Annotated in this window: 55 protein-coding genes and 1 pseudogene; 39 read left to right on the forward strand and 17 right to left on the reverse strand. The window is 73.7% G+C overall.

Annotated elements, in window-relative coordinates; all coding sequences use genetic code 11:
• Positions 1-563 precede the first annotated feature (563 nt).
• The 3 genes from ABT006_RS31865 to ABT006_RS31875 all read left to right on the forward strand — a co-directional run bounded on the left by ABT006_RS31865 (position 564) and on the right by ABT006_RS31875 (position 2974).
• A complete protein-coding gene (locus ABT006_RS31865) occupies positions 564-1160 on the forward strand; it encodes a hypothetical protein (RefSeq protein WP_350712186.1) in 597 nt (198 codons plus the stop codon).
• Between the two features lie 140 nt (positions 1161-1300).
• Positions 1301-2272 carry a pirin family protein gene (locus tag ABT006_RS31870; protein ID WP_350712187.1) on the forward strand — a complete coding sequence of 324 codons (972 nt, stop codon included), beginning with the start codon at positions 1301-1303 and terminating at the stop codon, positions 2270-2272.
• Positions 2273-2314: 42 nt separating this feature from the next.
• Positions 2315-2974, forward strand: a complete 660-nt coding sequence (locus tag ABT006_RS31875) for a hypothetical protein (RefSeq protein WP_350712188.1) — start codon at positions 2315-2317, stop codon at positions 2972-2974.
• 219 nt (positions 2975-3193) lie between these two features.
• Here the strand turns inward: ABT006_RS31875 and ABT006_RS31880 are convergent, their stop codons facing one another.
• Positions 3194-3850, reverse strand: coding sequence for a DUF1345 domain-containing protein (locus tag ABT006_RS31880; protein ID WP_350712189.1), 657 nt, complete (start codon positions 3848-3850; stop codon positions 3194-3196).
• 52 nt (positions 3851-3902) lie between these two features.
• A complete protein-coding gene (locus tag ABT006_RS31885) occupies positions 3903-4172 on the reverse strand; it encodes a DUF2795 domain-containing protein (protein WP_350712190.1) in 270 nt (89 codons plus the stop codon).
• Positions 4173-4326: 154 nt separating this feature from the next.
• On the opposite strand from ABT006_RS31885, the gene ABT006_RS31890 reads away from it, so the two are divergent.
• Positions 4327-4737 carry a DUF2267 domain-containing protein gene (locus ABT006_RS31890; RefSeq protein ID WP_350712191.1) on the forward strand — a complete coding sequence of 137 codons (411 nt, stop codon included), beginning with the start codon at positions 4327-4329 and terminating at the stop codon, positions 4735-4737.
• 103 nt (positions 4738-4840) lie between these two features.
• On the opposite strand, the gene ABT006_RS31895 is transcribed toward ABT006_RS31890, so the two are convergent.
• Positions 4841-6007 carry a CaiB/BaiF CoA transferase family protein gene (locus ABT006_RS31895; protein WP_350712192.1) on the reverse strand — a complete coding sequence of 389 codons (1167 nt, stop codon included), beginning with the start codon at positions 6005-6007 and terminating at the stop codon, positions 4841-4843.
• A 73-nt stretch (positions 6008-6080) separates the two neighbouring features.
• On the opposite strand from ABT006_RS31895, the gene ABT006_RS31900 reads away from it, so the two are divergent.
• The 9 genes from ABT006_RS31900 (at position 6081) to ABT006_RS31940 (ending at position 13624) form a co-directional block, all read left to right on the forward strand.
• Complete coding sequence (locus tag ABT006_RS31900; RefSeq protein WP_350712193.1) at positions 6081-7259, forward strand: glycosyltransferase; 1179 nt, start codon at positions 6081-6083, stop codon at positions 7257-7259.
• Positions 7252-8241 (forward strand): glycosyltransferase family 9 protein, encoded by a 990-nt coding sequence (locus tag ABT006_RS31905; protein ID WP_350712194.1) that lies wholly within the window; start codon positions 7252-7254, stop codon positions 8239-8241. Before ABT006_RS31900 ends, ABT006_RS31905 begins: the two co-directional genes overlap by 8 nt.
• Before the next feature lie 174 nt (positions 8242-8415).
• Positions 8416-9621 (forward strand): DUF418 domain-containing protein, encoded by a 1206-nt coding sequence (locus tag ABT006_RS31910; protein ID WP_350712195.1) that lies wholly within the window; start codon positions 8416-8418, stop codon positions 9619-9621.
• Between the two features lie 238 nt (positions 9622-9859).
• Entirely contained in the window at positions 9860-10879 is a 1020-nt protein-coding gene (locus ABT006_RS31915; RefSeq protein WP_350712196.1) for a TerC/Alx family metal homeostasis membrane protein, read from the forward strand.
• An 80-nt stretch (positions 10880-10959) separates the two neighbouring features.
• Positions 10960-11550, forward strand: coding sequence for a sulfite oxidase-like oxidoreductase (locus ABT006_RS31920; RefSeq protein WP_350712238.1), 591 nt, complete (start codon positions 10960-10962; stop codon positions 11548-11550).
• Entirely contained in the window at positions 11547-12281 is a 735-nt protein-coding gene (locus tag ABT006_RS31925) for a ferredoxin reductase (RefSeq protein WP_350712197.1), read from the forward strand. The genes ABT006_RS31920 and ABT006_RS31925 overlap by 4 nt, the downstream gene beginning before the upstream one ends.
• A gap of 20 nt (positions 12282-12301) precedes the next feature.
• On the forward strand, positions 12302-12595 hold the full coding sequence (locus ABT006_RS31930) for a DUF6510 family protein (protein ID WP_350712198.1): 294 nt from the start codon (positions 12302-12304) through the stop codon (positions 12593-12595).
• A gap of 59 nt (positions 12596-12654) precedes the next feature.
• Positions 12655-13026, forward strand: coding sequence for a hypothetical protein (locus ABT006_RS31935; protein ID WP_350712199.1), 372 nt, complete (start codon positions 12655-12657; stop codon positions 13024-13026).
• A 64-nt stretch (positions 13027-13090) separates the two neighbouring features.
• Positions 13091-13624 (forward strand): GNAT family N-acetyltransferase, encoded by a 534-nt coding sequence (locus ABT006_RS31940; protein WP_350712200.1) that lies wholly within the window; start codon positions 13091-13093, stop codon positions 13622-13624.
• 4 nt (positions 13625-13628) lie between these two features.
• On the opposite strand, the gene ABT006_RS31945 is transcribed toward ABT006_RS31940, so the two are convergent.
• Positions 13629-13790 (reverse strand): hypothetical protein, encoded by a 162-nt coding sequence (locus tag ABT006_RS31945; RefSeq protein WP_350712201.1) that lies wholly within the window; start codon positions 13788-13790, stop codon positions 13629-13631.
• A 234-nt stretch (positions 13791-14024) separates the two neighbouring features.
• Between ABT006_RS31945 and ABT006_RS31950 the strand changes: the two genes are divergently transcribed.
• Positions 14025-15326 carry an NAD(P)/FAD-dependent oxidoreductase gene (locus ABT006_RS31950; protein WP_350712202.1) on the forward strand — a complete coding sequence of 434 codons (1302 nt, stop codon included), beginning with the start codon at positions 14025-14027 and terminating at the stop codon, positions 15324-15326.
• A 91-nt stretch (positions 15327-15417) separates the two neighbouring features.
• On the opposite strand, the gene ABT006_RS31955 is transcribed toward ABT006_RS31950, so the two are convergent.
• Both ABT006_RS31955 and ABT006_RS31960 read right to left on the reverse strand, forming a co-directional pair.
• On the reverse strand, positions 15418-16233 hold the full coding sequence (locus ABT006_RS31955; RefSeq protein WP_350712203.1) for a spermidine synthase: 816 nt from the start codon (positions 16231-16233) through the stop codon (positions 15418-15420).
• A 65-nt stretch (positions 16234-16298) separates the two neighbouring features.
• Positions 16299-17288 carry a DUF2267 domain-containing protein gene (locus ABT006_RS31960; protein WP_350712204.1) on the reverse strand — a complete coding sequence of 330 codons (990 nt, stop codon included), beginning with the start codon at positions 17286-17288 and terminating at the stop codon, positions 16299-16301.
• Between the two features lie 210 nt (positions 17289-17498).
• On the opposite strand from ABT006_RS31960, the gene ABT006_RS31965 reads away from it, so the two are divergent.
• The 6 genes from ABT006_RS31965 to ABT006_RS31990 all read left to right on the forward strand — a co-directional run bounded on the left by ABT006_RS31965 (position 17499) and on the right by ABT006_RS31990 (position 21904).
• On the forward strand, positions 17499-17813 hold the full coding sequence (locus ABT006_RS31965; protein WP_350712205.1) for a hypothetical protein: 315 nt from the start codon (positions 17499-17501) through the stop codon (positions 17811-17813).
• Between the two features lie 331 nt (positions 17814-18144).
• Positions 18145-19173, forward strand: a complete 1029-nt coding sequence (locus ABT006_RS31970) for a PP2C family protein-serine/threonine phosphatase (protein WP_350712206.1) — start codon at positions 18145-18147, stop codon at positions 19171-19173.
• Positions 19170-20219, forward strand: a complete 1050-nt coding sequence (locus ABT006_RS31975; RefSeq protein ID WP_350712207.1) for a cobalamin B12-binding domain-containing protein — start codon at positions 19170-19172, stop codon at positions 20217-20219. Before ABT006_RS31970 ends, ABT006_RS31975 begins: the two co-directional genes overlap by 4 nt.
• A gap of 83 nt (positions 20220-20302) precedes the next feature.
• Positions 20303-20650: an STAS domain-containing protein gene (locus ABT006_RS31980; protein WP_350712208.1), complete on the forward strand. Its 348-nt coding sequence runs from the start codon at positions 20303-20305 to the stop codon at positions 20648-20650.
• Between the two features lie 70 nt (positions 20651-20720).
• On the forward strand, positions 20721-21167 hold the full coding sequence (locus ABT006_RS31985; protein ID WP_350712209.1) for a response regulator: 447 nt from the start codon (positions 20721-20723) through the stop codon (positions 21165-21167).
• A 188-nt stretch (positions 21168-21355) separates the two neighbouring features.
• On the forward strand, positions 21356-21904 hold the full coding sequence (locus ABT006_RS31990; RefSeq protein WP_350712210.1) for an ATPase: 549 nt from the start codon (positions 21356-21358) through the stop codon (positions 21902-21904).
• Positions 21905-21918: 14 nt separating this feature from the next.
• On the opposite strand, the gene ABT006_RS31995 is transcribed toward ABT006_RS31990, so the two are convergent.
• From ABT006_RS31995 to ABT006_RS32005, 3 genes are all read right to left on the reverse strand, one after another.
• A complete protein-coding gene (locus ABT006_RS31995) occupies positions 21919-22761 on the reverse strand; it encodes a hypothetical protein (protein WP_350712211.1) in 843 nt (280 codons plus the stop codon).
• Positions 22762-23153: 392 nt separating this feature from the next.
• Complete coding sequence (locus tag ABT006_RS32000) at positions 23154-23582, reverse strand: OsmC family protein (RefSeq protein ID WP_091106530.1); 429 nt, start codon at positions 23580-23582, stop codon at positions 23154-23156.
• A gap of 225 nt (positions 23583-23807) precedes the next feature.
• Positions 23808-24755, reverse strand: a complete 948-nt coding sequence (locus tag ABT006_RS32005) for a serine/threonine-protein kinase (protein WP_350712212.1) — start codon at positions 24753-24755, stop codon at positions 23808-23810.
• A 174-nt stretch (positions 24756-24929) separates the two neighbouring features.
• Here ABT006_RS32005 and ABT006_RS32010 point away from each other — a divergent pair, with 174 nt between their 5' ends.
• The 3 genes and pseudogenes from ABT006_RS32010 to ABT006_RS32020 form a co-directional block, all read left to right on the forward strand.
• Positions 24930-25163, forward strand: coding sequence for a DUF8847 domain-containing protein (locus ABT006_RS32010; protein WP_350712213.1), 234 nt, complete (start codon positions 24930-24932; stop codon positions 25161-25163).
• Between the two features lie 95 nt (positions 25164-25258).
• The gene (locus tag ABT006_RS32015) at positions 25259-26014 is read left to right on the forward strand and encodes a response regulator transcription factor (RefSeq protein ID WP_502891045.1); all 756 of its coding nucleotides are present in this window, start codon (positions 25259-25261) and stop codon (positions 26012-26014) included.
• 61 nt (positions 26015-26075) lie between these two features.
• A pseudogene (locus ABT006_RS32020) lies at positions 26076-26723 on the forward strand (sensor histidine kinase); the annotation flags it as partial.
• 13 nt (positions 26724-26736) lie between these two features.
• Here ABT006_RS32020 and ABT006_RS32025 read toward each other — a convergent pair.
• Positions 26737-27591 (reverse strand): arginase family protein, encoded by an 855-nt coding sequence (locus tag ABT006_RS32025; RefSeq protein WP_350712215.1) that lies wholly within the window; start codon positions 27589-27591, stop codon positions 26737-26739.
• Positions 27592-27629: 38 nt separating this feature from the next.
• Here ABT006_RS32025 and ABT006_RS32030 point away from each other — a divergent pair, with 38 nt between their 5' ends.
• Positions 27630-28316: a helix-turn-helix domain-containing protein gene (locus tag ABT006_RS32030; RefSeq protein ID WP_350712216.1), complete on the forward strand. Its 687-nt coding sequence runs from the start codon at positions 27630-27632 to the stop codon at positions 28314-28316.
• Between the two features lie 72 nt (positions 28317-28388).
• Here the strand turns inward: ABT006_RS32030 and ABT006_RS32035 are convergent, their stop codons facing one another.
• Entirely contained in the window at positions 28389-28784 is a 396-nt protein-coding gene (locus ABT006_RS32035; RefSeq protein WP_350712217.1) for a VOC family protein, read from the reverse strand.
• A 191-nt stretch (positions 28785-28975) separates the two neighbouring features.
• On the opposite strand from ABT006_RS32035, the gene ABT006_RS32040 reads away from it, so the two are divergent.
• The 4 genes from ABT006_RS32040 (at position 28976) to ABT006_RS32055 (ending at position 34146) form a co-directional block, all read left to right on the forward strand.
• On the forward strand, positions 28976-29125 hold the full coding sequence (locus tag ABT006_RS32040) for a hypothetical protein (protein ID WP_350685822.1): 150 nt from the start codon (positions 28976-28978) through the stop codon (positions 29123-29125).
• A gap of 7 nt (positions 29126-29132) precedes the next feature.
• Positions 29133-30557: a class I SAM-dependent methyltransferase gene (locus ABT006_RS32045; protein WP_350712218.1), complete on the forward strand. Its 1425-nt coding sequence runs from the start codon at positions 29133-29135 to the stop codon at positions 30555-30557.
• The gene (locus tag ABT006_RS32050; protein ID WP_350712219.1) at positions 30550-32607 is read left to right on the forward strand and encodes a sulfatase-like hydrolase/transferase; all 2058 of its coding nucleotides are present in this window, start codon (positions 30550-30552) and stop codon (positions 32605-32607) included. The genes ABT006_RS32045 and ABT006_RS32050 overlap by 8 nt, the downstream gene beginning before the upstream one ends.
• 255 nt (positions 32608-32862) lie before the next feature.
• The gene (locus tag ABT006_RS32055; protein ID WP_350712220.1) at positions 32863-34146 is read left to right on the forward strand and encodes a citrate synthase; all 1284 of its coding nucleotides are present in this window, start codon (positions 32863-32865) and stop codon (positions 34144-34146) included.
• Positions 34147-34297: 151 nt separating this feature from the next.
• Here ABT006_RS32055 and ABT006_RS32060 read toward each other — a convergent pair whose 3' ends face one another.
• The 4 genes from ABT006_RS32060 to ABT006_RS32075 all read right to left on the reverse strand — a co-directional run bounded on the left by ABT006_RS32060 (position 34298) and on the right by ABT006_RS32075 (position 39778).
• On the reverse strand, positions 34298-35701 hold the full coding sequence (locus ABT006_RS32060; protein WP_350712221.1) for a glycosyltransferase family 4 protein: 1404 nt from the start codon (positions 35699-35701) through the stop codon (positions 34298-34300).
• A 364-nt stretch (positions 35702-36065) separates the two neighbouring features.
• Entirely contained in the window at positions 36066-36767 is a 702-nt protein-coding gene (locus tag ABT006_RS32065; RefSeq protein ID WP_350712222.1) for a fasciclin domain-containing protein, read from the reverse strand.
• A gap of 76 nt (positions 36768-36843) precedes the next feature.
• Positions 36844-38937: a M14 family metallopeptidase gene (locus tag ABT006_RS32070; RefSeq protein WP_350712223.1), complete on the reverse strand. Its 2094-nt coding sequence runs from the start codon at positions 38935-38937 to the stop codon at positions 36844-36846.
• Between the two features lie 184 nt (positions 38938-39121).
• Entirely contained in the window at positions 39122-39778 is a 657-nt protein-coding gene (locus tag ABT006_RS32075; protein WP_350712224.1) for a response regulator transcription factor, read from the reverse strand.
• A gap of 273 nt (positions 39779-40051) precedes the next feature.
• On the opposite strand from ABT006_RS32075, the gene glgX reads away from it, so the two are divergent.
• The 5 genes from glgX (at position 40052) to ABT006_RS32100 (ending at position 46865) form a co-directional block, all read left to right on the forward strand.
• Entirely contained in the window at positions 40052-42169 is a 2118-nt protein-coding gene (glgX, locus tag ABT006_RS32080) for a glycogen debranching protein GlgX (RefSeq protein WP_350712225.1), read from the forward strand.
• A 1-nt stretch (position 42170) separates the two neighbouring features.
• Positions 42171-42539, forward strand: a complete 369-nt coding sequence (locus tag ABT006_RS32085; RefSeq protein WP_350712226.1) for a hypothetical protein — start codon at positions 42171-42173, stop codon at positions 42537-42539.
• The gene (treZ, locus tag ABT006_RS32090; RefSeq protein WP_350712227.1) at positions 42536-44269 is read left to right on the forward strand and encodes a malto-oligosyltrehalose trehalohydrolase; all 1734 of its coding nucleotides are present in this window, start codon (positions 42536-42538) and stop codon (positions 44267-44269) included. The genes ABT006_RS32085 and treZ overlap by 4 nt, the downstream gene beginning before the upstream one ends.
• Positions 44270-44800: 531 nt before the next feature.
• Entirely contained in the window at positions 44801-45019 is a 219-nt protein-coding gene (locus ABT006_RS32095) for a phosphotransferase (RefSeq protein WP_350712228.1), read from the forward strand.
• A gap of 145 nt (positions 45020-45164) precedes the next feature.
• Positions 45165-46865 carry a vWA domain-containing protein gene (locus ABT006_RS32100; RefSeq protein ID WP_350712229.1) on the forward strand — a complete coding sequence of 567 codons (1701 nt, stop codon included), beginning with the start codon at positions 45165-45167 and terminating at the stop codon, positions 46863-46865.
• A gap of 340 nt (positions 46866-47205) precedes the next feature.
• Here ABT006_RS32100 and ABT006_RS32105 read toward each other — a convergent pair whose 3' ends face one another.
• The gene (locus ABT006_RS32105; protein WP_350712230.1) at positions 47206-47697 is read right to left on the reverse strand and encodes an NUDIX domain-containing protein; all 492 of its coding nucleotides are present in this window, start codon (positions 47695-47697) and stop codon (positions 47206-47208) included.
• Positions 47698-47738: 41 nt separating this feature from the next.
• On the reverse strand, positions 47739-49097 hold the full coding sequence (locus tag ABT006_RS32110) for an NsdA family TPR-like regulatory protein (RefSeq protein WP_350712231.1): 1359 nt from the start codon (positions 49095-49097) through the stop codon (positions 47739-47741).
• Positions 49098-49335: 238 nt separating this feature from the next.
• Between ABT006_RS32110 and ABT006_RS32115 the strand changes: the two genes are divergently transcribed.
• The 6 genes from ABT006_RS32115 to ABT006_RS32140 all read left to right on the forward strand — a co-directional run bounded on the left by ABT006_RS32115 (position 49336) and on the right by ABT006_RS32140 (position 54922).
• Positions 49336-49500 carry a hypothetical protein gene (locus tag ABT006_RS32115; RefSeq protein ID WP_350712232.1) on the forward strand — a complete coding sequence of 55 codons (165 nt, stop codon included), beginning with the start codon at positions 49336-49338 and terminating at the stop codon, positions 49498-49500.
• The gene (locus ABT006_RS32120; protein WP_350712233.1) at positions 49487-50641 is read left to right on the forward strand and encodes a helix-turn-helix domain-containing protein; all 1155 of its coding nucleotides are present in this window, start codon (positions 49487-49489) and stop codon (positions 50639-50641) included. Before ABT006_RS32115 ends, ABT006_RS32120 begins: the two co-directional genes overlap by 14 nt.
• Positions 50642-50961: 320 nt before the next feature.
• Positions 50962-51972, forward strand: coding sequence for a trypsin-like serine peptidase (locus tag ABT006_RS32125; RefSeq protein ID WP_350712234.1), 1011 nt, complete (start codon positions 50962-50964; stop codon positions 51970-51972).
• A 148-nt stretch (positions 51973-52120) separates the two neighbouring features.
• Positions 52121-52672, forward strand: coding sequence for a YciI family protein (locus ABT006_RS32130; protein ID WP_466024220.1), 552 nt, complete (start codon positions 52121-52123; stop codon positions 52670-52672).
• Between the two features lie 162 nt (positions 52673-52834).
• On the forward strand, positions 52835-53176 hold the full coding sequence (locus ABT006_RS32135; protein ID WP_350712236.1) for a VOC family protein: 342 nt from the start codon (positions 52835-52837) through the stop codon (positions 53174-53176).
• Positions 53177-53371: 195 nt separating this feature from the next.
• Positions 53372-54922: a pentapeptide repeat-containing protein gene (locus ABT006_RS32140; protein WP_350712237.1), complete on the forward strand. Its 1551-nt coding sequence runs from the start codon at positions 53372-53374 to the stop codon at positions 54920-54922.
• Positions 54923-55080 lie beyond the last annotated feature (158 nt).

The raw sequence follows: 55080 nt of genomic DNA on the forward strand, positions 1-55080 counted from the left end.
CCTGTCGAGCTGCCCCGTCTGTGGGACCACCCGTCACACCAGGCTCGATCGCCTGCCGGGGCGCGTGTGCCCCATCTGTGCGGGCAGCTCGACAGCGGCCGGTGGGGCGGCATCCCGTGGGGTCCGGTTGTGTCCCGTCTGTGCGGGCAGCTCGACAGGATCCGGGGTGGCGGGTGCCCCGTGGGTCCGGTTTCGGGGTGTGACCGGGGGCATCGTGGGGGCGGAATCATGGCCGGGCCGGGGTCGTTACACCCTGCGTACGACCGAGCAGGACCAACGCCGCCGCCCCGACGGGCTGGCGCGCAGGCCCCCGGCCCCCGGCCCCCGGCCCCCGGCCCCCGGCCCCGGAATGATGGTGGGCCGCCGGTCGTTACACATGGTCCCGGCCGATGAAGGGCGACCCCCACGCCCCCGCGCCACTCCCGTGGTCTTCAGACGGCCGGTTCTGATTCTTCCCGGCGCGTGACGTCGGATCCCCTTTGAGTTTGTTGAGCGCCGGACGGTGCTTGCGCCCCGCTGAACCCCCTTCGGCGTGTGGTGCCAACCCCCGAATGGAGCATCTGATGAACACGATCATGCGTAAGAGCGTTCTCGGTATCGCTGGTCTGGCCTTTGCCGGTGGTGTGTTCGCCGGTCCGGCTGCCGCTCACGCCGCCCCGACCGTCGAGTCGGGTAAGCCCGTGGCGGTGGCCGTGGCGGCGGACAAGCCGGCCGTGGACACCACGAAGTTGATCCCGCACGGTGTGCAGGGTGCGCAGTCGCGCATCGACCTGTCGGATGAGCAGGTCGGCAACGTGAAGGCGATCATCGCGGCGACGAAGAAGGCCGGGATGGACGAGCGGGCCGCGGTCGTGTCGATCGCGACGGCGTTGCAGGAGTCGAAGCTGGAGAACCTGGGTCATCTGGGTGACCGCAACGATCACGACTCGCAGGGCCTGTTCCAGCAGCGCCCCTCCAGCGGTTGGGGCACGGTGGAGCAGATCACCGACCCCGAATACTCGACCACGGCGTTCCTGAAGGGTCTGAAGCAGGTCGACGGGTGGCAGGACATGCCCCTGACCGAGGCCGCGCAGACCGTGCAGGTGTCGGCGTACCCCGACCACTACGCCCAGTGGGAACAGCAGGCCGCCGACCTCGTCGCCAAGCACTGGAACAACTGACACAGGTGCATGATGCCGCTGGCCGGTACCCCGCACGGGGTACCGGCCAGCGGCGTCCTCGCATCGGGGCGGACGGCCGCGTCGGGGCCAGGGTCGTGGTCGTCCGGAGCCGGCACGGTGCCGGGCGTACAGTCGGGCTGGTGGAGCGTACCGAGAGAATGCCTGCGCAGACCCGCCCGCCCGGCGTGGCCACGGCCGATCCCGGCAGCGTCCTGCTGCCGGGCCACGACGTGCCGCTGGGCCGCTACACGACGGTGCGGCGGCTGTTGCCGCAGCGCCAGCGGCGGATGGTCGGGGCCTGGTGCTTCGTGGACCACTTCGGCCCGGACGACGTGGCCGAGCGGCCCGGCATGGAGGTGCCGCCACACCCGCACACCGGCCTCCAGACGGTGACATGGCTGCTGGACGGGGAGATCCTGCACCGGGACAGCCTCGGCAACGTGCAGCCCATCCGCCCCGGTCAGCTCAACGTGATGACCTCCGGGCACGGCATCGCGCACTCCGAACGGTCGCCCGATCGGCATCCGCCGCTGATGCACGGCGTGCAGCTCTGGGTGGCGCTGCCGGACCCGGCCCGCGCCGGTGCGGCCGACTTCGCCCACCACGCCGACCTGCCCCGCTGGCGCGACGGCGAGCTGGACGTCACGCTGCTGGTCGGCGAGCTGGAGGGCGAGCGGTCCCCGGCCGTGACGCACACCCCGCTGCTCGGCGCGCAGCTCGAGGTGCGTGGGGCCGCGCCGGCCACGCTGCCGCTGCGGCGCGACTTCGAGTACGCGCTGCTGGCCATGTCCGGCGCCGCCGAGGTCGACGGTGTGTCGCTCGCCCCCGGGGCGCTGCTCTACCTCGGCACCGGCCGGGACGGGCTCACCCTGACCGGCGAGGTGGGCAGCCGCCTCCTGCTGCTCGGCGGGGCACCCTTCGAGGAGCCACTGGTGATGTGGTGGAACTTCGTCGGCCGCTCGCACGAGGAGGTCGCCGCCGCCCGGGAGGACTGGATGGCCGGGCGGCGCTTCGGCGTCGTCGCCGACGACCCGGCCCCGCCGCTGCCCGCCCCGGCGCTGCCCACCACCCGGCTCAAGGCGCGCGACCGCAGCGGCGGCGTCCTCGGCTGACCCCGGCAGGCGTGGCCGGGCCCGACATGGGTAGTCGCCGGCATGCCGACCATCTCCCGCATTGAGGACAAGAAGCGACTGGTGCGCCGGCTCGCCGGCAGCGGGCGGGGCTTCGCGGAGCAGTACGGCTTCCGGGTCACGAACAACCCGTCGAGCCTGTTCCAGGTGCTCTGCCTCGCCGTGCTGCTGGCCCGGCGCGGCGACTTCCGGCGCGCCCTGGACACCGCGCACGCGCTGCCCGAGGCGGGCTGGGACAGCGCCGCCCGGCTGGCCCGCTCGCTGCATGCCGACCGGGTGCGCGTGCTGCGCGACAACGGCCAGCGCGGCGACGTCGACGCGCTCGCCGACACCCTGGGCGACCTGGCCCGGGCCGTCGTCGAGTGCTACCGGGGCGACCTGCGCCGGCTGCGCGCGGTGGCGCATCACGACCCGGCCCGGGAGCGCGGGCTGCTCACCGAGCTGCCCGGCGTGGACGCCGCCGTGGCCGACCTGTTCCTACGCGAGGCGCAGGCGCTGTGGCGGGAGGTGGCGCCGGTGGCCGACCGCAGGGCGCTGGTCGCGGCCCGCCGGCTGGGGCTGGGACGCTCCGCCGACGACCTCGCGGGGCTGGCCGGCAGCGGCGAGTCCGAGCGGCTCGCCTGGCTGGTCGGGGCGCTGGCCCGGGTCGACCTGGAGCAGCGGTACGCGGAGCTGACCCCCTGACGCGCGGTGCGCTGGCCCACAGTTCGCCGATAATCCTCCAAACGGGGGATGGCGCATCGTATGATGATCTCGGCAGTGATGACCGCCCGGTTCGGGCGTACATCAACCGCCTGGTGGTCGCGGCCCGGTTCGGGCCTCGTCGGCCGTCGGTCAGGTTCTGCGTGGCGCCCTGGTTCGCGGTTCGCGGCCGGGGCGCCCGCCTGTCCGGCTGCTACCCGCTCACCTGGCCAGGCCGGCCAGCAGGTTCACCGTCACCGCGATGACGAACGCCCCGAACAGGTACGACAGCATCGAGTGCCGCAGCACCGTCCGGCGCATCTCGTTGCAGGTGAGCGCTGTGTCGGAGACCTGGAAGGTCGCCCCCACGGTGAACGCCAGGTAGGCGAAGTCGGAGTATTGCGGCGGCTCCGGCTGGTTGAAGTCCACCCCACCGTCCGGCCCGGTGTAGTAGATCCGCGCGTACCGGGCGGCGAACACGGTGTGCACCACCAGCCAGGACAGCAGCACGCTGAGCACGCCCAGCCCGCTGTAGACGTTCCAGAGGGTCGTGGCGGGCCCCTGGTGGGCGCGGGTCACCACGACGCCGACCGCCAGCAGGCTGGTCAGGCAGGCGACGAGCAGCAGGGTGTCGCGGGCCGCCCGGTTCGGGTCCTCGTACACCGCCAGCTGGGCCGTCCGGCCCGCGTCCATCGGCCACACCTTGTGCCACACCAGCACCAGCCAGCTCAGCGCGGCAGCGTCCCAGCCGACCAGGGGGGCGAGCTCCAGCGAGGCCGTCAGGGCGGTGAGGCCGCCGGCCAGCAGCCCGACCACGCCCATCACGGTGAGCTGGAGGGCGGCCGGGGTGTGCCCGTACGGCCGCGCACCGTCACCCACCGGTCCCGCCCTCGCAGGCGCCGCCGCCGGTCAGCCGAGGCGTGGGCAAGGCTCAGATGCCGCGCAGGTGCTGCGAGACCCGCTGGTGCCGCTCCCGGGCCTGCGCCGCCCGCTGGGACGGGCCGACCTCTGGCGCGGCGTCGATGTGTGCGGAGCGGGCCACCTCGTTGCCGTTGGCGTAGTCGACCGGTGGCAGGGCCCGCAGGGCCTGCAACACTTCCGGCGGGGCGCCCTCGCGTTCGGCCTCGCGTACCACGTCGTCCTTCCCGGCCGGGTAGTCCAGGCTCGACAGGTACTGCAGCACGTCGGCGTAACTCGCCATGGTGTCGGCTCCTCCGGGCATCGATCCGGTCACGACCGGCGGCGGTTACCCGCCCGGCGGCCCGTCACGCGCCGTCCGGCGGGGAAATCCGCCGCCGTTTCCCGGCCGGGGCACCGGGTACGCGCAGCCGACGCAGGCGCGGAAGGAGCCACGGATGAACTACGACACCTTCGTCGACCAGGTCGCCCGGCGCACCCACATGTCCTCCGAGCAGGCGGTGGCGCTGACCCGGGCCACGCTGGAGACTCTCGCCGATCGGCTGACCGGTGGGGAGGTGCTGGACCTGGCGGCGCAGTTGCCCAAGCCGTTGCAGGTGGTGATGAAGCCGAGGCCGCGCACGGAGTCGGCGGACCGGTTCGGTGCGGCCGAGTTCGTCGCGCGGGTCGCCGTGCGGGCCGGCATCGACGAGTCGGCGGCCAGGGACGCCGCCCGCGCGGTCTTCATCACGCTCCGCGAGGCGATCACCGGCGGCGAGTTCGACGACGTGGCCACCCAGTTGCCGCGCGACTACCGGATTCTGGTGGAACCCGCGATGGCTCCCGGCGCCACCCTGCGCCGCTCCTGACCGGGCCGGCCACCTGCCCGCCGACCGTCCGTCCCGCGACCCGGCACGGCGGTCGGACGTCGGGGTGCGACCCACCCGACCGCCCCGGCACGACCGGCGGCGGTCAGGCGACTGCTCCGGCGGCGCGCAGGGCGGCGACGCGGCCCGGTTCGAAGCCCGCCTCGGCCAGCAGCTCGTCGGTGTGCTCGCCGGGCTGCGGCGGCGGCCGGCGCAGCGCCGTCGGCGTGCCGGAGAAGCGGGGCGCCGGGGCCGGCTGGGTGACCCCGTCCCGCTCCACGAAGGTGCGCCGGGAGGCCAGGTGCGGGTGCTCGGGCGCCTCCCGCCAGTCCAGCACCGGCGCCACGCAGGCGTCCGACTGGCCCAGCAGCGCCGTCCACTCGTCCCGGGACCGGGTGCGGAACAGACGCGCCCACGCCCGGCGCAGCGCCGGCCAGTTCGCCGGGTCGGTGCGGTCCAGTGCCTCGTCCGGGTGCAGCGGGAAGCCGCTGCGCCGGACCAACTCGTCGTAGAACTGCGGCTCCAGCGCGCCGACGGCCAGATGGCGGCCGTCCGCGCACTCGTACGTGTCGTAGAACGGGGCGCCGCCGTCGAGCAGGTTCACCCCACGCTGGTCCTGCCACATGCCGAGCCGGCGCAGCGCGTGGATCTGGGTGCTGAGCACCGCCACGCCGTCCACGATGGCCGCGTCGACCACCTGGCCGCGCGCGCCGCCGCGCACCGCGTACAGGGCCGAGACCAGGCCGAGGGCGAGCATCATCCCGCCGCCGCCGAAGTCGCCGAGCAGGTTCATCGGCGGCACCGGGCGCTCCCCGGGCCGCCCGATCCCGTGCAGCGCCCCGGTCAGTGCCACGTAGCCGATGTCGTGTCCGGCGTACGGGGCGGCCGGGCCGTCCTGCCCCCAGCCGGTCATCCGCCCGTAGACCAGTCGCGGGTTCACCGCCAGGCAGTCCGCCGGGCCGACACCGAGCCGCTCGGTCACCCCCGGCCGGAAACCCTCGATCAGCGCGTCGGCGCCGCCGACCAGGGCCAGCACCACCTCCCGGCCACCGGGGGACTTCAGGTCCACCCCGATCGAGCGGCGCCCCCGGTTGAGCAGGTCCGGGTGCGGGCTGCCGAACGCACCAGGGTCCACGTCGGTGGCCCGGTCCACCCGGACCACGTCCGCGCCGAGGTCGGCCAGCATCATCGCGGCGAACGGGCCGGGCCCGATGCCGGCCAGCTCGACCACCCGTACGCCGGTCAGCGGGCCGGCCGGCACGTCGTCGGTCATCGGCACACGATAGGCGCTGCGCGTTTGCGCCGTAAGGGGCCGGGAACCCGCCGGGCGACAGGCGGGAGGTGGCGTGGTCGACGACCGGATCAGGGTGGCCATGCTGCACGGTCCCGGCCGGCCCGACGCCGACGGCGTCAGCGACTACGTGGCGCACCTGGTCGAGGCGCTGGACGACGTGGACGTCGAGGTGACCCCGGTGCCGGTGCGTCCCGACGGGGACGGGGGCCGCTGGCGGGCCGCCACCGTCCGGGCCGCGCGCCGGGTCCGCGAGTTGGCCCCCGATGTGGTGCACGTGCAGTTCGCGCCGTCGGCGTACCGGTTCTCCGGTCAGCCCGGCCTGCTGCCGTGGCGGTTGCCCCGGCGGGTGCCGCTGGTCACCACCCTGCACGAGTACGGGTGGTGGGCCTGCCCCGGCTGGCTGCCGGGCCGGCTCTGGTCGGCGGCGGAGCGGGCCCGCTGCTGGGACCGGGAGTCGGGCCGGCTGGTGCCGGCCAGCGCGGCGGTCATCGTCACGAACCCCGGCCACGGGGACGTGGTCCGCGCGCGCACCGGTCGCGCCCCGACGCACATCCCGATCGCCCCGAACGTCGCCGACCACGTCGGCGCGGCCACCGCCGGGCGGCGTCTGCGGGCCGAGCTGGGTCTGCCCGAGGGCGCCCCGCTGCTGGCCTTCTTCGGCTTCGTGCACCCTGTGAAGGGGCTGCGGCACCTGGTCGAGGCGCTGCCCGACCTGCGGCGCGACCACCCCGAACTGCGGCTGCTGGTGGTGGGAGGGTTCACCTCGCAGGCGTTGCCGGAGCAGGAGGCGCGGGCGTTCCGCGACGAGCTGACCGGGCTGGCCCGCCGGTGCGGGGTGGCCGAGGCGGTGACGTTCACCGGGCACCTGCCCGCCGAGCGGGTCTCCGCCGCGCTGCACGCCGCCGACGTGGCGGTGCTGCCGTTCACCGCCGGGGTGACCACGAAGAGCGGCGCCCTGCTCGCCGCGCTGGCGCACGGCGTGCCGACGGCGGTGACGGTGCCCGACTCCGCCGACGACGAGCTGCGCCGGGGCGGGGTGGTGGCGGTGATCGGGCGGCGCCGGGACAGCGCCGCCATCGCGCGCACCGTGGGCAGGCTGCTGGCCGATCCGGTGTTGCGCCGCCGGCTCGCCGAGCGGGGGCGGGCCTTCGCCGCCGCGTACTCCTGGCCGAGGGTCGCCGCCGCGCACCGCGACCTCTACGCGCGGACGCTGGGGCGGGCCGGTGCCTGAGGCGTACGCGGACATCCTGGTGGTGGACCTGCTCGGCGGGATCGGCGACCTGCTGATGCTGCTGCCGGCGGTGCACGGCCTGGCCCGCCGCAATCCGGGCGCGCGGCTGCGGGTGCTCACCCACGACCCGGGGGCGGAGTTGGTGCGCGCCGACCCGGCGGTCGCCGAGGTGCGCACTCCCCGCCACGGCCGGCCGGGCGCGGAACGGGAGGCGGTGGTCGAGGCGCTCGCGGCGGCGCGGCCGGACCTGGCGGTCAGCACCACCCGCTACGACGGCATCGCGGAGCTGCTGGAGGCCGTCGCCGCGCGGGCGGTGACGAACCTGTGGCGTGGCCCGCCACCGCACCAGCCGGTGGGCGCGCGCTACCTGGAGATCCTGCACGCCGAGGGGCTGCTGGACGCCGCCGACCGGTCCGCCCGCCCGCGTGTGCACGTCGACGACGACGCGCATCGCGCCGGGGAGCGGGCGGTGGCCCGGTTGGTGGGGGAGCCGCTCGCGCCGCCCGTGGTGCTGGTGACCGACGTCGGGATGGCGGTGAAGCGGTGGCCCGGGCGGCACTGGCGGGCCCTGGCCGGGGAGCTGGCTCGGCGCGGTCACCCGGTGCTCACGGTCGGCCCCGTCGACCCCGACGCGCCGCTCGGGGTGCCGCTGCCCCGGTCCGACCTGCCCACGCTCGCCGGCCAGTTCGCCGCGGTGGGCCGGCGCGGTGGGGTGGTGGTCGGGCCCGACACCGGGCCGGTGCGGCTCGCCTCCGCCGCCGGCGCCACGACGGTCGCGCTGTTCGGCCCCACCGACGCCCGGCGGTACGGGATGGGCGGCACGGACCTTCAGGGGTTGCCGGGGTGCCCGCACCGGCGCCCCACCGCCATCACGGAGCAGCCGTGCTGGTGGGAGGCGCGTTGCCCGCTCGACGCGGCGGGCCCGGCGTGCATGGCCGACCTCGACGTGGCCGCCGTGCTCGCCGCCGTCGCCGCCCGCTGACCGCCGTCGCCCGTCTGTGGGGGCGACCGGCCGGACCACCGTTCCCGCTGGTCAGGCCGTGGTAGCGGCGAATGGGGTCCGTCGAAGGGCGCCCCCGGCGTACATCGAAAGCGGGACGCGGATCTCGGCGGCCGGCACGACGCCCGGCTCCGACTGCGCTGCGACGGTGGAAGCGTGACGACGAACGCCGCGCCGACGACCGCACCCATCGATCCCGGCACCGTGCCCCGCCGCCTGCCGCTGCCGGACGTGCTGCGCGGGGTGGCGATCCTCGGCACCCTCGCCACCAACGTGTGGCTCTTCGCCACCCCCGGCGCGGAGGCCCGGTTCCTCACCGACGCCACGGCGATCTCGGCGGCCTCCGTCGGCGGGGCGGAACCGGTCGCCGCCGTCGTCGAGGGTACGTTCCGCTTTCTCGCCAACGGCAAGTTCCTCGCGCTGCTGACCATCCTGTTCGGCGTCGGCCTGGCCATCCAGCACCGCTCGGCCGTCGCCAGGGGGCGGTCCTGGCCCGGCCGGTACGGGTGGCGTGCCCTGCTGCTGTTCGTCGAGGGCACCCTGCACTTCGTCCTCGTCTTCGCCTTCGACGTCCTGATGGGGTACGCGGTCGTCGCGCTGCTGGTGGCATGGCTGCTCGCCCGTGCCGAGCGGGTCCAGCGGGCGGTGCTGTACGCCGCCGGCGCCCTGCACGTGGCGCTGATGGTGCTGCTCACCCTGGCCCTGGCGACCGCCCCGCCGACCGCGTCGGCCGGCCCCGCCGCCGACGCCCGGGTGTTCACGGCCGGAAGCTGGGCCGACCAGGTGGCGTTCCGCCTGGACAACTGGCTGGCCCTGCGCGCCGAGCCGATCGTCAGCTTCGCCCTGCTGGTCTTCCTGTTCCTGCTCGGCGTCCGGCTGTTGCGGGCGGGCGCGTTCGACCCGGACGCCCGGGGACGGGCCCTGCGGCGCCGGCTGCTCGCCGTGGGCCTCGGTGTCGGGTTGCCGTTCAACGCGGCCACCACCCTCGCCGGGCCGGAGTTCTTCCTGCTCGACCGGTACGTGTGCGCGCCGGTGCTGGCGCTGGGCTACCTCGGTCTGGTCGGGGTGCTGCTGGACCGGGTCCGTCGGCCCGGGCCGGTCACCGCCGGGCTGACGGCGGTGGGGCGGACCGCCCTGTCCTGCTACGTCGCGCAGAACGTGCTGTGCGTGTTGGTCTGCTACGGGTGGGGTCTCGGCCTGGCCCGGGCCTGGCAGGACGCGTCGCCGTGGTGGGTGCTGGGGCTCTGGGCGGCCGTCGGGCTGACCCTGGCCGCCGGGGCCCGCTGGTGCCTGCGCCGATTCGGGCAGGGTCCGCTGGAGGCCCTCCAGAAGGCGGCCCTGCGCCGGCTGCCGGCCGGCTGACCGGCGGTGCGGGCGCCGGGCGCGTGATCCCGCGTGCCCGCTCGACGGGGGCGCGCGTGATCCCGTGTGCCCCGTTTGCCGCGCCCGCCGAGCCTGCCATAACCTTGTCGCCACGAGGGGAGTACTTCCCACGAACCATCCCGGTCAGTACGGCTTGCCCGGAGCACGCCTCGGGTGGTTGCCCACAAACGGTGGGTGAAGGAGACCTCGAACATGACAGGGTGTTCGAGGAGGCTCCATGTCCGATTTGCCGTACCTTGCCGTCACCGAGATCCACTCGATCGGCACTCCCACGCTGTGGGGCGTCACCATCGCCGCCGTGCTCGCCCTGCTGGTGCTGGACTTCCTGGTCACCCGCCGGCCGCACGAGGTGTCGATCCGGGAGGCGCTGGGCTGGTCGGCGTTCTACATCGCCCTGCCGCTGGCCTTCGGCGCGTGGGTCTGGTCCCGCTACGGCTCCGAGCAGGGCGTGGAGTACCTCACCGGTTACCTGGTGGAGAAGTCGCTCTCGGTCGACAACCTGTTCGTCTTCATGCTGCTGCTGGCCGCGTTCGCGGTGCCGGCGGTGCTCGCCCAGCGGGTGCTGCTCTACGGCATCGTCGGGGCGCTGGTGCTGCGCGCGGTCTTCATCGCCCTCGGCGCGGCGGCCCTGCAGACCCTGGACTTCGCCTTCCTGCTCTTCGCGGTCATCCTGATCGTCACCGCCGTGAAGCTGCTGCGTGACGCCCTCTCCGGGCACGAGCAGGAAGTCGACATCAACAAGATGCGCTCGGTGAAGCTGCTGCGCAGGTTCATGCCGGTCACCGAGGACTACCACGGCACGAAGATGACCGTGCGCCTCGCCGGACGGCGGACGCTCACCCCGTTCGCCCTCGTGGTGGTCGCCCTGCTCGTCACCGACGTGGTCTTCGCCGTCGACTCGGTGCCCGCCGTCTACGGCATCACCGAGGACCCGTACCTGGTCTTCGCCACCAACGCGTTCGCCCTGCTGGGGCTGCGCGCGCTCTACTTCGTGCTGCACGCCGCGCTCAGCCGGCTGGTCCACCTCAGCTACGGTCTGGCGATCATCCTGGCGTTCATCGGCGTCAAGCTGGGCCTGCACTGGGCGCACGGCATCTGGGCGGGCGTGCCGGAGATCCCCACCCTCGCCTCGCTGGGCGTCATCGTCGGCGTCCTGGTGGTCGTCACGCTCACCAGCCTGCGGGCCACCCGCGGCGCCGCGCCGGGCAGGAAGGAAGTGGTGGTCGAGCGGCGCTGAGCGTCACCCGCCGTGGTGCCGTTCCGGCCGACCGCGCCTGCCCGACCCGCCCCGGGTGGTACGACTGACGGGTGGGAATCGTGTCACCGGGCTTCCAGGGTCGGCCCCGCTCCGCGGAGCCGGCCCTGCCGCCGGGGCAGTACCTGACGGAGGACTTCCCGGTCCTCTCCGCCGGCCCGACGCCCAAGGTGCCGCTGGAGACCTGGGAGTTTCTCATCTCCACCGAGTCCGGCGTGGAGTTCCGCTGGACCTGGGACGAGCTGATGGCGCTGCCCCAGGAGACCCCGACGGTGGACATCCACTGCGTCACCCGCTGGTCGAAGCGCGACACCGACTGGCAGGGCGTCTCCCTGGACACGCTGCTGGAGGGCATCGACACCGGCGCGCACTACGCGCAGGCCCACTCGTACGGCGGCTACACCACCAACCTGCCGCTGGCCGACCTGCGCGGCGGGCGGGCCTGGGTGGCGCACTCGTACGACGGCGGCCCCCTGCCGGCCGAGCACGGCGGCCCCGCCCGGCTGCTCGTGCCGCACCTGTACTTCTGGAAGTCCGCCAAGTGGGTGCGCGGCATCCGGCTCACCACGGAGGACCAGCCCGGATTCTGGGAGACCGCCGGCTATCACGACTACGGTGACCCGTGGCGTGAGCAGCGGTACCAGGGCGATTGACCGCCCCGCTGCGGTGGCGGGTGGCCCGGCTCGCCGAGCGCCGGGTGGAGACGCCGACCGCGCACACGCTGGTGCTTGAGGTGCCCGGCTGGCCGGGACACCTGCCCGGGCAGCACGTCGACGTGCGGCTGACCGCCCCCGACGGGTACCAGGCGGCGCGGTCGTACTCGCTGGCCGGACCGGCCGACGGGGACCGGATCGCGCTGACCGTGCAGCGACTGCCCGACGGCGAGGTGTCGCCGTACCTCGTCGACGTCTACGCCCAGGGCGACCCGGTGGAGGTGCGCGGCCCGGTCGGCGGCTGGTTCGTCTGGCGGCCGGAGGAGGCCGCGCCAATGCTGCTGGTGGCCGGCGGCTCGGGCGTGGTGCCGCTGATGGCGATGGTGCGGGCGCGCCGCGCCGCCGACAGTCGCGCGCCGTTCCGGCTGCTCTACTCGGTGCGCACCCCCGCCGACGTGTTCTACGCCGACGAGCTGCGCGCCCGCGTCCGCGACGACCGGGGCCTGGACGTGACGTACGTGTACACCCGCCAGGCGCCGGAGGGCTGGCGGGGGGAGCCGCACCGGATCGGCCCGGCCGACGTCAGCAGCCACGGCTGGCCGCCCGAGTTGGAGCCGCTCTGCTACGTCTGCGGCCCGACCGGCTTCGTGGAGACCGTGGCGGACCTGCTCGTCGGGCTCGGCCACGCGATCCGGCGGGTGAAGACCGAGCGGTTCGGCCCGACCGGCTGAGCGTCGAGGAGGAGTGTCCGATGACCGAGCTGTCGTACCTGGACGGCAACATGCTCGACGGCCCGCTGCGGGAGCTGTTCGCCGTCGACCTGAGCGCCGCCAGCGGGCGGTGCGCGCACTGCGGCACGCTCGGCCCGCTGGCCAACCTGCGCGTCTACTCGCACGCGCCCGGCCTGGTGGCCCGCTGCCCGAACTGCGCCGAGGTGATGTTGCGGCTGGTCCGCTCGCCCGACCGGGCCTGGCTGGATCTGCGCGGGGCAACCTTTCTCCAGGTGCCGATGCCGCTGGACCAGCCGCACCCGGGCCCGCTGTGACGGCGGGACCGGACGGGGGCGGGGCGGGCCCGGCAGCCGGGACGGGCGGAGGTGGGGCGGTGGACGAGGCCCTGCGGGCGCGGTCGGCGCGGGAGGTGTTCGAGGACCACCTGCGGCTGGCCGCCGAGCACCGGTTCGCGGAGGATTTGGCGCGCAACGTGTCCCCGTCCTGCGTGGTGCTGGAGCGCCGGGGCGTGTTCCGGGGGCACGCCGGGGTCCGGGAGCTGGCGCGCTGGCTGGAGGAGGAGCTGCCCGGCGGCGGGTACGCGTATACGAACAAGCTGGTCGAGGGCCGGATGGCGTTCCTGGAGTGGACGGCGGACGCCGAGGGCGTGCGGGTCCGCGACGGGGCGGACTCGTTCCTGCTCGAGCAGGGCTGGATCGTCGCCCAGACCATCCACTACACCGTCGAGCGCACCGACGGCGGGTGACTCGCGGCGCGATCAGGCGCAATCCGCTGGACATCGCCGGTGGGGACGGCGACAGTTGTCCGCCGTGAGATACCTGCGTACCGCCGGGCCGGTCGGCATCCGCCGACCCCGGCCCGCCGACGAGGCCGAGTTCGTCGCGGCGGCCCGGCGCAGCCGGGACCTGCACCACCCCTGGCTCTCCGCCCCCGACGACCCGACGAGGTACGCCGCGTACCTGGCCAAGATCCGGCGGCGGGACCACGCCGGCTACCTGATCTGCGACCGGGCCTCGGGCGCCATCGCCGGGTACGTGAACATCAGCGGGATCCTCATGGGCGCGCTGCGCGGCGGGTACCTGGGCTACGCCGCCTTCCTGCCGTACAGCGGCACCGGGCACGCCTCGGCCGGCATCGGCCTGGTGGTCGCGCACGCCTTCGACACGCTCGGCCTGCACCGGCTGGAGGCGAACATCCAGCCGGGCAACGAGCCGTCCCGCCGGGTGGCCCGCCGGCTCGGCTTCCGGCTGGAGGGCTACTCACCCGAGTACCTGTTCATCGACGGGGCGTGGCGCGACCACGAGCGGTGGGCGATCACCGCCCCGGCCCCGGCCGGGCCGTAGGCGGTCAGCGCCCGGGCCGGCGCGCCTCGGGGCGCTGACCGCCGAGGCGCTCGATCCGTCCCTGCTTGTGCTCGACGCGCCGCCGCTGCCGGGGCGTGAGGTGTTTCCGGCCGCTCTGCCGCAGGTAGATCGGCTGCCGCTGGTCGTTGGACATCGGCATGCTCATGGCGCAGTCCTCCCATCGCCGTCGTGGACCACCACCGTGCACCCGGGCCGGGTGAGACGAACCCACCCGGCCCGGGTGACCCGACGTCCGCGTGCCCATGTCGTCGGTCTGGCGGGCGTTCGGGCGCTGCTGGTCGGTGGAGGCGGCCCGGACGGGCGTACGCCCGGCTGGGCGAGTGCTGAGATTGCCCGATCTGCCATGTTTGTCGGGGCGTGTCGTGGGAACGGGGCCGCAATGACGAAACCTCGTGTGGTGATCGTGGGGGCCGGGTTCGCCGGATACCACGCGGCGAAGACGTTGAGCCGGTTGGCCAGGGACCGGGCCGAGATCGTGGTGCTGAACTCCACCGACTACTTCCTCTACCTCCCGCTGCTGCCCGAGGTGGCCGCCGGCGTGGTGGGGCCGACCCGGATCTCCGTGCCGCTGACCGGGACCCTCGACGGGGTGCGGGTGGTCATCGGCGAGGCCGACCACGTCGACCTGCAGAACCGCTGGGTCGGCTTCACCCAGCCGGAGGGGGACCGAAACCGTCTCGCGTACGACCGGCTGGTCCTCGCCGTCGGCAGCGTCAACAAGCTGCTGCCGATCCCCGGCGTCACCGAGTACGCGCACGGCTTCCGTGGCCTGCCCGAGGCGCTCTTCCTGCACGACCACGTGGTCCGGCAGATCGAGTTGGCCGAGCAGGCCGAGGACCCCGCCGAGCAGAAGGCCCGCGCCACCTTCGTGGTCGTCGGCGCCGGCTACACCGGCACGGAGGTGGCCGCGCACGGCCAGCTCTTCACCGACGAGCTGGTCTCCCAGCGCCCCCGACTCAAGATCCGCCCGAGGTGGATGTTGCTGGACGTCGCGCCCCGGGTCCTGCCCGAGCTGGACAAGCGGATGTCCGACACCGCCGACCGGGTGCTGCGCCGGCGCGGCGTCGACGTGCGGATGGGCACCTCCGTGGCCGAGGCCACCGCCGACGGGGTGAAGCTCACCGACGGCGAGTACGTCCCCACCTGCACCCTCGTCTGGTGCGTCGGCGTGCGCCCCGACCCGTTCGTCGCCGAGCTGGGGCTGCGCACCGAGAAGGGCCGCCTGGTCGTCGACGAGTACCTCGGCGTCCCCGGCTTCCCCGAGGTGTACGCCTGTGGCGACGCCGCCGCGGTGCCGGACCCGACCCGACCCGGGCAGATCTGCGCGATGACCGCTCAGCACGCCCAGCGGCAGGGCAAGCTGGCCGCGCACAACATCGCCGCCTCCTACGGGCAGGGGCGGCGCAAGGCGTACAAGCACTACGACCTGGGCTGGGTCGTCGACCTGGGCGGCAAGGACGCGGCGGCGAACCCGTTGAAGGTGTCGCTGTCGGGGCTGCCCGCCAAGGTGGTCACCCGGGGCTACCACCTGCTGGCGATGCCGGGCAACCGGGCCCGGGTGGGCGCCGACTGGATGCTGGACGCGGCACTGCCCCGGCCGGCGGTGCAGCTCGGCCTGGTTCCGGCCAACGCGGTACCCCTGGAAAGCTCCTCGCCCGAGGTGACCGTCCGGGCCCGCTGACCAGCGCCGCACCCCGCCGGATCCGCCGTTGCCCGGGGCCGCCGGGCGACTCGACCGCGTCCCGGGCGCGGGGCGGGCGGGCCCTCGGCGGTCAGGCCGGGCGGGCTGGTGGCTCGTCGGTGGTGGCGAGGGCGGCGTCGGTGGCGGGCCGGGCGCCGGCGACGAACGCGTCCAGGGTCGCCGCGTGCAGCACCCCGCCGGGCACCGGATCCCGGGCCGCGCGGGCCGCCAGCCGGGCCACCGGCAGCCGTCCGGCGCGCGGCGCGGCGGCGAGGACCAGGTTGCCGTACCGTCGGCCGCGCAGCATGCGCCGGTCGGCGACGAGGCAGACGTCGGCGAAGACGGCCCGCAGGGTGGCCGCCTGCACCCGGGTGAAGACCAGCGGCGGCAGGTCCGTCACGTTGACCAGGTAGAGACCGTCCGGGCGCAGGGCCCGGGCCGCCCCGGCGGCGAACTCGACGGTCGTCACGTGCCCGGGCATCCGGGCGGCCCGGTAGATGTCGGCGAGCACCAGGTCGTACCCGCCGCGCGGGGCACCGGTCAGCGCGTCCCGGGCGTCGGCCACCCGCACGCGCACGTCGGCGGGCAGGGCCGGCAGTTCCCGCGCCACCAGGTCGACCACGGCCGCGTCCCGCTCGACGACCAGTTGCGCCGAGCCGGGCCGGGTGGCGGCCAGGTAGCGGGGCAGGGTCAGCGCGCCGCCGCCGAGGTGCAGCGCGTCCAGCGGCCGGCCGGGCGGCGCTGCCAGGTCCGCCACGGCGGCCATTCGCCGTACGTACTCGAAGTGGAGGTGGCGGGGGTCGGCGACGTCCACGTAGGACTGTTCCACGCCCGCGGCGAGCAGTGTGCGCCCGGTCGGTCGGGCCGGGTCCACGACCAGCTCCAGCCGGTGCGCGTCGACGTCCATGCCGGCACGCTAGCCGAGCCTCGGGGGCGGGCCGGCGGGGCGGTCGCCCGCCGGCCCGCGCCGGGTCAGCCGGTGGCCATCCCGGCGCCCGCCTCGTCGATCGCGTCGTCCACGGCGTGGGCGAGGTCCACGTCCATCGCGGTCACCACGGTCACCGCGCCGGCCCGCCGGGACCGTACGGTCACCACGGCGGTGGTCGCGTCGGGGCGGCCGATCCGCGGCCCACGCCCGGTCTCCTGCCGCAGCTGGTCGATCAGGTCCAGCACCCGGTCGAGGTTGTCGGCCGGCAGCTGGATCGTGCGCGACAGCGCGTTGCCGTCGCCGGACCAGTACGGCAGCCCGGCGAGCGCCTCCCGCAGGTCCGCGTCGCTCAGCGGGGGCGTGGCGGTGACTGCGCCGACCACCCCGCCACCGACCGGTGGCGGTTGCAGCAGCTCGCGCAGGCCGTCGGGCACGTGCAGCGACTCGACCAGGTCGCCGTCGTGGTCGGCGAGCGCCGCCACTGTCGCCTCGGCCTGGTAGCGGGCCTGCTCCGGGGTGCGCCCACTGATCCGGCCCACCTCGGCCAGGAAGCCCGGCAGGTCCTGGTGCCGCCTGATGCCGTCCACGGGGACCACGTCGTGCAACTTCGTCGGCACCGCCGCGAGCAGCCGCCGGCGTTCCGCCTCGTCCAGGGCCCAGGCCAGCACCAGCACCGTCGACTCGACCCCCACCTTGGCGGTCCGGAAGTCGGCCCCGGTGCGGCGGACGACGTCGTCGACCAGCGCGCGGTACCCCATCGGGGTCACGCCTGGCGCGGCGAGGCCCGGATCCGGGGTGGGCCGGGGCGACTCGGGGACGCCGGCCGGCGGCGGCGCCGGCCCGCCGCGGGTGGTGTCGGGCTTGTGTCGTCTGCCGGCCGGCGGCGGCCCGGCGCGCTTGCCCCGGTCCAGGTGGGTGAGCTGCTTGGAGGCGCTCAGGCTGGCCCCCGTCTCGCTGGCCTGCAGGCCGCGCTCACGGGCCCGGCGGGCCAGCGTGCGGCGGCGCTGGTTGTCGCCCTCCATCTGCTTGCGCATGGTGACACCTCGCTTCCGCTGGTGTGCCTCGCTTCCGCCGGTCGCCTTCCCACCGTCGCCGCCACCGAAACGGACGTCGGCGGCCGGGCCGGCGACCCCCGGCAGGGGCGGGAGCTTCATCCGGCGGGGGTGAGGGGCGATCACCCGGCGGGGCCCGACGATCGCAGCGGACCGGAGCACTTCCGATCGGACGCGGAAGGACAGGTCGTGATGAAGAGGATCGTCGAGATCGTCCCCGCCCGACCCGGCTGGTACGCCCGCTGGCGTCTCTCGCCCGAGGACACCCGCTGCTACCCGGTGAGCCTGTGGGCGCTGCTAGAGGAGGCCGACGGCTCGGGCCGTGAGGTCGTCGGAGTGGACTGCATCGGGCAGTGGCCCGGAGCGGACGACAACGAGGCGGGTGGGGAGTTCGTCCGCTATCTCTTCCAGACTCCCGATTCCGGACCACCCGAGGACGCCGAGCCGCCAGGGGCCCGGCAGCGGCGGTCGACCGGACCCCGGCTCCAGCCGGTCACCGCGACCTGAGCCTCACTCCGGCCCCCCGACCCCTGGTCCCAGGGTCGGGGGGCCAGCCCCGCGCCGTGCGGATGACCGATGCCGGACGCGACGTGGAGGACCCTTCACCCGGTGAGAGGGGCCGGGCCGCACCCGGGGCGACCTCAGCCCACCTGGCGGGTGTCGCCGTCGGCGGGGCGGTCCATGGCCAGCAGCTCGGCCAGCCCGGTGCGGTCCAGCAGTTGCCGGAGCTGGGGACTGACGCCGCTGAGCCGGATCGCGCCGGTGCCGCCGCGCGGCGATCGCCGAGGGGCTGGACGGCGGGGAACCGCACACCCTCGACTGGCTGGTCGAGCAGGCGGTGTCGGCCGGCTGGCTGCCCGGCCTGACCGCCGCCGAGGCCTGCGCCCGGGTGGTGCCGCTGCCCGGCCGGGACGCCCCGGCCGGCGTGCTGCTGGTCGCGCGGCGCGCCACCCGGTGGTACGACGAGGCCGACACCGAGCTGGCCCGGGCCTTCGCGGCGCGGGCCGGCGCCGCCCTGACCACGGCGTTGCTCTACCGCGACCAGGCCGAGGTGGCCGACACCCTCCAGGCGAGCCTGGTGCCGGTGGAGCCGGCCGAGGCCGCCGGGGTGCAGTGGGGCACCGCCTACCGGCCGGCCCAGGCCGGGCTGCGCATCGGCGGTGACTTCTACGGCTCGCACCGGCTGGCCGACGGCGGTTCGGTCTTCTTCCTCGGCGACGTCTCGGGCAAGGGCGTCGAGGCGGCCGTCTTCACCGGCCAGCTGCGCCAGTGCCTGCAGGCGCTGCACCGGGTGGAGTCGCAGCCCGGGCGGCTGCTGAAGCTGCTCAACGACGCGGTGCTGGAGACCACCCAGGCACAGGGCCAGGGGCGTTTCGCCACGATGGTGCTGGGGGTGGTCCGGCCGCATCGCGAGGGCGGCCTCACCCTGACCATGGCCGGCGGCGGCCACCTGCCGCCGCTCGTGCTGCGCGGCTCGGGCGAGGTGGAGCCCGTGCCGCTGTCCGGCATGCTGGTCGGCGTGGTCTCCGACCCCCGGATCGGGGAGGTGACCGTGCGGCTGGAGCCCGGCGAGACCTGCCTGCTCTACAGCGACGGGGTGACCGAGGCGCGCGGTGGCCGGCGCGGCGACGAGCAGTTCGGCATCGAGCGGCTGGTCCACGCGCTCACCGGCTGCCACCGGATGCCCGCGCCCGCGCTGGCGGAGCGCGTCGAGCAGGTGACCTGCGACTGGCTGGCCCACGGCGACCACGACGACATCGCCGTGCTCGCGCTGCGCGCGACGGGCCCGGGCGAGCGTACGCCCCGGCACCTGCACGCGGTGCCCGTCCCGACCGGCAGCGCCGACACCGGGCAGACCCGACCGTGACCACGCTGACCGCCCGGGCCGACCCGGCGGGCGCCTGGCCCGCATACCTGCACCGCCTCGAGGAGGCGGACGAGTACGCCGCGATCGAGGTGGCCACCGGGCTGCTCGAGGCCGGCGTCGCGGCCGAGCGCGTCCTGCTGGACCTGGTCGCCCCGGCGCAGGCCGAGGTGGGGGAGCGGTGGGCGCGCAACGAGTGGAGCGTCGCCCAGGAGCACGCCGCGACGCACATCAGCGAGCGGGTGGTGGCGGCGGTCGCCGGGTACGCCAACCCGCGCCCGACCCGGGGCCGGATCGTGGTGGCGTGCATGGACGGTGAGTGGCACGCCCTGCCGCCCCGGCTGGTCGCGGAGGTGCTGCGGCTGCGGGGCTGGCACGTCACCTTCCTCGGCGCGAGCGTCCCCGCCGCGCACCTGGTGTCGTACCTGCACCGGCACGACGCGGACGCGGTCGCGCTGGCCTGCGCGCTGCCGATGCGGCTGCCGCACGCGCACCGCATGATCGAGGCGTGCCGGCGCTCGGACGTGCCGGTGGTGGTCGGGGGTCGCGGCTTCGGCGCGGACGGGCGCTGGGCCCGCCGGCTCGGCGTGGCCTGGGCGCCCGACGCCCCGGCCGCCGCCGACCTGGTCGCCGACGAGCGGGCCCTGCGCCGCACCCCGCCGGCGGAGCTGTCCCACCTGGCCGACGACGAGTACGCCAGCCTGGTGCGGCGGCGCGGCGAACTGATCGACGGGGCGCTGGCCGACCTGCGGGAACGTGTCCCGGCCACGCGCGACTACACGCCCGCGCAGGTGGACTCGACGGTCAGCGACCTCGGGTACGTCGTGGACTTCCTGGCCGCCGCGCTCTACGTCGACGACGGCTCGCTGTTCGCCGAGTTCGTCGACTGGCTGGTGGACATCCTCACCAGTCGCGGCGTGCCGGCCCCCGCGCTGGCGTCGGCTCTGGAACACTACGGGCGGGTCCTGCACGACTTCCCCCGCGCCGCACGGTTCCTCGAGGCGGCCCGCTCGTCCGTGGCCGTGCGGGGCGGCGCAGGGTCGCGCTGAGCGCGCTGCGTCCCCGGCCGGCGCCCCTGCTTATACTTGCCGCACTGCAAACATCCGCCTGCGGTGGAGCGAGGGGGACCACGGTGACGTTCACCGTCACGTACGCCGATCGCCAGGGCGGCGGGGCCTGCCTGCGCCTGGCCGGCGAACTCGACCTGAGCACCGCACCCGAGCTGAACGCCGCGATCGACCGGCTGGTCGACGGCGGTGAGCGGCACCTGCTGGTCGACCTGACCGAGTTGGTCTTCTGCGACTCGACCGGGATCGCCGCCTTCGTCCGGGGCGACAATCGCGTCGCCGCCGACGGCGGCTGGCTGCGGGTGACCGGCGCCAGCGGCCGGGTCGACCGGGTGCTCCAGGTGACCGGGCTGGCCGACGTGCTGAGATACGAACCCGACCCGGCCGACCCGACCGCGCAGGCCGCCGGTTGATGGGCTACATTTCCCCGCCAGCATCGAGGACCGCACGGTCTTCCGTACCACTGACACGAAGCAGGTAGCGATGCGCGCAGACAGGCCCGGTCCCGTTCGCATCCTGGTGGTGGACGACGACCCGGGCGACGTGCTGATGATCGAGGAGGCCCTCGCGGACTCCGACGTCGACAAGGTCATCGACGTCGTCGGCGACGGCCAGGAGGCGATGGAGTTCCTGCGCCAGGAGGGGCGGCACACCGAGGCCCGGCGCCCCGACGTCATCCTGCTCGACCTGAACATGCCGCGGATGGACGGGCGGCAGGTGCTCGGCGCGGTCAAGGGCGACGAGGACCTGCGCACGATCCCGATCGTGGTGCTGACCACCTCCAACGCCGACACGGACATCGTGGGCAGCTACACGCTCCAGGCCAACGCCTACGTGACCAAGCCGATCGACCTGGACGACTTCAACGACGTGGTGCGCCGCATCGACGAGTTCTTCGGCCGGGTGGTCGTGCTGCCCAAGCGCACCTGACGCCGCACCGCCCGCCCGGGCGCGCCCGCCGCATTGTCCACGCCGGGCCGCCCACCGACACCCCGCGAGGCGCTCGACCCGCGTCGGCGCTCGCATGCTGAACATTTTTCCCGAACCCCCTCGGCGGTCGCCGCCAGCGCCGAGGATCCAGGTGGGGAAGAATTACCAGCTGCCTGGGGGGCGACAGTATGAGGTTCTCCGTCGTTGAGACCGGTTACGACCAGCGGCAGGTCGATTCCTGCCTCGACCAGCTCGGCATCCGGTTGACCCGGCTCGCGGCCCGGGCCGAGGGCGCCGCCGGGGCCGGTCGGGAGTGGGACGAGATCCGTGACGAGGCGTCGGCGCTGTGCGGCCTGCTCCAGCGGCTGGACCTCGGCGACCGGGGGATGGGCCGGTACGGGGTCGGGGGCGCCGAGCGGGAGGCGGCCGACATCCTGGCCCAGGCGCGCTTCGAGCTCGACGCGGCCCGCGAGGAGGCCCGGCAGGTCCGCGAGCGGGTCTACGCCGAGGCGGTGCAGGCCCGCCGGGACTTCGAGGCGGCGCTGTACGCCCGGCGGCGCCGCGAGGCCCGGGCGGACCAGATCCTCGGGGGGTTCGCGGGCGAGCCGGTACCGGCCGACACCCCGACCGCCGCGGCGGGGCTGACCGGCGGCGGCGTGCCGGCGACGCGGATCGCCGCGCGTGGTGGCGCCGACGCGTCCAGCGAGCCGCCGGGCGGACGCGCCGGGATCCGCTGACCCCGCGCGCCGCGTCAGGTCAGCGCGGCGACGATCGTGGTGGCCCGCCCCTCGTGCTGGGCGTACGCGTCGGGAAAGGCGGACACCTGCACGGCCTGGGCCGCGCCGGCCACGCTCATCTCCTGCCAGCCCGGGATCTCGCGCAGCGCCTCGTAGAACGCCCGGGCGGCGTACGTGGGGCGCATCAGCTCCCGCACCGTGCCCCAGCCGCTGCTCGGGCGCTGCTGGAACAGGCCGACCGAGTCGTGGTCGGAGCCGCTGCCCTGGTGCGGGTACTGCTGGGACTCCGGGAGAACGTCGCTGGCCAGGTTGTAGAGGTTGCTCTCCTGCATGGCGGTGGCCACGGCGACCACCAGGGCGCGCCGGGGCATCTTCAGGTCCTCGCCCACGTCGACGATGATCTTGGCGTTGTCCATCTGGGCCTGGGTGAGCCCGGCGACGGGGCGGGGGCGGGCCGGCTTGGCCGGTTTGGCCGGGGCCTTGCGGGTGGCCGAGGGGGTCGGCTTGGGCGTCGGGCTGGCGCTGACCACGGGGGCGGGGGAGGCTGCCCGGTCCAGGGCGCGGGAGGCGCGCTCGTCGGTGGCGGCCCGCTCGGCCACCGCCTCGGCCACGGGCTCGCGGGGGGTGTCGGTGTCGCCGCGGGTGCCGGCGAACGCGGCGGCGCCGAGGCAGCAGGTCACGCCGGTGGCGAGGGCCACCCGGACGGGGGTCGAGGAGAGCAGGGCCCGGCCGCCGCGGCGCTGCCGCTCCGGGGCGCGATGACGGCCGATCGTCCGTTCGGTTGAGGCGGGATCGGCCGCAGCGGTGGTCGGTCGATCCTGGGTCAGCTTCTGGCCGAGGGGGTCGTCGGGACTCACCCGCCGAGGCTAGAAAGGCGAGCGCCGGTTGCCATCGGCCTGGTTGGTGGCATGCGCCACAATTTGCGGTGATCCGCCTCCCCATTACGCCCGGCCCGTCACCAAGCTCGTGTTGCTCGCCTGTCGGGTCTTTCGCTTATGTCCGGTAAAGGCGCAGGAAAGGGGCGAAGAGTCGATCTTGGGGCACAGGTCCCGGCGTCGGCTCGCCCTCCGTAGAAGGACCGATGCGGCAGTCACCCGTTCGGGCCGCCGTCGGTCGACTGCGAGGGCGACCCGCACGTCGGCCGGGACGGGCCAGCGGCGGCCTCGGTCGCCGCCCGCCCGACACGGGCCGCCGGGGCCCATGACGCGCCGGTGACCCCGCGGTCTGGTTCGCCCGGGCGACGGTGAGGTCAGTGCCGGCCGTTCTCCGCGGGCGTGACGGTGAGCCGGTGCCGGCTGGCGTCGCCGCTGGAGAACGGCCACAGCCGGTCGGCGTGCTCGACGAGTTCGGCCAGTTGCTGGCGGGTGAGCCCGGCCGACGAGATGGAGGCGTGCACGTCGGCCCGATACCGGCCGTCGTCGTCGCGCCCGAGCTTCGCCTCCGCCCGCACCTGCACGGTGTGCGCCTCGTCGGTGATCTCACCGGCTGCCTCCACCGCCGCATGGTGCAGGCAGGACGCGAAGGCGGCGGCGAGCAGCTGCTCCGGGGTCAGGCCCGAGCAGTGCGGCGCCAGCGGGGACGCGAGGGCCGTGGAGAGCCCCCCGTCGTCGGTGCGTACGTGGCCGCCCTCGGCGGTCGCGGTGGCCGTCTCGTTCAGCCAGGAGCTCGATTCCGGCATCGCGTTCCTCCCGTTCACTCACCCGCCCGGCTACCCGGCCCCCGAGCCGTGAAACCGCAGGTGGTGGCCGGGACTACGGGCGTGACGGCGGCGGCCGGCGCCGGCGGACGGACGGTCCGGCCCGGCCCGGTGCGACGCGGGCGCGCCGGACGGCCCCCTGCCCGCCCAAGGGGTGGCGGCCCCGGACGGCCCGGCCGGCGCGGCAGGCGGCCGCACCCGGACGGCTCAGCCGGCGTAAGTGGACCGGTCGGGGACGGCCGCCGCCTCGGTCACCTCGGCCGCCGCGCGTTCCGTCCACGGGGACACCTGGCCGCCGCGCTGCCGGGGCGTCACCGGCTGCCGCATCGGCACGTACACCCGGGCGTCCACCGCCTCGGCCAGCACCAGCGCGGCCACCAGGCTGGTCGGCCGGTCGGCCGGGTCGTCGGCCAGGCAGCGTGCGCACAGGTCGGCCACCTCCGGGGGCAGCCCGTCGATCTCGGGCAGCGGCTGCGGGGGTTGCCGCCGCCGCACGCCGAACAGCTGCGTCGTCGTGCCCGCCTGGTACGGCAGCCGCCCGGTGAGGCAGTAGTAGAGCAGCACGCCGAGGGCGTACATGTCGGCGGCCGGGGTGGCGGGCGCCCGCTCCAACTGCTCGGGCGCCAGGTACGCCGGCGTGCCCACCACGATCCCCTCCGGCGACCGGTCCGGGGTGCCCGAGGGGGTGGCGATGCCGAAGTCGAGCACCTTGACGCCGGCCGGGGTCAGGATGACGTTGGCCGGCTTGACGTCGCGGTGCACGATGCCGTGCGCGTGGGCCGCGGCGAGGGCGGCGCTGATCTCGGCGCAGACCCGGACGGCGATGCGCCAGTCCAGCGGCCCGGCCCGCAGGTGCGCCGCGAGCGTCTCGCCCTCGGCCAGCTCCATGACGATGTAGGGCACCTGGCCGCCGGGCGGCGTCGCGCAGGTGCCGAAGTCGTGCACGCTGGCCACGTTCGGGTGCACCAGCCGGGCCGCGGAGCGCGCCTCGGCGCGGATCCGCTCCAGCGAGGTGTCCGGTTCCTCCTGCCCGGGGGACATCACCTTCACCGCCACCGGCCGGTCGAGCACCGCGTCGTGGGCCCGCCAGACCTCGGACATGCCGCCGATGCCGATGCGCTGTTCGAGCCGGTACCGCCCGCCCAGCGTCCTCATCGACCGCTCCTCGTCTGCCGCCACCGCCCGTCCCCGGGCGTCCGCCGTGTCGCCTTCGCTGCCGTTACCCGGCCTCCGATCAGGGCAAACCGGAGCCGGTTCCGGGCGGGGGCAACCCGCGCTGCGGTAGCTTGCGAGCCGAGGCCGCTGTCGGCCCGGACCGGAGGTGCGCGGATGGGCGAGGTGACCGTACGCTTCGTCGGCGGGCCGGCCCACGACCTCGTCCGGGCGCTTCCCGCCGGGCCCGACGGGTCCCCGCCGGCGCGCTGGGTCCTGCGCCATCCCGACGGGGCGGAGGCGGCCGGCGGCGGCGGGCCGGACCACCTCTACGAGCGCGAGCACGCCGCCGGCGGCGGCACGTGGACGATGCGCTTCGTGCACACCTATCCCGTGGGCATGACGGAATGACCCGCCCCGCCCGCGGGGCGGCCGACCGGCGGTGACCGCCGCGCACAGCGGGCACACAGGTGGTGCACAAGGCGGGCACAGCCGGCCGGTCCACGATGGGGACCATGATGACCGAGGGGCAGGCCGGAGCGGGCCGCGTGGAGCTGCGTCGCCCGGACGGCGAGCCCGTCCGGGTGCTGGTGGTCGACGACGAGCCGACCCTGGCCGACCTGCTGTCGATGGCGCTGCGCTACGAGGGCTGGCAGGTGCGTACGGCGGGGGACGGGATGTCGGCGCTGAGCGCGGGGCGGCAGTTCCGGCCGGACGCCGTGGTGCTCGACGTGATGCTGCCGGACCTGGACGGTTTCCAGGTGCTGCGCCGGCTGCGCGAGCACGCCCCGACGGTGCCGGTGCTGTTCCTGACCGCCCGGGACGCGGTGGAGGAGCGGATCGCCGGCCTGACCGTCGGCGGCGACGACTACGTGACCAAGCCGTTCAGCCTGGAGGAGGCGATCGCCCGGCTGCGGGCGCTGCTGCGCCGGTCGGGCTTCGCCGTCGCCGCCCGTACGGACGCGGTGCTCACGGTCGGCGACCTCAGCCTGGACGAGGACAGCCACGAGGTGCGCCGCGACGGCGAGTCGATCACGCTCACCGCCACCGAGTTCGAACTGCTGCGCTACCTCATGCGCAACCCGCGCCGCGTGCTGAGCAAGGCGCAGATCCTCGACCGGGTCTGGAACTACGACTTCGGCGGTCAGGCCAACGTGGTCGAGCTCTACATCTCGTACCTGCGGAAGAAGATCGACGCCGGCCGGAAGCCGATGATCCACACGCTGCGCGGCGCGGGTTATGTCCTCCGCCCGGCGGACTGAGGGGCCCGCCGTACGGCTCCGTCCCCGGCCCGCCGCCCGGCTCCGCGGCCGGCTGGCCGGCCTGTCGCTGCGCACCCCGCTGGCCGCCATCCGCGGGTACGCCGAACTCGTCCGGCGTGGCCGGGAGGGCGTGCCGCCCGACGTGGCCCACGCGCTGCGCCGGGTCGAGTCGGAGAGCGCCCGGATGACCAGCCTCGTCGACGACCTGCTGCTGCTGGCCCGGCTGGATTCGGGCCGCCCGCTCGCGGTCGGGCCGGTGGACCTCCCCGCGCTGGTGGTGGACGCGGCCAGCGACGCCCGCGTCGCCGGACCGGAGCACCGCTGGCAGCTCGACCTGCCCGACGCCCTCATCCGGGTCACCGGCGACCCGGCCCGGCTGCACCAGGTGCTGGCGAACCTGCTGGCCAACGCCCGGGTGCACACCCCGCCGGGGACCACCGTCACCACCGCCCTGCGGGTGGCGGGGGACGCCGCCGTGCTCAGCGTCGCCGACGACGGTCCGGGCGTGCCGGCGGAGCTGCGGGACCGGGTGTTCGAACGCTTCTCGCGGGGCGACGGCTCCCGCTCCCGGGCGCACGGCAGCACCGGCCTGGGCCTGGCCATCGTGGCCGCCGTCGTGGAGGCCCACGGCGGCACGGTCGGGATGGACAGCCGGCCGGGCCGGACGGTGTTCACCGTCCGCCTGCCGCACGTCGCGACCGGGACGTAGCGCCGGTCCCCGGTCAGTCGGCCAGCAGGTCGGCGAGGACGGCCGCGATCCGCTCCGCGTGCCGCCCGTCGGGGTCCTCGTCGGCGTTGAAGTCCGTGACGCTCATCCCGATCAGCCGGCCCGAGCGCACCAGCGGCCCGACCAGCGCCGTGAGGTCGGCCCAGTCCAGGCCGCCCGGCTCGGGGTAGCTGACCGCCGGCAGCACGACCGGGTCGAGCACGTCGAGATCGAGGTGCAGCCAGGCCGGCGTGGTGCCGGTGGCCAGGTCCCGGCCCACCGCCGCCGCGTCGGGCCCGCGCAGCCCGTCGGCGGGCACCAGGTGCACGGCGGGGTCGACCCGGACGGCCTCCAGGCCGTCCCCGATGTCCGGGTCGCGCGGGCGGTGGCCGAGCACGTGCACCTGGTCGGGGTCGACCAGCGGCCCCTCCCGGTCGAGGACGCCGGCCGGACCGTGGTCGGTGACGATCGACAGGTCCATGTCCGCCGCCTCGCCGGTGGGCGAGGTGCGCCCGTCCTCGAAGTCGAGGTGGGCGTCGAGGAACCACAGGTCGAAGCCGGCCGGCAGCCCCTGCAGCGTGCCCGGCAGGATCGCGCAGTCGCCCCCGAGCACGAGAGGGCTGTGCCCCGCGTCGAGCAGCTCCGTCACCCGGGCGGCGATCGCCCGGGTGGCCCGCCGCAGGTGTTCGACGCCGATCACGCCGGTCTCCGGGTCGCGGACGGGATCGGTGATTCCGGCGTCGACCGCGCCGGCGTCCGCGGCGCCCAGCCGGCCCAGCAGCCCCGCCGACCGCAGCGCCGCGGGCGCCCGCCGCTCGCCCCGGCCGCGGCCGGAGGAGTCGAGCGGAGCGTCCAGCACCGACCATCGCACACCCGGAAGGCTAGTCGGGTCGTGGCAGGCTGGGCGGCATGTACCGGGAACGTCCCGCCGGGTTTGCCGGCGCGGTGCTCTGGACCAGCACGACGCGGGCGGGTGCCGCGCCGACCCGGGTGCTCCCCGACGGCTGCGTCGACCTGCTCTGGACGAGCCGTGGCGGCATGCTGGTGGCCGGGCCGGACCGCACCGCGCACCTGAGCGGCGGCGGGCCGGCGCGGCGCTGGGTGGGGCTGCGGCTTCCGCCGGGCGTCGGCCCGGCGGTGCTCGGCGTGCCCGCCGTCGAGCTGCGCGACCGACGGGTCCCCCTGGCCGACCTGTGGGGCGACCGCGACGTCGACCGGCTGGCCGAGCGGGCCGAGGCCGCCCCGGCCGCCGTGCTGACGGAGATCGCCGTGGCGCGGCTGCGGGCGGCCGGGGGCCAGGACCCGCTCGGCGTCCGGGTCGCCGCCGCGCTGGCCGCCGGCGCGACCGTGGCGGCGGCCGCCGCCGAGGTCGGCCTCGACCCGCGCGCCCTGCATCGCCGCAGCCGGCACCTGTTCGGGTACGGCCCGAAGACCCTGGCCCGGATCCTGCGGATGGGGCGCGCCCTGGCGCTGGCCCGCGCCGGCACCCCGCTGGCCGAGGTGGCGGCCCGCTGCGGGTACGCCGACCAGGCCCACCTCACCCGCGACGTGCGGGACCTGGCCGGGGTGCCGCCGACCGTCCTGCTGTCGCGCTGAGCGAACCCGGTCCAGCCCCGCGGTCCGGCCCTGCGAGGGCGGGCCGGTCCGGCCTGCGCGGGCGGACCGCGCTCACCCCTGTGCGAGCGGGGCGAACAGGTCCACGCCGTTGCCGTCCGGGTCGAGTACCACCGCGTACCGCTGGCCCCAGTAGGCGTCCCACGGGGGCAGGTGGCCCGGGTGGCCCTCGGCCACCAGTTCGGCGTAGAGCCGGTCCACCTCGGCCGGGTCGGCGCACCGGAACGCGAGCCCGGCCCCGCCGCCGCCCCCGGGCCTCCAGTCCGGGTCGAAGGAGCGGACGGTGTCGGCGGTGTCCCAGGCCAGCCGGAGGCCCCCCGGCAGGGTGACCTCCACGTGCGGCTCGGCGTCGGCCCCGGCCGGGATGTCGAGGCCGAGCCGCCGGTAGAAGGCGAGCGAGCGTGGCAGGTCGCTGGCGACCATGCCGATGAGATCCAGTGTGGGTGCCATGGCTGCCACGGTAGGGGCGGCCCCGGGCGGGTGTCTTGAACGAAACGGACGCCGGGTGGAGTGTCCGGTGTGGCCTTCACGGCGGGGACGATCGGCGTACGGTGTGAGACAAGTCCGGCTTTCCGGCCAAATCCCTCATAGGGTGCGACCGGGTGCGCCGGCGGTCGAGACGGCGAGGGAAGGAGCGGTCGGTGGAACACCTGGCCTACCTGGACGCGGGGTCCGGCAGCCTGATCGTGCAGGCGGTGGTCGGCGGGGTGGCCGGCGCCGCGGTGGCGGCCAAGCTCTACTGGCGGCGGCTGGTCGACCGCTTCCGCCGCCAGCCCACCGACCACCGCTGACCCGGCGATGGTGACCCCCCACACCGGCATACGCGCCGAGCCCGGGTCGTTCCGCGACCCGGCCAACCGGGTCTTCCACCTCGGCGACGACGTGCTGCGCGGGCTGGACGAGCGGGCCGCCCAGGAGTGGCGCGCACTGGCCGCCGCCGAGTTCTTCCCGCCGCTGCTCGCCGCCGGCAAGGTCTGCGGCACCGAGCCGGTCGAGCCGGCGCGGGTGCCCACGGCCGCCCGGTGGGCGGCCGTGCTCCGCCACGAGCGCATCCCGTTCGTCTCGCACCCGTACGAGTGGTCCTTCGCCATGCTGCGGGACGCGGCACTGCTGCACCTGGAGATCCTGCGGGCGGCGCTGCCGGCCGGGTTCACCACCAAGGACGGCTCGGCGTACAACCTCCAGTGGCGGGGGGCGGAGCCGGTCTTCATCGACGTCGGCTCGTTCACCCCGGCGCGCGACGGCGAGCCCTGGGCCGGCTACCGGCAGTTCTGCCAGACCCTGCTCTACCCGCTGCTGCTCGGCGCCCACCTCGGGCTGGACTTCCAGCCGTGGCTGCGCGCCAGGGTCGACGGGATCGAGCCCGACCAGATGCGCCGGCTGTTCGGCGGGACGCGCCGGCTGCTGCCCGGCGTGCTCACCCACGTGCACCTGCACGACGCGGTGCAGCGCCGCAACGCCCGGGCCAGCACCGCCGACGTCCGGTCGCAGCTACGGGCGGCCGGCTACTCCCGGGAGCTGGCGCTGGCCACCGTACGCGGGATCGAGAAGCTCGTCCGCCGGCTGGAGCACCGCCCGGCCGCCAGCCACTGGGTCGACTACCAGCGCACCTGCGCGTACACGGCCGACGACCGGGCCGCGAAGGAACGCTTCGTCGCCGAGGCGCTGACCGACCCGCCGCGTCCCCGCCTGGCGCTCGACCTCGGCGCCAACGACGGCCGGTACGCCCGGCTCGCCGCCCGGCTGGCCGACTACGTCGTCGCGGTGGAGCAGGACCCGGCCGTCGTGGACGGGCTCTACCGGGCGCTGCGCGACGAGGGCGAGCGGCGGATCCTGCCGCTGGTGATGGACCTCGCCGACCCGTCCCCCGGCGGCGGCTGGCGGGGCGTCGAGCGGGCCTCGTTCGCCGGCCGCGCCCGGGCGGACGTGGTGCTCGCCCTGGCCGTGGTGCACCACCTGGCGATCGGGCGCAACGTGCCGCTGAGCGAGGTGCTGGACTGGCTCGTCGGCCTCGCCGCCCCCGGCGCCCGGATCGTGGTGGAGTTCGTCCACCCCGAGGACCCGATGGCCCGCCGGCTGCTGGCCAACAAGCCCGATGGGCTCTTCCCGGACTACCGGCGCGCCGAGTTCGAACGGCTGCTGGGAACCCGGTGCCGGATCGCGCGCCGTCTCGACCTGCCGTCGGGCACCCGGACCCTCTACGCGGCGGTCGTGGGTGGCTGAGCCGGCGTGCCCGGCGGACCACGCCGCCCCGGCCGACCCGCCGCCGGCGTCCGGGCCGGCCGGCCGGTCGCCGGGCCGGCGGGCGGAACTCGGCCGGCTGGCGGAGGTCGCCGCCCTCGTCGGCCTCGTGGTGACCCAGCCGCTGCTGGACGTCCTCGGCCGCAGCCCGGACTTCTTCCTGTTCCACCGGGCGGACCGGCGCGAGATCCTGCTGCTGCTCGCACTGGTCGTCCTGGCGCCCACGGCGGCCGTGGCGCTGCTCGGCGCGCTGTCCCGGCTGGCCGGGCGGGCGGCCCGCTCGGTGACGCACACCCTGCTGGTCGGGCTGCTGCTCGCCGCCCTGGCCGTGCAGGTCGGCCGGCACGGCACGCCGCTGCGGGGCGTACCGCTGCTGCTGGTGGCGGCGGTGGCCGGCGCCGCCGGGGCGGTCGCGCACCGGCGGTGGCGCGCGCCCGGGCGGGTGCTGCGGCTGGCCGCCGCCGGCCCGGTGCTGTTCGTGGGGCTGTTCCTGTTCGCCTCGCCCACCTCCACGGTGGTGCTGCCCCGCGGCGAGGGCGGCGCGGCCGGGGCGGCCGGGCCCGGCAACCACCCGCCGGTCGTGGTACTGGTCCTCGACGAGCTGCCGCTGGTCTCCCTGCTCGGACCGGACGGGCGGGTCGACGCCACCCGGTACCCGCACTTCGCCGAGTTGGCCGCCGGCTCCACCTGGTACCGCAACGCCACCGGCGTCGCCGGCTGGACGCCGTACGCGTTGCCGGCGATGCTCACCGGTCGGTACCCGCAGCGCGCGGCGGCGCCGCACTACTCGCAGTACCCGGACAACCTCTTCACCGCCTTCGGCGGCCTGTACGACATCCGCGCCGAGGAGAGCATCACCCGGCTCTGCCCGCCCAGCCGGTGCGAGTCGCCGGTCACGCCCGAGCAGGGGATGGGTGTGCTCGTCCGGGAGACCGGCGGGCTGCTGCGCCGCCTCGCCGGCCCCGTGGACAGCCGGGTCGACCCGGAGGACTCCTACCGGGAGCGCACCCGGGCCGAGGCGGGCATCGACGACGCCGAGCCGGTGCCGGCGGACCCGAAGTTCCGCTGGGACAGCCTGAACGCCAACCAGCCGGCCCGGTTCACCAGTTTCCTGGCCGGACTGCGGCCGGCGTCCCGGCCCACGCTGCACTTCCTGCACCTGCTGATGCCGCACTCCCCGTGGGAGTACCTGCCGTCCGGGTCGCGCTACGACGCCCCGGAGGACCTGCCGAACGACGGCGACGGCTGGGTGGAGTTGGCCCGCCGGCGTCACCTCGCGCAGCTCGGCTACACCGACCGGCTGATCGGGGAGACCCTGCGGACCCTGCGGGAGCGCGGCCTCTACGACGAGGCCCTGCTGGTGGTCACCGCCGACCACGGGGTCAGCTTCACCAAGGGCGCCCAGGGGCGCGGGATGGACGCCATCCGGGCCGCCCCGGACGAGGTCGCCTGGGTGCCGATGTTCGTCAAGACCCCCGGACAGCGCGCCGGGCGGGTCGACGACCGGAACTGGCAGCACGTCGACCTGCTGCCCACGATCGCCGACGAGGCCGCCATCCGGCTGCCGTGGCGGGTCGACGGCCGGTCCGCCCGCGAGGCCCCGCGCGCCGAGACGGGCAAGGTCTTCTACGACCGCCCCGGGGAACCGACGCCCATCCCCGGCGGCGTGCCGACCCCGCCCGCGCCGCCCGCGCCCCACCCGCTCGTGGGCACCGCTGTCGGCGACCGTCCGAACGGCGGCACCGCCCACGTCGCCGGTCTGTCCGGGTTCCGGGCCGTCGACCCGGACACCGGCCGGCTGCCGGCGGCGGTCTGGGGCGACGTGCCGGACGGGGTGCCCTCCGGCACCCTGCTGGCGGTCGCCGTCAACGGCCGGGTCGGCGCCGTCGTGCCGGTGGTCCCCCGGGACGCCGGCGGTCGCCGCTTCGCCGCCCTGGTCACCGACGACCGGCTCTTCCACGCCGGGGCGAACCGGCTGGACGTCTACCGCGTCGCCGCCGACGGGACGCTGCGCCGCCTCGACCTGTCCTGAGGCGCTGCGGCCCGCCCACCGCGGCGCGCGCCCTGCCCGCCTGTGACGGGCGGCCGGCCGGTAGCGTTCCCATGCCCACGCGGGCACGGGCGGCCCCGCCGTGCCCGAAATGGACGGGGTTTCCCGGCCCGCTGGTCGGGAATCGGGTGACGCAGACCTCACCGCCGAACCACGGCGGGCGGTATCCCCGCGACCGTGATTACGGTAAAAGCGAAGGCAATTCAATGCAGATCTGCCGGCGAAGCGAGGGACCACATGACGGAAGTCAAGCTCGATCACCCCGGTGGGCAGCTTTCGATGCCGGTGCAATCCGCGGTCGAGGGCCCCGCCGGCATCGGGGTGGGCAAGCTGCTCAAGGAAACCGGGATGACGACGTACGACCCTGGTTTCGTCAACACCGCGGCCTGCTCGTCCGCGATCACCTACATCGACGGCGACGCGGGGATCCTGCGTTACCGCGGGTACCCGATCGAGCAGCTCGCGGAGAAGTCCTCGTTCCTGGAGGTCTCGTACCTGCTGATCTACGGTGAGCTGCCGAGCCAGCAGCAGCTGACCGAGTTCACCGAGCGGATCCGGCGGCACTCCCTGCTGCACGAGGAGATGCGCCGTTTCTTCGACGGCTTCCCGCGCGACGCGCACCCGATGGCGGTGCTCTCCTCGGCCGTGAGCGCCATCTCGACCTTCTACCAGGACAGCCTGGACCCGTTCGACTCCTCGCACGTCGAGATGTCCACGGTCCGGCTGATGGCGAAGGTTCCCACCATCGCCTCGTACGCCTACAAGAAGTCGATCGGCCAGCCGCTGCTGTACCCGGACAACTCGCTGGGCTACGTGGAGAACTTCCTGCGGATGACCTTCGGCGTGCCGGCGGAGCCGTACGAGGTCGACCCGGTCATGGCCAAGGTGCTGGACATGCTGTTCATCCTGCACGCCGACCACGAGCAGAACTGCTCCACCTCGACCGTGCGGCTGGTCGGCTCCAGCAACGCCAACCTCTTCGCCTCGGTATCGGCCGGCGTGAACGCGCTCTTCGGCCCGCTGCACGGCGGCGCCAACCAGGCCGTGCTGGAGATGCTGGAGAAGATCCAGGCCGACGGCGGCGACGTCGGGTCCTTCGTCCGCAAGGTGAAGGACAAGCAGGACGGCGTGAAGCTGATGGGCTTCGGCCACCGGGTCTACAAGAACTACGACCCGCGCGCGGCGATCGTGAAGAAGGCGGCCCAGGACGTGCTCGGCCGGATGGCCAAGCCGGACCCGCTGCTGGACATCGCGATGCAGCTCGAGGAGATCGCGCTGGCCGACGACTTCTTCGTGTCCCGCAAGCTCTACCCGAACGTGGACTTCTACACCGGCCTGATCTACAAGGCCATGGGCTTCCCGACCAAGATGTTCACGGTGCTCTTCGCGCTGGGCCGGCTCCCCGGCTGGATCGCCCAGTGGCGCGAGATGATCAACGACCCGGAGACCAAGATCGGTCGCCCGCGGCAGATCTACACCGGCTCCCCGGAGCGGGCGTACGCCCCGTTCTCGGAGCGCTGACCTCCGCCGCGCACCGCACACAGGCCGCCGACCCCGCGAGGGTTCGGCGGCCTGTCGCGCTGTGGGGGAGGGGCGGGGCGTGCCGGTCAGGCCCACTGCGGGAGGCGGCGGAGGCGGCTCCGTGCGGCGGACGCCGGCCGGTCCTCGCCGGTCAGCGCAGGCCGGCGGCGGCCAGCAGGTTGCCCTCCGCGACGGCCGGCAGGGCGCGGCCCCGGGCCATCCGTTCGGCGGCCCGCTCGGCGGTGAATGCCGGCGCCGTGGCGATCGCCGCGGCGTAGGCGGCGGCCGTGCGGTGCGCGATCGCCGTCCAGCCGTACCGCTCGTGGACCATGGCGTGGGCACGGCGGGCCAGCTCGCGGGCCCGCTCCCGGTCCGACAGCAGGGCGTGCACGGCGTCGGTCAGCCCGTCCGGGTCGTGCGGCCGGAAGGTCATCCCGGTGACGCCCGGCTCGACGATCTCGGCCAGTCCGCCGGTCGCGGCGACCGCCAGGGGCGCGCCGGCGGCGGCGCCCTCCAGGGCCACCATGCCGAACGGCTCGTAGATGCTCGGCACCGCGAAGCAGTCCGACGCGGCCATCACCGCGGGCAGGTCGGTGCCGCCGAGGAAGCCCGGGAGGCTGACCGTGCCGGCCAGGCCGAGACGGTGCACCTCGGCCTCCAGTTCGCCGCGGTACGGACCGTCGCCGACGATGACCGCGCGCAGCCCGGGGTGCCGCTCGCGCAGCCGGGGGAGCCCGGCGATCAGGTGCTGTACGCCCTTCTCGTAGACCAGCCGGCCGGCGAAGGTGACCAGTGGGCCGTCCCCGGCGAACCGGGCGCGGGCCTGTGCCACCGCGGCCGCCGGCGCCCGCCAGCGGTGCGGCTCCACGCCGTTGGGCACCACGTCGACCCGGCCGGCCGGCACGCCGAACAGCCCGGTCACCTCGTCGCGCATGTAGCCGGAGCAGACGATCACCCGTCCGGACTCGCCGGCCAGCCAGTGCTCGACGCCGTGGATGGTGCGGTTCATCTCCTCCGGCAGCCAGCCCTGGTGCCGGCCGGCCTCGGTGGCGTGGATGGTGCTGACCAGCGGGATGTCCAGGTGCTCGCGCAGGGTCATCGCGGTGTGCGCGACGAGCCAGTCGTGGGCGTGGATGACGTCGTACGAGCCGGCCTCGGTGGCCCGCAGGGCGGCCCGGGTGAGGGTGTGGTTGAACGCCATCGTCCAGGCGAGCAGGGAGGACGTGGCCAGCGGGAAGGTCACCGGGTCCTCGGCGGCGCGCAGGATGCGGACGCCGTCGGCGTACTCCTCCAGGGGCGCGCCGTCGGCGTGCCGGGTGACGACGGTGACCTCGTGCCCGGCGGCGGCCAGGGCCACCGACAGGGCGTGCACGTGCCGGCCGAGCCCGCCCACGAGCACGGGCGGGTACTCCCAGGAGAGCATCAGGATGCGGCGGGTCTGCGGGGGCGTGCCCGGCCCGGCGTGCGCCGGGACCTGGGGCCGGGAGGTGAGGGTGGGCCGGTGGACCCGACCCGGGGAGGTGGTGGGCTGCTCGCCGACCCGCAGGGTCGTCACATCAATCTCCGTCCATGCGTGATGGTGCGCGCCGGCAGCGGTGGCGGCGGAACTGGGTGGGATGGCCGAACGGCCGAGTGGCGACGCGCGTGCGCGCCCCCGAACAAGCAAAGGGCATCGCGGTCGATCCCGCATCTCGAAAAGGGCCAAGGTGACGGAGGACACCGCAACTCCGACCCGTATCAGTCGGGTGGATTCCGGGCCGCCACCGAAGGGTGGACGAGCAACCGTCGAAGGGCGGAGGGGTAGCCGAGCCCGTGCGGCGAGCGTCGACGCGAGCGCCACCGACGACACCGGCCGCCGACCCCCGGGTGCGGGGGCCGGCGGCCGGTGTCGTGGGCCGGCTGGGGAGCCGTCGGGCCACTCAGTGGTAGTCGTCCTCCTCGCGGGCGGTGTCCGGCAGGCTTCCGAGCACCTTGTTGATCACGTGGATCCGGGCGCCGGCGGCCCGGTAGTCCGCGCAGACCGTCTCGGCCCCGTCGGCCAGCCGGGCCCCCGGTCCGGCCGCGGTGACGGCGAGGGTGGTGCCCGCGAGGGTGGTGACGGAGCCGGCGGCCACCAGTTCGGCGGCCGAGCGTGCCCCGCCGACCAGGTGCTCCTTCAGCAACCCCCGCAGCGTGTCGGTGTCCTTGAGCAGCAGGTGGTCCAGGTTGGCGGTGGAGAACTTGGCCCGGAAGGCGTCGTCGGTCGGGGCGAGGATGGTCAGCCCACCGGCGGCGGACAACTCCTCGGCCATCCCGGTGGCCCGGACCGCCGCCTCGAACGTGGTGAGCACGGGAATCCAGGTGAGGGCCCGGTCGGGCGACTGGCCCACCAGCGAGCCCGGACCACCCGGCTCGGTCCCCGAGGGCAGCACGTCGCACAGCGGTCCGGTCACCGCGACCGGTGTGGCGTCGCCGGTGCGGTCCGTCGCGGCGGACCTCTTTTCCTGCGAACTGGTGCACCCGGTCACCGCGACCAGGAGGGCCAGAGCGGCCCCGGCCACCGCCCGCCGGCGGCGGGCGACCCGGGACCGGTTTCCGGAGCGCGGCCCCGGGGTGAGGGTGTCGGGCACGGTCTTCTCCACTTCGGAACGGGTACGGGTGGTGCCGGCAGGTCGGCGGGAGGCCTGCCGGCACCACGTTCGGGCGGAACTCAGCAGGTCACAGAAGCGCGCACTGGCCGACGTTCGGACCCCGTACGGAGTTGCTGACCTCCATGTTCATCGGCTCCGGGGAGTTGCCGGTGCAGGCCAGCGGACCGTCGACGGTGTTGCCGGCCACCAGCGGGGCCACGCCCGTGCTGCCGGTCACGCTGACCGGCCCGGTCACCTCGTTGCCGACCAGGACGACCGGGCCCCTGGTGCCGGTGGCGCGCACCGGACCCTCGACCGTGCTGTCGGTCATGACGACCCCGGCGGCGCTGGTGGCGTTCACCGGACCGTTGATCGAGCTGCCGTTGACGATCAGCGTGGCGCCGGGCCGCACCTGGATCGAACCCCGGACGGTGGCCCCGTCCAGGCAGGCGACGCCGGAGACGACCAGCGTGCCGTTGTGGGTGCCGGTCAGGGTGGGGGCGATCCGCTCGCCGGCGACCAGGCCCTCGACGGCCTGCTCGTCGAGCAGCAGCGGGATCAGGCCCCGCTGCGGCTGGGACAGCGGAACCAGGTAGCCGTCGGCGACCTTGATCACCTTCCAGCCGTGGGCGGCGATGCGCTGGGCCGCCGTGGTGCGCTTGCCGGTCGGACCGTCGGTACGCTCACCGTGGTACTGCTCCTCGGTCAGCCGGTACGCGCACGGCGCCTGCTCGAGGATCCGCTCCGGGGTGGGGGCGTCCACGGGCGGCGGGGCCTCACCCGGGTGCGGGGCGGGGTAGGCCTCGATCTTCCGGGAGCCCCGGAACACGATCCGTCCCTCGTTGGCGGACTGGAACGTGATCGCCTCGGCGCGGGCCTTGGTGATGTCCTTGACGTTGGCGCCGTGGTACTTGAAAAACTCGTTGAACGTCCACAGCGCGGAGTACGTCTTGCGCCGGCGGTTGTTCGCGGTGTTGCTCTCGTCGGGCCGCGTCGGGCCACCGGAGCTGCGCAGCTCCAGCAGGGAGTTGACGACGTTCTTCAGGCCGAGGGTGTTACGCAGGATGGTCTCTTCGCTCAGACCCACCGTGGCGTTGGAGGTGCAGCCGTACGGGCACGCCCACCAGCCGTCCTGGGCGCCCTGGGCGTACATGTGACCTTCGATCATGTCCTGCGACTCGTCGAAGATTCCCTGCGCCACGTTCTGGTGCCGGGGCGGCAGCATCGGCAGGTCACCGGCGTTGGTGTTGCCGTACTCGTGGCCGTCGTAGCCGGCGACCGGCCGGTAGTCGCGGACCATCTCGGCGAGGGCGTGGGTCTCCGGCTGGCGGATCAGCGAGTGGTCCCGGTTCAGGTCCTGACCGGTGGAGTTGCCCCGGGTGTTGGCGGCCCGCCCGTCGCCGTTGAGCGTCGGCACGATCAGCATGGTGGTCTTCGACAGCAGGTCGAGGGTCTTGCTGTCCTTGGTGAAGGCCAACTGCCGGGCCATGATCAGGCAGGCCTCGCGGTCGCCCGGCTCGTTGCCGTGCACGTTGCAGTTGACCATCAGGGGGTTGGTCGCGGCCACGGCCTCCGGCGTCGCCGGCGGCTTGGGGTAGCCGATGACCAGCATGTTGATCGGCCGGTCCTGGACGGTGCGGCCGATCTCCACCACGCGAACGCGGTCGCTGGCCTTGTCGATCGCGGCGGTGTACGCGTACTCGTTGACGTCGCTGGTGTACTGGGCGCCCAGCGTGTCCTCCCACTGGGTGCGCAGGTTCTCACCCGGGACGGCCGGGTCGCCCCAGTGGGCCCTGGTGGTGCCGCTGACCGGCGCCGAGTAGGGCTGGGCCTCGGTGCCGAACCGGGCCCGGACCCGCCACTGGAAGCCGTTGCCCGGCACGAAGCCGGCGTCGGCGAAGGTCGGCGCGGTGTTGTTGACCTGGCGGTTCGGGCGCCAGACACCGACGATCACCGGCGTGCCCAGCGTGCCGTCCCCGGCCAGCGGGGTCCGCTCGATCTGGTAGTCGGTGGCCCCTTCTACCCGGGTCCACGCCAGCGTGGCGTACCCGTCGCCCTGCACGACCGTGAGGCCCTGCACCTGGTTCGGCTCCGCCTGCTGCAGGGCCGCGCTCGGCTGCCCGTGCGCCTGTCCCGGCACCGCCGTCGCCACGAGGGTGGCGGCGAGCAAGGCGGAGAACACACCGGCCGTTGTCCGTCTGTATCTCAAGAGGGATCTCCAAACAGGAGGATGGTGGGGTGCGCCCAGCACACCCGCACTCGGCCCACCGTTGGCCCACACCCGGTGTTTCTTGAGGATCATCTGAGGTTTCCGACCTGGTCACCGGCGGGTGGTCGCGGGCACCCCGGTCGCTCACCGGCCGTCGTCATCCCCCGCGCAGCCGGTAGCCGACGCCGCGGACCGTCTCGACCAGGCCGGCGTCGTCGAGCTTGCCCCGCAGGGCCGCGACGTGTACGTCGAGGTTGTGCCGGGTGCCCCAGGTGGTCTGCCAGACGTCCAACTGCAACCGGTCCCGGGGCACCACCGCGCCGGCCTGCCGGGCCAGCGCCACCAGCAGGTCGAACTCCTTGCGGGCCAGGCTGACCTCCCGGTCGCCCACCCAGACCCGCCGGGCGTTGACGTCGATGCGCAGCGTGCCGACCCGCAACTGGCTCGTGGTCCGGGCGCTGCGGACGGTACGCCGCATCACCGCCTCGATGCGGGCCTGCAACTCCACCATCGAGAACGGCTTGACGACGTAGTCGTCGGCGCCGGCCCGCAGGCCGGCCACCCGGTCGTACTCCTCGGCACGGGCGCTGACCGCGATGATGGCGACGTCCTCGTCGGCCTGACGTAGCCGCCGGCACACCTCCAGACCGTCCCGGTCGGGCAGGTTGAGGTCCAGCAGGACCAGGTCGACCGGGTCGGCCCGGATCGCTTCGGCGGCCGTCAGCGCCGGCACCACCTCGTATCGCCGGCGGCGCAGGGCCTTGGTGAGGGCAGACGCCACGCGTAGGTCGTCTTCCACCAAGAGAATCCGCACGTACGTCCCCCTCGGACCTCATCCCAGCCGGGTCCGAGTCTGTCCGATGATCAACACCCTGACCAGTGCGGATGCAAGATCGTAACCGCAGCGCTCGGTCCGTGCGGTGTGTGCGCCGGCGGGTATCGGTCGGGTGGATTCCGGTCATCCGCCGAACGGGTGGATTGGTGGCCGAACCAGCGGGGCAATACCCGCACGCGCGCCGCCCGGCCCCCGCCGTGTGGTGCGCTCATGGTGCGGTGCGCGCTCATGATCTTTGGCCGAAGGAGCGACATGCAGGTCTGGCCGGGTGAGCGGTATCCCCTGGGGGCCACCTACGACGGGATGGGCACCAACTTCGCGATCTTCTCAGAGGTGGCCGAGCGGGTCGAGCTGTGCCTGTTCGACGAGGGGGAGAGCGGGGCGGAACGGCGCGTCGAGCTGCGCGAGGTCGACGCCTACGTCTGGCACGCGTACATCCCGGGTGTCGAGCCGGGGCAGCGGTACGGCTACCGCGTGCACGGGCCGTACGACCCCGCGAACGGGCTGCGCTGCAACCCGCACAAGCTGCTGCTCGACCCGTACGCCAAGGCGGTCGACGGCGACGTGCGGTGGGACCCGGCGGTCTACGACCACGAGCACGGCGACCCGGAGCGGATGAGCACCACCGACTCCGCGCCGTTCGTGCCGAAGTCGGTGGTGGTCAACCCGTACTTCGACTGGGGCAACGACAAGCCGCCGCGCACCCCGTACCACCACTCGGTGATCTACGAGGCACACGTGCGCGGCCTGACCATGCGCCACCCCGACATCCCCGAGGAGCTGCGCGGCACGTACGCCGGCCTGGCCTCCCCGCCGATGATCGAGCACCTGACGACGCTCGGGGTGACCGCCGTCGAGCTGATGCCCGTGCACCAGTTCGTGCACGACCACCGCCTCGCGGACCTGGGGCTGCGCAACTACTGGGGCTACAACACCATCGGCTTCTTCGCCCCGCACCACGGCTACTCCGCGTGGGGCCGCCTGGGCCAGCAGGTGCAGGAGTTCCGGGGCATGGTCAAGGCGCTGCACGCCGCCGGGATCGAGGTCATCCTCGACGTCGTCTACAACCACACCGCCGAGGGCAACCACCTCGGCCCGACGCTGAGCTTCAAGGGCGTCGACAACCCCAGCTACTACCGGCTGAGCGAGGAGGACCGACGCCACTACGTCGACTACACCGGCACCGGCAACAGCCTCAACGTGCGCAGCCCGCACTCGCTCCAGCTGATCATGGATTCACTGCGCTACTGGGTGACCGAGATGCACGTCGACGGCTTCCGCTTCGACCTCGCCGCGACCCTGGCCCGCGAGTTCTACGAGGTCGACCGCCTCTCCACCTTCTTCGAGGTGGTGCAGCAGGACCCGGTGGTCAGCCAGGTCAAGCTGATCGCCGAGCCGTGGGACGTCGGCCCCGGCGGCTACCAGGTCGGCAACTTCCCGCCGGTGTGGACCGAGTGGAACGGCAAGTACCGCGACACCGTGCGCGACTTCTGGCGCGGCGAACCCGCCACCCTGGCCGAGTTCGCGTCCCGCATCTCCGGCTCCGCCGACCTCTACCAGGACGACGGGCGTCGACCGTTCCACAGCATCAACTTCGTCACCTGCCACGACGGGTTCACCCTCACCGACCTGGTGTCGTACGACGACAAGCACAACGAGGCCAACGGGGAGGAGAACCGGGACGGCGAGAGCCACAACCGGTCGTGGAACTGCGGGGTCGAGGGGGACACCGACGACCCGGCGGTGCTGGCCCTGCGGGCCCGGCAGCGCCGCAACTTCCTGGCCACCCTGATGCTCTCCCAGGGCGTGCCGATGATCGGCCACGGCGACGAGCTGGGCCGCACCCAGCGCGGCAACAACAACGCGTACTGCCAGGACAGCGAGCTGGCGTGGGTCGACTGGGAGCACGCCGACACCGACCTGTTGGAGTTCACCCGCAAGCTGGTCGCCTTCCGCCGTCGCCACCAGGTGTTCCGCCGCCGCCGCTTCTTCACGGGCCTGCCGGTGCGTTCCCGGCTGGTCGACGAGCCCCTGCCCGACCTGGCCTGGTACACCCCCGACGGGCGGGAGATGACCGGCGAGGACTGGGGCAACGACTTCGGCCGCTCCGTCGCGCTGTTCGTCAACGGCGAGGGCATCCGCGAGCGCGGCCAGTACGGCCAGCGCCATCTGGACAGCTCCTTCCTGCTCTGCTTCAACGCCCACGACGCGCCGCTGGACTTCACCGTGCCCGGGCCCGAGTTCGGCCGACGCTGGGAGCTGGTGATCAGCACGGCGGAACCGGAACCGGAGAAGACCACCGTGGTCGAGGCGGGTGGCGTCCTCGGCGTGCCGGACCGGTGCGTGGTGGTGCTGGAGAGGGCGGCCTGACATGTCGACCACCCCTCGACCGGCCGCGCCCCGGGTCGGCGCCACCTGCCGGGTGCAGGCCCGCCCCGGCTTCGACCTGGACGCCACCGCCGGCCTCGCCGACCACCTGGCCGACCTGGGCGTCACCCACCTCTCGGCACGCGGGTGGCCTTCGGCCGGGGCGGCGCGGTCGCCACCCGGCTTGCTGCTCGGCCTGGCCCGCGCCGGCGGCTGGGACGACACGGTCGTGTCACTTCCCGTTCACGAGTTGACCGACCTGTTCACCGGCCGGGTCTACAGTGGCGGGGAGACCCGTCTGGCCGACCTGCTGGCCACCTGTCCCGTCGCGCTGCTGGCTCCCACCCCCGAGTCCGTGGAGGCTGCGTCATGACCGAGTTCGCGGTGTGGGCGCCGCAGGCCGCCCGGGTCCGGCTGCGCCTGCCCGGCGTCGCCGACCACGAGATGCGTTCCGGTCCCGGCGGCTGGTGGCGGGTCGAGGTGCCCGCCACCGGCCCCGGCACCGACTACGCCTTCCTCCTCGACGACGACGAGCGGGCGCTGCCCGACCCCCGGTCGGCCTGGCAGCCGGCGGGGGTGCACGGGCCGAGCCGGCTCTACGACCACGCGGCGTTCGAGTGGACCGACCACGCCTGGACCGGCCGGCAACTGCCCGGCAGCGTCCTCTACGAGCTGCACGTCGGCACCTTCACCCCGGAGGGCACCTTCGACGCCGCCATCGGCCGCCTCGACCACCTGGTCGACCTCGGCGTCGACATGATCGAGCTGCTCCCGGTCAACGCCTTCAACGGCGAGCACAACTGGGGCTACGACGGCGTCTGCTGGTATGCCCCGCACCAGCCCTACGGCGGGCCGGACGGCCTGAAACGGCTGGTCGACGCCGCCCACGCCAAGGGTCTGGGGGTGATCCTCGACGTCGTCTACAACCATTTCGGGCCCTCCGGGGCCTACGCGCCGATGTTCGCGCCGTACCTCACCGAGCAGAGCAACACCTGGGGCCGCACGGTCAACCTCGACGGCCCGCACTCCGACGGCGTCCGTCGCTACATCGTCGACAGCGTGCTGATGTGGCTGCGTGACTACCACGTCGACGGGCTGCGGCTCGACGCCGTGCACGCCATGCCCGACAGCCGCGCCACCCACCTGCTGGAGGAGGTCGCGGTGGAGGTGGAGTCGCTGGCCACCCACCTCGGCCGGCCGCTGTCGCTGATCGCCGAGTCCGACCTCAACGACCCGCGGCTCATCACCCCACGGGAGGCCGGCGGCTACGGCCTGCACGCCCAGTGGAACGACGACGCCCACCACGCCCTGCACACCCTGCTCACGGGCGAGCGGCAGGGCTACTACGGCGATTTCGGCTCCCTGGAATGCCTCACCGACGTGCTCACCGGCGGCTTCTTCCACGCCGGCACCTGGTCCAGCTTCCGCAACCGCCACCACGGGCGGCCGGTGGACCGGCAGCGCACCCCGGGGCACCGGTTCGTGGCGTACCTGCAGAACCACGACCAGATCGGCAACCGGGCCACCGGAGACCGGATCTCCGCCACGCTCTCCCCGGCGCTGCTGCGGGTGGGCGCGACGCTGCTGTTCACCGCACCCTTCACGCCGATGCTGTTCATGGGGGAGGAGTGGGCGGCCAGCACCCCGTGGCAGTTCTTCACCAGCCACCCCGAGCCCGAGCTGGCGACGGCGGTGGCGACGGGCCGGAAGCGGGAGTTCGCCGCGCACGGCTGGCCGGAGGGAGACGTCCCGGACCCGCAGGACCCGCAGACGTTCGTCCGCTCCCGCCTCGACTGGGCGGAGCTGGACAAGCCCGAACACCGCGAGATGTACGACTTCCACCGGCGGCTCATCGCGCTGCGCAAGAGCCGCCCCGATCTGTCCGACCCGCGGCTGAACCGGGTGGAGGCGCGCCACGGCGACCACTTCCTGGTGATGCGCCGGGGGGAGACGCTGGTGGTGGCGAACCTGGCCGCGAAGCCGCAGCGGGTCACGCTGCCGGGGGTGGCGCGGCGGGTGTTGCTGGCCACGGGGGAGGGGGTCACGGTGATGCGGGACCGGATCGAACTGCCGGCCGAGACGGCGGCGGTCGTGGCGCTCTGAGTATCGCGCGATTTCGGGATACGTCATGCGGATGCGTCGGGTACAACGCTGTCCGCGTCGGTGAGGCTGCGGCGGGCGATCGTGATGTTGATGTCGGCCCGGGGGCAGCCGGCGCCGGAACTCAAGATTCGCCACACGGATTTACCCGTTCCGGGCTGCTGACGAGGCGCTTGCCATTACCGGGCCGGGTTGTGGGGGTCCTATGGTGGCGGCGCCGTCTCTACCGCCGACCAAATCGCCGAAGTCGTCGGACGACACGCCGAAAGGTGAGTGGTTTTCGTGCTGGTGGAGCCGTGACATCATACCTGTGTCGTCCGTCGCATCGGCGCGGCTCGTAAAGGGTTTCAGTGGAGTCACAATGGCCGGGCTGACAGGGGCGAGGATGCCGGGTACCACACCGCTGAGTTCGCATGATCCACGCACGGCGAGGCCCTACCAGCTGCTCGGGCGGCTGGGTACGGGCGGCCAGGGCGTCATCACCCGGGCAGGGACGTGAACGATAACCGGGAGGTGGATGCGGATCCACCGTACGTGGTCAGCGAGTTCATCGAGGGCCCGACCCTGAAGCGGCACGTCCGTGAGCGTGGCCCGATCTGCGGGAACGCGTCGCACCGACTGACGGTTGGCACCGCCACCGCGCCGACCGCGACCCGCCCGTCCGACCTGGTCCATCGCGATCTGATGCCGGACAACGTCATTCCCGGGTGCGATGGTCCCCGCGTGATTGACTTCGGCCGGTCCGGGCCCTGACCCACGAACATGATCCGGTCGGTCCGCATGGCGGCCCGGCCGGGCTGGTGGCTGATGTCGACGCCGTCAGCCGACACTCTGGAGGGACCACATGGTTTCAGGTCGACCGACTGCCCGGCCGTGGCTGCCGTACACCACGGCCATCGTGGCCGGATTCGCGATCATCGCGGCGGCCTACCTGATCGTCCGGCCGGCGGCGGACATCGACTGTACGCCGCTGGAGGTCAGCTCGTCGATCGAGAAGGACGTGCTGCTCGGCGAGTTGGCAGAACGCTACAACAAGAGCGATCGGCGGTTCGGTGGCCGGTGCGCCGTGGTGACCGTACATGGGCTCTCGTCCGGTGCGGCGACGGACGCGCTGGCCGGCGAATGGGCAGTCAAGCAGCCCGGCCGGCCACGGCCGCAGGTGTGGTTGCCGACGTCAACCCTGTGGACCGGGCAGTTGAAGTTGCGGGACGAGGCCGCCGGGCGTCCGGCGCAGACCCCCGGCCGGTACCCGTCGATCGCGAACAGTCCGCTGGTCATCGCCATGCCGCAGCCGAAGGGTGAGCTGCTCCAACAGCAAGGTCCCCTCGGCTGGGGTGAGATGCTGGGCTCGTCCGGGCGCTCGGGCTGGGCCACCTTCGGTCGCCCCGAGTGGGGGCGGTTCACTTTCGGCAAGGTCAACCCGAACCTGTCCACCTCCGGGCTGGCGGCCACGATCGCGAGCTACTACGCGGCCATCAACCGGGCCAGTGACCTTACGGAGAGCGACCTCGCGAATCCGGCGGTGACCCAGTTCGTCCGCCGTATCGAGGCCAACGTGTCCCACTACAGCGACGACATCGTGGATCTGCTGAAGGACCGCGCCGAGGCGGACCTGTCCGGCACGGCGGCTCCGACGGACATGAGCGCGGTGGTGACGCAGGAGGAGTTGGTCTACCAGTACAACCAGGGGGAGCTGAGCCCGACCCGGGGCGAGAAGCCGAGGGTCCCACTGGTCGCGCTGTATCCGAAGGAGGGCACGTTCAACCTCGACCACCCGTACGTGGTGCTCCCCTCGGCCAGCCCGGAGCAACGTGACGCCGCTGCCGACTTCCTGGCGTTCCTCCAGGAGCCGCCGCAGCAGGAGAGCTTCAGCCGGCTCGGGTTCCGCGACCACAAGCAGAACGCGTCCCGCCCGCTGATCGCCTCCGTCGGCGGGCGCGGCGCCCAAGATCTCACCTACTTCGACCCGCCGGATCCCACCGTGGTCAAGGCGATCCTCACCGGCTGGGGCACGCTGCGCAAGAAGGCGAACATCCTCGTGGCCGTCGACACGTCCGGTTCGATGAACGCAAAGATCGGTGACCGGACCAGGTTCCAGGTGGCGACCAGGGCCGCCGCCAAGGGCTTCGGCCTCTTGAACTCCGAGGACCAGGTCGCGCTCTGGTCGTTCTCGTCCGAGACGAAACAGCGGCCGAAGTCGCCGTACAGCGAAGAGGTCCGGCTGTCGGCGTTCGACCAGAAGGCGCTCACCAATAAGATCAACAACCTCCACGTCGAGGGCGGCACCGCTCTGTACGCCACCGTACGGGCGGCACACCGTCACATGCTCGATCACTATGACCAGTCCCGGATCAACGCGGTGGTCGTACTGACAGACGGCAAGAACGAGTACAACAAGGACAGCAATCTCGCCCGGCTGCTCCAAGACGTCGCGTTGGATCCGGAACGACCGATCAAGATTTTCTGCGTCGCCTTTGATGAGCAGTCCGATTTCGGGACGCTGGACCGGATCGCCAAGGCGGCCGCGGGCAAGGCGTTCGACGCCCGTGACCCGGCGAAGATCGACGACGCATTCGTCAAGCTGGTCAGTAGCTTCTAGTGGGCTCTGTCCAGGTCACGTCGGTGACGTAGTAGACATGGTCGATGCGGCCCCGCGCTGCTGCCGCGGGGCGATTCACCATCCGTACCTCTCCTCGCGGGTAGGAGTACGGTCGATGACTGCAGGGGCTGCTGACCGTAGTGATCGCCGAACCTGAGTGTGTAGGAGTGCGACACTGCCCCACGTGCAAGGACGATCGTCTTGACTGTCATGTCAATGCTTGCCCGCTACCAAGTCATCGCTTGAGCGACGCCATTTCAAGTCCCACCGTCAGCATCAGGGCATGCGCAGGCGTCGTCTCGACGCTGGAGGTCATGGCGGGGACGACCGCTGTTGATCATTACTGCGGTTGTGAGGTAGCACCGCCGTCGGCAAGATAGACCGGGGTGCGCCGGGCTCGGGCGCGTATCGCCGCGTGGGCTCGCGGAGCGACATTGTCTGGGAGTCGCTGCTCAGCATCCTGGGGCGAGAAGAAGGCGATGTCCTCAAGCTCCTGCTCAGGCAAGGTGATGCCCTCAAGGCTGGCGACCGTACCGCAGTCGAAGGTGAAGTGGATCAGGGCGCGTGGCCGCTGCCCGGCGGGAGGTGCCCAATCCACGACGAGCAGGTCGCCCACCACCACAGCAGTACCCAGCTCTTCGCGGATCTCGCGGGCGCAGGCGTCATGCGGATACTCGCCCTCGTCCACATAACCACCTGGGAAGGCCCAGTGGTCGTGGTAGGTGGGCTTGACGAGCAGTACGTTTCCAGCCGGGTCGGTGATGAAGGCGGCTGCGGCGGCGTAGAAGGCTGGAAGGTTGGCGTACCAGGTAGCGGGCTCGGTCCAGGTCACCTCGGTGACGCTAGCCGACATCGTCTCGATGGGACCTTGTGTTACCTGGGCACTGTCGGAGCTGCGAGAGTCAGCAGGAGTTCGTTGATCTCAGGCACGGCTCGATGAGGGCGCAGAGCGGTGGCAAGTTCGCGGACGCGATGTGTCACGCGGGCGGAATGGACGGCTGTTGCGTGGTGTGTCAGCTCCCGGCCCCGGTCGTAGGCAGCCTCGATGTCTCCAGCGCGAGCATGGGTCGTGGCGATGACGGCGGTGTGCAGGGCACGCGTCCGGATGTTCTGGTTGGCGACGGTGAGCGCGTCAGTTGTGTGTCTCAGGGCCTGTCGGTATAGGCCCAGGTCGCTGAGGCACTTGACCGCAGCACCGGCGAGGTGGGCCGGGCTGAAGTAGCTGACCCAGCGCGGACCGCCGTCGGGGTCCGTACGATCGATGGCTCGCTCGGCCATGGCGAGGGCGTTCTGGCACGCACGTCTTTCGCCTGACGTGCCGTACGCGCTGGCGGCGGTCGTGTACAGCCGCGAGCGGACGGCGGCGGGGGCGCGGCCTGCTCCGTCGATGGCAGCTTCGGCGAGCCGGACGGCGTCGTGGGCGTGCCCGAGGTAGACGGCCTGGGTGGCGAGGTTGGCCAGCAGGTGGGCACCGTACAGGCGGTCGTCGGCGGCCTTGGCGAGCCGTAGCGCGATGGTCAGATGATGTTGGGCGATGCCGTGGTCGCCCGCGTCGTAGGACATGAAGGCGAGCTGGCCGGAAAGCGTCGCGGTCGCGCGCATGAGGTCCCGTCCGACGGCGTCGTTGTAGCTGCCTCGCAGCATCGGGACGACCTGGCGCACGAGGAGGTCGACCATGAGCGCCCGGGTGCGCGGGGAGCCACCGCCGTGGCGTCGGTCAAGGTCGGTGAAATGGTCGGCGAGGGCGTACAGGGATTGGATGTCTGCACTCGTCACCAGTTGCCGGCCGCTGCAAGCGACCGCCCGGTCGGGCAAGTCGTACCGCCAGGCGAGCGCGGTTTGGAGGGCGTCGCCGCTCTGGAATGTCCCGCCAGGCGCTGAGCCGAGCTGCTTGGCGAGCATCGCCCAGAGTCTTTCGGCAGCATCGATAGCCTGACCCGCGGACGTGGGGTAGCCAGCATTCGCGGTGACATCGCGTGCCGTGAATCCGAGTTCGGTGACGGCAACGGGGCGACCGAGTTTGCGGGCGAACGTTTCGGCCATGGTGGCTTGAACGTGGTCGACCGGCCGGCGTCCGCGTAGCCACCAGTAGACGCTGGCGGCATCGTAGCGCCAGGCGCCGTGGATACGGCCGGCGTGGTTGAGCTGGCGAGCGAAGGCGGCGTGGGCGTTGCCGTACCCGGCGGTGCGAAGCAGTGCTTCGAACGCCGCATTCGTGACCGGCCGCGCCATGGATGTGCCTCCAGGTATCGATTGGCTACCAGCAGTGACGAGCCTATGGGTCGCTGCGGCGCTGTGGGTGCCCCGCGCAACCCGGCGCAACATGACACCGAGGGCTACGCAACGGCACGCATCGCCTGCCATCTGGTCGGTCGACCAGCAGTCGACTTCGCTGACCTCATGGCGCAATGGGCGGCGAGAGGAAGCGCTTCCGAGACCTACCGTCGCGCCCCGGTCGATGGAGGTGCGGATGCAGAACGACGAGCCAGCGATGAGTCGGGGCGAGCAGGTCGAGGCGGCCGAGCGGGAGGCTGCCAAGAAACGGCTTCTCGCCCAGGCCGAGGCGGAGCGCGTACCGGTGGAGGAGACCACCCGGGCGGTCCCGGACCGGCGGTGGCGGCGTGACCAGCGGTGACGAGCCGATCGGTCGTCGGGTCGCCCGCTGGCGGGTGCGGCGGCGGATGACCCAGCAGATGCTCGCGGATCGGCTCGGCAGGTCCAAGAGCTGGATGGACAAGGTCGAGCGGGGCGTCCGCGCGCTGGACCGGTATCCGGTCGTCCAGGAGATCGCCGAGGTGCTGCGGATCGATCCGCTGGTGCTGCTCGGCGAGGACCGCCCGGTGTTGCCGGCGGCTGTCGGCTCGCCGGACGGGGTGGACGGAATCCGCGCCGCCCTTGCCCGCTACGACCAGCCCGGCCGCCACGCGCCGATGGACGAGGTCGAGCGGCAGGTGGCGCACGCATGGCTGACCTTCCAGCACGCGCACTACGCCCAGGTGCTGCGGCTGCTGCCGGGGCTGCTCGACGCCGCCCAGGGCTTGCGCCCGCAAGCGCCGGAGCTGCTGGTGCAGGCTTACCGGATCACCTCGTCGGTGCTGGTGAAGCTCGGCGAGGCCGACCTCGGGTGGCTGGCCGCCGACCGCGCGGTGGCCGTGGCGGGCGGTGACCCGGTGCTGGCGGCGTCGGCAGTCGTGTCGATCGGGCAGGCGCTGCGCGCGCTGGGCCGGGACCGGTTGGCGCTGGCGGCGGCGGTCGCCGCCGTGCGGCGCGTCGGACCGACGCCGGAGACGTCGATGGTCCACGGGGCCCTGCTGATTCAGGCCGCTCTGGCTGCCGCCGGATGCGGCGACACCCGCCGGGTCGGGGAGTTGACCGCCCGGGCCGCCGACATCGCCGCCAGGGTCGGGGCCGGTGACGACCCGTACCGGACCAGCTTCGGGCCGGTCGCGGTCGAGCTGGCCCGGGTGGTCGCGGCGGTCGAGTCGGGGGACGCCGGGGAGGCGGTGCGCCGGCACGAGCAGGCGATCCGGCGGGAGGGGTGGCGGCGGCTGCCGGCCGAGTACCGGGCCGCGTACCTGCTGGACGCCGCGCGCGGGTACCTCCAGATCGGTGACCTGCGCGGGGCGGGGCGGATGCTGGTCGAGGCGGACGCTGTCGCGCCCGCCGAGGTCCGGGCTCGGCCTCTGGCGCGTACGGTGATCGCCGAACTCGCCCGGGGTCGCCCGGCGCCGGCCGGCGTGGCGCGCCTGGCGACGCTGGTCGGCCTGACCCGCTGACCGGATCGGCCGGTACGTGGTGCGGCCGTCGCCGGTTCGCGGGCGGAAGCTACCGGTTGCGGGAATCGCAATTCCCATTTCTCGATAGCAGCGGGCGTCCTCAGGCGGAGAGCGCGGATTCGTGGGCGCTGGGAGTTGCGCGGCCAATAGCGACTTCTGTTCGAACTGCGCACGATTTGTCTGCCGGTCGTCCTGTTGACGTTCCCGGTCACCAAAGAGTCAGTGTCAATTACCTGCCATTCCATTATCTTGTGATCAATGCAAATCAGTCGATACGTTTCCCTGGCCCGAATGGAGCACCCAGGACAAGGGGGAAACACTTGAAAACAACCCTACGCTGGTCGGCGACGGCCAGCCTGGCGCTCGCGCTGGTCGTGACCGCCCCGGCGGTCGCCGAGGCGAAGCCGACCACAGTCGAGAGGAACGGCAACACCACCACCACCGCCCGCACCAGTGACGGTCGTGCGATCACCAACGCGGCGATCGCCAAGGAGGTCGCCGCGTTCTGGACGCCGGAGCGGATGGCGAGCGCCGTCGACCTGGACATCGCGAAGCGCCCAGGCGCCACCGAATCGACCAACCGGGCGCCGAAGCCCGACGGACCGGCGGGCACGGTCGCGCCCCTGGCGCCGAGCGTCGCCAGCGGCGACGACGTCAGCATCCAGCTCAACGAATCAGCGGTCGTCGGCAAGGTCTACTTCACCATGCCCGGCGGCGGTACCGCCTCCTGCTCGGCGAGCGCCGTCGCCAGCGGCAAGCGCCGGCTGGTCATGACCGCCGGTCACTGCGTGCACCAGGGCAGCGGCGGGCAGTGGTACAGCAACTGGCAGTTCGTGCCGCGGTACCGCAACGGAGTGCGGCCGTTCGGCACGTTCGTGGCCTACCAGCTCACGGCCCGCACCGCGTGGATCAACAACAGCAGCTACGACGAGGACATGGGCATCGCCATCATGCACAACGGCGGTAACTGGGGCCTCAAGGTCGTCGACACGGTCGGTGGCCACGGTCTGCGCTGGAACTGGGGCTACAACATCTCCCTGATGACCGCCCTCGGCTACCCGTCGAACCTTGGCGGCGGGGAGAGCCAGTACTACTGCCAGAGTGGCACGTGGTACGCCGGCGGCCAGCAGATCCGGATGTGGTGCAACATGACCTACGGCTCCAGCGGCGGACCTTGGCTGCAGGAATACAACGACCAGAACGGTCTCGGATACGTCAACAGCGTCGTTAGCCACGGCGACAATCCGGGCAACGGACAATTCGACGGTCCGTACTTCGACAATGACATCAAGAGCCTCTACGACTTCGCGGAAGGTCTTTCCCCGGCGTAAAGACACATGACCGCCAGAGCCCCGGCCGATGGCCGGGGCTCTGCGCGTGTGCTCCGTTCCGTAGCCGGCTTCGGGCACCGCCCCCGTGGGCGGGTGGCGGGGGTGCCGACACTTGCACCGGTCCGAAACGGAGATCAAGATCTGCGGCATGGAGTTCTTCTGCTACCACCGCGACCGGCGTGACTCCCTGGCACTGCGTACCGAGTTGCTGGAAGAACACTGGTCCTACATGGACCGGTACGCGGCGGAGATGATCGCCCGCGGCCCGACCTTCGCCCCCGACGGGGAAACGCCGACCGGCAGCGTGCACATCGTCGACCTGCCCGATGCCGCCGCCGCCCGGGCATTCGCCTTCGACGAGCCCAACTACCAGGCCGGTGCGTACCGGGACGTGCTGCTGCGCCGCTGGCACAACACGCTGGGGCGCACCATGTGGGACTTCCCCGGTGGCCGGACCGGTGGCAACCGGTACCTGGTGCTCGGCCTCGGCGCGGGGCAGGCCGCCGACCGGGACCTGCCGCCCGACCGGGACGACCTGATCGCGTACGGACCGCTGCTGTCCGACGACGGTGCCACCTGGCTGGGCACGGCGGCGCTGATCGGGGCGGCGGACCCGGACGAGGCGCGCGCCGTGCTGACCCCGGACCGGTATGCCGAGATCGAGGTGCACGACTGGAGGTTTGGCGGACGTCCGTCCTGATCCCGGAGGCGGCGGGTGCCTGCCGCCTGGGATTCCTCGGGCGAGTGGACGAGCTGTGGTCTCCGACAGCCACGCAGGCCGCCCGCGTCGACGCGGCACCGGCGTGGCGCGCGCCTGGCGACGCTGGTCGGCCCGACCCGCCTGCCGCACTAGCATGGCCGCATGGCCCTCGATCTGTACGCAGGCATACCCGTCAGGGACTATCCGGCGGCGCTGACCTGGTACGAGAGGCTGCTCGGCTGCCCGCCGTCCTTCGTGGCCAGCGACACGGAGGCGGTGTGGGAGCTGGCCGAACACCGGTCGTTGTTCGTGGAGCACCGCCCGGAGCACGCCGGGCACGCCATGCACACGATCTTCGTCGACGACTTCGACGCCCGCGTGGCCGGGATCGCCGAGCGGGGACTGGAACCGGCGAAGCGGGAGACCTACTCGAACGGCGTACGCAAGGCCAGGTACGCGGATCCCGAGGGCAACGAGATCGAGTTCGGCGGCCCACCCGTCTGATCGAACTCGACCGGAGCACACCGGTGACGGCGTCGCGCCGGCCGAGGTTCGATGCCGGCCGGCGGGGCAGCCGGCCAGGACCCTCCCGGGCCACGGCGACTTGTCGCCACCCCCGGCTATCCTGCGCCCGCGCCCCGGGACGGTCCCGGCGGCGGGTACCGGGTGGCGGGGCAGCCACCCCGCTGGGAGGGTCGCGTGGCAACCGAGGAGGCCGGTGTCGAGGCGTGTCGGGTCGCCGCACGGCAGGTGGCGGAGGGGACGGGCGCGGCGCGCGAGGAAGCCCTGCGGCGGCTGGCCGACCTCGGCGCGACCGACCCGACGGTGCGCCAGGACGTGGCTGACGCGATCTGCGCCTGGCTGCGGGCGCCCGGGGCCGCCGACGGCGGGGACGCCCACGCGCGGCGGGCGGCGTTGCGGGTGCTGGCCGGGCTGCTGCGCCCCGTCGGGGCGGGCGACACGCCGCCGCCGGGGCTCGCCGTGGACCTGTCCGGGGCGTCCCTGATGGACGCGGACCTCGGCGGCTGCGAGCTGGCCGGGGCCCGGTTCGCCGACACGCGGTTCCTCGGCACGACCTCGTTCGCCGGCGCCCGGTTCACCGGCGACGCGGACTTCACCCGCGCGCTCTTCCACGGCGAGGCCCGGTTCGACGGGGCGGTGTTCGCCGCCGACGCGACGTTCGGGCGGGCCCGGTTCCGGGGAGCGGCCGGCTTCGACCGGGTGGACTTCGCCGGCATGGCGTGGTTCGGGCGGGGCGAGGACGAGCTGTGGGAGGACGATCCGGCCTGGGACGCGATCGAGGAGGTCCGGCCTGCGCCGTGGGACGAGCCGAACGAGGACGACCCGGGCTGGCCCGTCGCGGTGCTGATGGGGGACTACCAGAGCTGGGAGGAAGGCGGGGACGGGGCACGCTTCGTCGGGACCGCGTCGTTCCGGCAGGCCCGCTTCGGCGGCCCGGCCTGGTTCTGCAAGGCCCGGTTCGGTGGGGAGGCGACGTTCCGGGACGCCCGGTTCGGCGCGGCGGTGCGACTCGACCAGCCCACGGTGGACCTCAGTGGCGCACAGTGGGCCGGTGCGGCCGGCGAGCCGGTGAGCTGGCCCCTCGGCTGGACGTCCCGGCCGGGGCCGGACGGCACGGGCGTGCTCGTGCCGGACGAGTCCGTGTCGCCCTACGCGCGGCAACTCGGCGACGGCGACCCCGCCGTCCGCCACGCCGGGCTGCGCGCCCTCGGCGAGCTGGGCGACGCGCGACCGGAGCTGCGCCAACGGGTGGTCGACACCGTCTGCGGATACCTGCGCGGGCCGCTGCCGTTCGACGTACGCGGCGACCTGGGCCCCGCCGAGGCCGGGGAGACGGCACTGCGACGCGACGCGCAGCGGCTGCTCGCCGAGCGGCTGCGCCCGGTGGCCGCCACCCCCGACGGGCCGACGCACTGGCCGGGCATGAACCTGGCGCTGTGTGGCGCGACGCTGCTCGACCTCGACCTGCACGGCTGCCACGCGGGGCACGCGGACTTCACCGCCGCCCAGTTCCACGGCGCCACCCGGTTCGACGACAGCACGTTCGACGCTGCCGCCTTCCGGCTGGGCGGGCCCGAGGGGCGCGCGTCGTTCCACGGCGAGGCGACCTTCGCCGGGGCGCGGCTAAACCGGTGGCGCGGGGTCCGGGAGGTGCTCGACGGCGTCGTGTTCCACGCCGGCGTCGTCGTCGACCCTGCCGAGGATCGGGCACCGGCGGGACAGGGCTGAACCGGGCGCGGCCGGGATCGATCTGTGCCGGTCGCCGGGGACCGGGGCGGCGCCGCCCCCGGCCCCCGCCCGGGGGGGGCAGGACCAGGGGGGCCGGGGGTACAACGGGGTGTAAACGCCGCGGGCGGGGGTCCGCACGGCCCCAAAGAGGGAAGGGG

Origin of the sequence: Micromonospora sp. NPDC002717, assembly GCF_040295705.1 — a bacterium.
Classification (GTDB): Bacteria; Actinomycetota; Actinomycetes; order Mycobacteriales; family Micromonosporaceae; genus Micromonospora.

Excerpts from the sequence above, each read along its gene's own strand:
- ABT006_RS31865 (WP_350712186.1), top strand. The coding sequence starts at position 564 with ATGAACACGATCATGCGTAAGAGCGTTCTCGGTATCGCTGGTCTGGCC.
- ABT006_RS31875 (WP_350712188.1), top strand. The coding sequence starts at position 2,315 with ATGCCGACCATCTCCCGCATTGAGGACAAGAAGCGACTGGTGCGCCGG.
- ABT006_RS31885 (WP_350712190.1), bottom strand. The coding sequence starts at position 4,172 with ATGGCGAGTTACGCCGACGTGCTGCAGTACCTGTCGAGCCTGGACTAC.
- ABT006_RS31890 (WP_350712191.1), top strand. The coding sequence starts at position 4,327 with ATGAACTACGACACCTTCGTCGACCAGGTCGCCCGGCGCACCCACATG.
- ABT006_RS31895 (WP_350712192.1), bottom strand. The coding sequence starts at position 6,007 with ATGACCGACGACGTGCCGGCCGGCCCGCTGACCGGCGTACGGGTGGTC.
- ABT006_RS31915 (WP_350712196.1), top strand. The coding sequence starts at position 9,860 with ATGTCCGATTTGCCGTACCTTGCCGTCACCGAGATCCACTCGATCGGC.
- ABT006_RS31930 (WP_350712198.1), top strand. The coding sequence starts at position 12,302 with ATGACCGAGCTGTCGTACCTGGACGGCAACATGCTCGACGGCCCGCTG.
- ABT006_RS31945 (WP_350712201.1), bottom strand. The coding sequence starts at position 13,790 with ATGAGCATGCCGATGTCCAACGACCAGCGGCAGCCGATCTACCTGCGG.
- ABT006_RS31950 (WP_350712202.1), top strand. The coding sequence starts at position 14,025 with ATGACGAAACCTCGTGTGGTGATCGTGGGGGCCGGGTTCGCCGGATAC.
- ABT006_RS31955 (WP_350712203.1), bottom strand. The coding sequence starts at position 16,233 with ATGGACGTCGACGCGCACCGGCTGGAGCTGGTCGTGGACCCGGCCCGA.
- ABT006_RS31960 (WP_350712204.1), bottom strand. The coding sequence starts at position 17,288 with ATGCGCAAGCAGATGGAGGGCGACAACCAGCGCCGCCGCACGCTGGCC.
- ABT006_RS31965 (WP_350712205.1), top strand. The coding sequence starts at position 17,499 with ATGAAGAGGATCGTCGAGATCGTCCCCGCCCGACCCGGCTGGTACGCC.
- ABT006_RS31985 (WP_350712209.1), top strand. The coding sequence starts at position 20,721 with ATGCGCGCAGACAGGCCCGGTCCCGTTCGCATCCTGGTGGTGGACGAC.
- ABT006_RS31990 (WP_350712210.1), top strand. The coding sequence starts at position 21,356 with ATGAGGTTCTCCGTCGTTGAGACCGGTTACGACCAGCGGCAGGTCGAT.
- ABT006_RS32000 (WP_091106530.1), bottom strand. The coding sequence starts at position 23,582 with ATGCCGGAATCGAGCTCCTGGCTGAACGAGACGGCCACCGCGACCGCC.
- ABT006_RS32005 (WP_350712212.1), bottom strand. The coding sequence starts at position 24,755 with ATGAGGACGCTGGGCGGGCGGTACCGGCTCGAACAGCGCATCGGCATC.
- ABT006_RS32010 (WP_350712213.1), top strand. The coding sequence starts at position 24,930 with ATGGGCGAGGTGACCGTACGCTTCGTCGGCGGGCCGGCCCACGACCTC.
- ABT006_RS32015 (WP_502891045.1), top strand. The coding sequence starts at position 25,259 with ATGGGGACCATGATGACCGAGGGGCAGGCCGGAGCGGGCCGCGTGGAG.
- ABT006_RS32030 (WP_350712216.1), top strand. The coding sequence starts at position 27,630 with ATGTACCGGGAACGTCCCGCCGGGTTTGCCGGCGCGGTGCTCTGGACC.
- ABT006_RS32035 (WP_350712217.1), bottom strand. The coding sequence starts at position 28,784 with ATGGCACCCACACTGGATCTCATCGGCATGGTCGCCAGCGACCTGCCA.
- ABT006_RS32045 (WP_350712218.1), top strand. The coding sequence starts at position 29,133 with ATGGTGACCCCCCACACCGGCATACGCGCCGAGCCCGGGTCGTTCCGC.
- ABT006_RS32055 (WP_350712220.1), top strand. The coding sequence starts at position 32,863 with ATGACGGAAGTCAAGCTCGATCACCCCGGTGGGCAGCTTTCGATGCCG.
- glgX (WP_350712225.1), top strand. The coding sequence starts at position 40,052 with ATGCAGGTCTGGCCGGGTGAGCGGTATCCCCTGGGGGCCACCTACGAC.
- ABT006_RS32085 (WP_350712226.1), top strand. The coding sequence starts at position 42,171 with ATGTCGACCACCCCTCGACCGGCCGCGCCCCGGGTCGGCGCCACCTGC.
- treZ (WP_350712227.1), top strand. The coding sequence starts at position 42,536 with ATGACCGAGTTCGCGGTGTGGGCGCCGCAGGCCGCCCGGGTCCGGCTG.
- ABT006_RS32110 (WP_350712231.1), bottom strand. The coding sequence starts at position 49,097 with ATGGCGCGGCCGGTCACGAATGCGGCGTTCGAAGCACTGCTTCGCACC.
- ABT006_RS32115 (WP_350712232.1), top strand. The coding sequence starts at position 49,336 with ATGCAGAACGACGAGCCAGCGATGAGTCGGGGCGAGCAGGTCGAGGCG.
- ABT006_RS32130 (WP_466024220.1), top strand. The coding sequence starts at position 52,121 with ATGGAGTTCTTCTGCTACCACCGCGACCGGCGTGACTCCCTGGCACTG.
- ABT006_RS32135 (WP_350712236.1), top strand. The coding sequence starts at position 52,835 with ATGGCCCTCGATCTGTACGCAGGCATACCCGTCAGGGACTATCCGGCG.